General features: G+C 59.2%; 49 protein-coding genes, 3 tRNA genes and 4 pseudogenes (1 of these 56 running past the window's edge). 42 read left to right on the top strand and 14 right to left on the bottom strand.

Translation table 11 applies throughout. The annotated features are described in order from the left end of the window. From gnpA to BQ8011_RS00590, 8 genes are all read left to right on the top strand, one after another. Positions 1-1,911, top strand: partial view of a 1,3-beta-galactosyl-N-acetylhexosamine phosphorylase gene (gene gnpA, locus BQ8011_RS00625; protein WP_072456632.1) — the 3' portion only. Its footprint begins 390 nt before the window's first position; 1,911 of the gene's 2,301 nt are visible here — the last part of the coding sequence; the start codon falls outside the window, past its left edge; the stop codon is at positions 1,909-1,911. 145 nt (positions 1,912-2,056) lie between these two features. Further along, entirely contained in the window at positions 2,057-3,385 is a 1,329-nt protein-coding gene (locus BQ8011_RS00620) for an ABC transporter substrate-binding protein (RefSeq protein ID WP_072456629.1), read from the top strand. 98 nt (positions 3,386-3,483) lie between these two features. After that, positions 3,484-4,416: a carbohydrate ABC transporter permease gene (locus BQ8011_RS00615; protein WP_072456626.1), complete on the top strand. Its 933-nt coding sequence runs from the start codon at positions 3,484-3,486 to the stop codon at positions 4,414-4,416. Continuing rightward, positions 4,413-5,321 (top strand): carbohydrate ABC transporter permease, encoded by a 909-nt coding sequence (locus BQ8011_RS00610; protein ID WP_072456623.1) that lies wholly within the window; start codon positions 4,413-4,415, stop codon positions 5,319-5,321. The genes BQ8011_RS00615 and BQ8011_RS00610 overlap by 4 nt, the downstream gene beginning before the upstream one ends. A gap of 13 nt (positions 5,322-5,334) precedes the next feature. Continuing rightward, positions 5,335-7,494, top strand: coding sequence for a beta-galactosidase (locus tag BQ8011_RS00605; RefSeq protein WP_072456621.1), 2,160 nt, complete (start codon positions 5,335-5,337; stop codon positions 7,492-7,494). A gap of 11 nt (positions 7,495-7,505) precedes the next feature. Beyond that, positions 7,506-8,567, top strand: coding sequence for an o-succinylbenzoate synthase (locus BQ8011_RS00600; RefSeq protein ID WP_083429957.1), 1,062 nt, complete (start codon positions 7,506-7,508; stop codon positions 8,565-8,567). A 10-nt stretch (positions 8,568-8,577) separates the two neighbouring features. Next, a complete protein-coding gene (menD, locus tag BQ8011_RS00595) occupies positions 8,578-10,284 on the top strand; it encodes a 2-succinyl-5-enolpyruvyl-6-hydroxy-3-cyclohexene-1-carboxylic-acid synthase (RefSeq protein WP_072456620.1) in 1,707 nt (568 codons plus the stop codon). Between the two features lie 43 nt (positions 10,285-10,327). After that, positions 10,328-11,704 (top strand): S1C family serine protease, encoded by a 1,377-nt coding sequence (locus BQ8011_RS00590; protein WP_072456618.1) that lies wholly within the window; start codon positions 10,328-10,330, stop codon positions 11,702-11,704. Position 11,705: 1 nt separating this feature from the next. Here the strand turns inward: BQ8011_RS00590 and BQ8011_RS00585 are convergent, their stop codons facing one another. Continuing rightward, positions 11,706-12,992 carry an isochorismate synthase gene (locus BQ8011_RS00585; protein WP_072456615.1) on the bottom strand — a complete coding sequence of 429 codons (1,287 nt, stop codon included), beginning with the start codon at positions 12,990-12,992 and terminating at the stop codon, positions 11,706-11,708. 76 nt (positions 12,993-13,068) lie between these two features. Here BQ8011_RS00585 and BQ8011_RS00580 point away from each other — a divergent pair, with 76 nt between their 5' ends. The 20 genes from BQ8011_RS00580 to htpX all read left to right on the top strand — a co-directional run bounded on the left by BQ8011_RS00580 (position 13,069) and on the right by htpX (position 36,089). Beyond that, on the top strand, positions 13,069-13,785 hold the full coding sequence (locus BQ8011_RS00580; RefSeq protein WP_072456612.1) for a class I SAM-dependent methyltransferase: 717 nt from the start codon (positions 13,069-13,071) through the stop codon (positions 13,783-13,785). A gap of 123 nt (positions 13,786-13,908) precedes the next feature. After that, positions 13,909-15,093 (top strand): Gfo/Idh/MocA family protein, encoded by a 1,185-nt coding sequence (locus BQ8011_RS00575; RefSeq protein WP_072457806.1) that lies wholly within the window; start codon positions 13,909-13,911, stop codon positions 15,091-15,093. Between the two features lie 304 nt (positions 15,094-15,397). After that, the gene (locus BQ8011_RS00570) at positions 15,398-16,696 is read left to right on the top strand and encodes a geranylgeranyl reductase family protein (RefSeq protein WP_072456608.1); all 1,299 of its coding nucleotides are present in this window, start codon (positions 15,398-15,400) and stop codon (positions 16,694-16,696) included. A gap of 34 nt (positions 16,697-16,730) precedes the next feature. Continuing rightward, positions 16,731-17,090 carry an NADH-quinone oxidoreductase subunit A gene (locus BQ8011_RS00565; RefSeq protein ID WP_019126942.1) on the top strand — a complete coding sequence of 120 codons (360 nt, stop codon included), beginning with the start codon at positions 16,731-16,733 and terminating at the stop codon, positions 17,088-17,090. 15 nt (positions 17,091-17,105) lie between these two features. Then, positions 17,106-17,660, top strand: a complete 555-nt coding sequence (locus BQ8011_RS00560; RefSeq protein WP_034502318.1) for an NADH-quinone oxidoreductase subunit B — start codon at positions 17,106-17,108, stop codon at positions 17,658-17,660. Next, positions 17,657-18,352: an NADH-quinone oxidoreductase subunit C gene (locus BQ8011_RS00555; protein WP_072456605.1), complete on the top strand. Its 696-nt coding sequence runs from the start codon at positions 17,657-17,659 to the stop codon at positions 18,350-18,352. The genes BQ8011_RS00560 and BQ8011_RS00555 overlap by 4 nt, the downstream gene beginning before the upstream one ends. After that, positions 18,352-19,701: an NADH-quinone oxidoreductase subunit D gene (locus BQ8011_RS00550; RefSeq protein WP_072456602.1), complete on the top strand. Its 1,350-nt coding sequence runs from the start codon at positions 18,352-18,354 to the stop codon at positions 19,699-19,701. Before BQ8011_RS00555 ends, BQ8011_RS00550 begins: the two co-directional genes overlap by 1 nt. Then, entirely contained in the window at positions 19,698-20,396 is a 699-nt protein-coding gene (nuoE, locus tag BQ8011_RS00545) for an NADH-quinone oxidoreductase subunit NuoE (protein ID WP_072456599.1), read from the top strand. Before BQ8011_RS00550 ends, nuoE begins: the two co-directional genes overlap by 4 nt. Further along, complete coding sequence (nuoF, locus tag BQ8011_RS00540) at positions 20,389-21,684, top strand: NADH-quinone oxidoreductase subunit NuoF (protein ID WP_072456597.1); 1,296 nt, start codon at positions 20,389-20,391, stop codon at positions 21,682-21,684. The genes nuoE and nuoF overlap by 8 nt, the downstream gene beginning before the upstream one ends. Next, positions 21,681-24,245: an NADH-quinone oxidoreductase subunit G gene (locus BQ8011_RS00535; protein ID WP_072456594.1), complete on the top strand. Its 2,565-nt coding sequence runs from the start codon at positions 21,681-21,683 to the stop codon at positions 24,243-24,245. The genes nuoF and BQ8011_RS00535 overlap by 4 nt, the downstream gene beginning before the upstream one ends. Further along, positions 24,242-25,561 carry an NADH-quinone oxidoreductase subunit NuoH gene (nuoH, locus tag BQ8011_RS00530; RefSeq protein WP_072456591.1) on the top strand — a complete coding sequence of 440 codons (1,320 nt, stop codon included), beginning with the start codon at positions 24,242-24,244 and terminating at the stop codon, positions 25,559-25,561. Before BQ8011_RS00535 ends, nuoH begins: the two co-directional genes overlap by 4 nt. After that, the gene (gene nuoI, locus BQ8011_RS00525) at positions 25,554-26,213 is read left to right on the top strand and encodes an NADH-quinone oxidoreductase subunit NuoI (protein ID WP_072456588.1); all 660 of its coding nucleotides are present in this window, start codon (positions 25,554-25,556) and stop codon (positions 26,211-26,213) included. The genes nuoH and nuoI overlap by 8 nt, the downstream gene beginning before the upstream one ends. Next, a complete protein-coding gene (locus tag BQ8011_RS00520) occupies positions 26,210-27,157 on the top strand; it encodes an NADH-quinone oxidoreductase subunit J (RefSeq protein ID WP_072456585.1) in 948 nt (315 codons plus the stop codon). The genes nuoI and BQ8011_RS00520 overlap by 4 nt, the downstream gene beginning before the upstream one ends. Continuing rightward, the gene (gene nuoK, locus BQ8011_RS00515; protein WP_009408608.1) at positions 27,154-27,453 is read left to right on the top strand and encodes an NADH-quinone oxidoreductase subunit NuoK; all 300 of its coding nucleotides are present in this window, start codon (positions 27,154-27,156) and stop codon (positions 27,451-27,453) included. Before BQ8011_RS00520 ends, nuoK begins: the two co-directional genes overlap by 4 nt. A 13-nt stretch (positions 27,454-27,466) precedes the next feature. After that, positions 27,467-29,443 (top strand): NADH-quinone oxidoreductase subunit L, encoded by a 1,977-nt coding sequence (nuoL, locus tag BQ8011_RS00510; RefSeq protein ID WP_072456582.1) that lies wholly within the window; start codon positions 27,467-27,469, stop codon positions 29,441-29,443. 28 nt (positions 29,444-29,471) lie between these two features. Continuing rightward, positions 29,472-31,013, top strand: coding sequence for a complex I subunit 4 family protein (locus tag BQ8011_RS00505; protein ID WP_072457804.1), 1,542 nt, complete (start codon positions 29,472-29,474; stop codon positions 31,011-31,013). Further along, positions 31,010-32,581 carry an NADH-quinone oxidoreductase subunit NuoN gene (gene nuoN / locus BQ8011_RS00500; RefSeq protein ID WP_072456579.1) on the top strand — a complete coding sequence of 524 codons (1,572 nt, stop codon included), beginning with the start codon at positions 31,010-31,012 and terminating at the stop codon, positions 32,579-32,581. Before BQ8011_RS00505 ends, nuoN begins: the two co-directional genes overlap by 4 nt. Continuing rightward, positions 32,578-33,588 carry a polyprenyl synthetase family protein gene (locus BQ8011_RS00495; RefSeq protein ID WP_072456577.1) on the top strand — a complete coding sequence of 337 codons (1,011 nt, stop codon included), beginning with the start codon at positions 32,578-32,580 and terminating at the stop codon, positions 33,586-33,588. Before nuoN ends, BQ8011_RS00495 begins: the two co-directional genes overlap by 4 nt. 91 nt (positions 33,589-33,679) lie before the next feature. Continuing rightward, positions 33,680-35,182, top strand: coding sequence for an FAD-dependent oxidoreductase (locus BQ8011_RS00490; protein WP_072456574.1), 1,503 nt, complete (start codon positions 33,680-33,682; stop codon positions 35,180-35,182). A gap of 25 nt (positions 35,183-35,207) precedes the next feature. Then, entirely contained in the window at positions 35,208-36,089 is an 882-nt protein-coding gene (gene htpX, locus BQ8011_RS00485; RefSeq protein ID WP_072456572.1) for a zinc metalloprotease HtpX, read from the top strand. A gap of 136 nt (positions 36,090-36,225) precedes the next feature. On the opposite strand, the gene BQ8011_RS00480 is transcribed toward htpX, so the two are convergent. Then, positions 36,226-36,729 carry a YajQ family cyclic di-GMP-binding protein gene (locus BQ8011_RS00480; protein WP_072457802.1) on the bottom strand — a complete coding sequence of 168 codons (504 nt, stop codon included), beginning with the start codon at positions 36,727-36,729 and terminating at the stop codon, positions 36,226-36,228. 103 nt (positions 36,730-36,832) lie between these two features. Between BQ8011_RS00480 and BQ8011_RS00475 the strand changes: the two genes are divergently transcribed. From BQ8011_RS00475 to BQ8011_RS00410, 14 genes are all read left to right on the top strand, one after another. Then, positions 36,833-36,914: transfer RNA gene (locus BQ8011_RS00475), tRNA-Tyr, on the top strand. 85 nt (positions 36,915-36,999) lie between these two features. Beyond that, positions 37,000-37,072 (top strand) — tRNA-Thr (locus BQ8011_RS00470). A 29-nt stretch (positions 37,073-37,101) separates the two neighbouring features. Further along, positions 37,102-37,178: transfer RNA gene (locus BQ8011_RS00465), tRNA-Met, on the top strand. 52 nt (positions 37,179-37,230) lie between these two features. Beyond that, entirely contained in the window at positions 37,231-37,401 is a 171-nt protein-coding gene (gene rpmG / locus BQ8011_RS00460; RefSeq protein ID WP_034502432.1) for a 50S ribosomal protein L33, read from the top strand. An 83-nt stretch (positions 37,402-37,484) separates the two neighbouring features. Then, positions 37,485-38,519: a sialidase family protein gene (locus BQ8011_RS00455; RefSeq protein WP_072456570.1), complete on the top strand. Its 1,035-nt coding sequence runs from the start codon at positions 37,485-37,487 to the stop codon at positions 38,517-38,519. A 150-nt stretch (positions 38,520-38,669) separates the two neighbouring features. After that, positions 38,670-40,241, top strand: a complete 1,572-nt coding sequence (locus BQ8011_RS00450; protein ID WP_072456567.1) for an ABC transporter substrate-binding protein — start codon at positions 38,670-38,672, stop codon at positions 40,239-40,241. Positions 40,242-40,358: 117 nt separating this feature from the next. Continuing rightward, the gene (locus tag BQ8011_RS00445) at positions 40,359-41,315 is read left to right on the top strand and encodes an ABC transporter permease (RefSeq protein ID WP_072456564.1); all 957 of its coding nucleotides are present in this window, start codon (positions 40,359-40,361) and stop codon (positions 41,313-41,315) included. Positions 41,316-41,318: 3 nt separating this feature from the next. Beyond that, complete coding sequence (locus tag BQ8011_RS00440) at positions 41,319-43,373, top strand: dipeptide/oligopeptide/nickel ABC transporter permease/ATP-binding protein (protein WP_072456562.1); 2,055 nt, start codon at positions 41,319-41,321, stop codon at positions 43,371-43,373. Further along, positions 43,373-44,233: an ABC transporter ATP-binding protein gene (locus tag BQ8011_RS00435; protein WP_072456560.1), complete on the top strand. Its 861-nt coding sequence runs from the start codon at positions 43,373-43,375 to the stop codon at positions 44,231-44,233. Before BQ8011_RS00440 ends, BQ8011_RS00435 begins: the two co-directional genes overlap by 1 nt. Then, positions 44,233-45,150, top strand: a complete 918-nt coding sequence (locus BQ8011_RS00430) for a dihydrodipicolinate synthase family protein (protein WP_072456558.1) — start codon at positions 44,233-44,235, stop codon at positions 45,148-45,150. The genes BQ8011_RS00435 and BQ8011_RS00430 overlap by 1 nt, the downstream gene beginning before the upstream one ends. A 105-nt stretch (positions 45,151-45,255) precedes the next feature. Further along, positions 45,256-46,176 (top strand): ROK family protein, encoded by a 921-nt coding sequence (locus BQ8011_RS00425; RefSeq protein ID WP_072456556.1) that lies wholly within the window; start codon positions 45,256-45,258, stop codon positions 46,174-46,176. 9 nt (positions 46,177-46,185) lie between these two features. Then, positions 46,186-46,860, top strand: a complete 675-nt coding sequence (locus BQ8011_RS00420; RefSeq protein WP_072456553.1) for an N-acetylmannosamine-6-phosphate 2-epimerase — start codon at positions 46,186-46,188, stop codon at positions 46,858-46,860. 105 nt (positions 46,861-46,965) lie between these two features. Further along, positions 46,966-48,216, top strand: a complete 1,251-nt coding sequence (locus tag BQ8011_RS00415) for an MFS transporter (RefSeq protein ID WP_072456551.1) — start codon at positions 46,966-46,968, stop codon at positions 48,214-48,216. Between the two features lie 9 nt (positions 48,217-48,225). Beyond that, on the top strand, positions 48,226-49,314 hold the full coding sequence (locus tag BQ8011_RS00410) for a UDP-N-acetylmuramate dehydrogenase (RefSeq protein WP_072456548.1): 1,089 nt from the start codon (positions 48,226-48,228) through the stop codon (positions 49,312-49,314). 52 nt (positions 49,315-49,366) lie between these two features. On the opposite strand, the gene BQ8011_RS00405 is transcribed toward BQ8011_RS00410, so the two are convergent. The 12 genes and pseudogenes from BQ8011_RS00405 to BQ8011_RS00360 form a co-directional block, all read right to left on the bottom strand. Next, positions 49,367-49,765 carry a DUF86 domain-containing protein gene (locus BQ8011_RS00405; RefSeq protein WP_231945320.1) on the bottom strand — a complete coding sequence of 133 codons (399 nt, stop codon included), beginning with the start codon at positions 49,763-49,765 and terminating at the stop codon, positions 49,367-49,369. Further along, positions 49,762-50,232 (bottom strand): helix-turn-helix domain-containing protein, encoded by a 471-nt coding sequence (locus tag BQ8011_RS00400; RefSeq protein ID WP_072456545.1) that lies wholly within the window; start codon positions 50,230-50,232, stop codon positions 49,762-49,764. Before BQ8011_RS00400 ends, BQ8011_RS00405 begins: the two co-directional genes overlap by 4 nt. A 45-nt stretch (positions 50,233-50,277) precedes the next feature. After that, positions 50,278-51,387, bottom strand: a complete 1,110-nt coding sequence (locus BQ8011_RS00395; RefSeq protein WP_231945319.1) for an adenosine deaminase — start codon at positions 51,385-51,387, stop codon at positions 50,278-50,280. Then, positions 51,369-52,178 (bottom strand): alpha/beta hydrolase, encoded by an 810-nt coding sequence (locus BQ8011_RS00390; protein ID WP_072456541.1) that lies wholly within the window; start codon positions 52,176-52,178, stop codon positions 51,369-51,371. Before BQ8011_RS00390 ends, BQ8011_RS00395 begins: the two co-directional genes overlap by 19 nt. A 131-nt stretch (positions 52,179-52,309) precedes the next feature. Continuing rightward, positions 52,310-52,504: pseudogene (locus BQ8011_RS00385) on the bottom strand (aspartate aminotransferase); the annotation flags it as partial. Next, a pseudogene (locus tag BQ8011_RS08885) lies at positions 52,486-52,769 on the bottom strand (adenosine deaminase); the annotation flags it as partial. The pseudogenes BQ8011_RS08885 and BQ8011_RS00385, both read right to left, overlap by 19 nt. Next, positions 52,769-53,578 carry an alpha/beta hydrolase gene (locus tag BQ8011_RS00380; RefSeq protein ID WP_072456538.1) on the bottom strand — a complete coding sequence of 270 codons (810 nt, stop codon included), beginning with the start codon at positions 53,576-53,578 and terminating at the stop codon, positions 52,769-52,771. The pseudogene BQ8011_RS08885 and the gene BQ8011_RS00380, both read right to left, overlap by 1 nt. A gap of 129 nt (positions 53,579-53,707) precedes the next feature. Further along, positions 53,708-54,850, bottom strand: a complete 1,143-nt coding sequence (locus BQ8011_RS00375) for a pyridoxal phosphate-dependent aminotransferase (RefSeq protein ID WP_077209653.1) — start codon at positions 54,848-54,850, stop codon at positions 53,708-53,710. Next, positions 54,847-55,041: pseudogene (locus tag BQ8011_RS00370) on the bottom strand (aspartate aminotransferase); the annotation flags it as partial. The pseudogene BQ8011_RS00370 and the gene BQ8011_RS00375, both read right to left, overlap by 4 nt. Next, positions 55,023-55,306 (bottom strand): annotated as a pseudogene (locus tag BQ8011_RS08880) (adenosine deaminase); the annotation flags it as partial. The pseudogenes BQ8011_RS00370 and BQ8011_RS08880, both read right to left, overlap by 19 nt. Beyond that, on the bottom strand, positions 55,306-56,115 hold the full coding sequence (locus BQ8011_RS00365; protein ID WP_072456538.1) for an alpha/beta hydrolase: 810 nt from the start codon (positions 56,113-56,115) through the stop codon (positions 55,306-55,308). The gene BQ8011_RS00365 and the pseudogene BQ8011_RS08880, both read right to left, overlap by 1 nt. Before the next feature lie 129 nt (positions 56,116-56,244). Then, positions 56,245-57,459 carry a pyridoxal phosphate-dependent aminotransferase gene (locus BQ8011_RS00360; protein ID WP_072456535.1) on the bottom strand — a complete coding sequence of 405 codons (1,215 nt, stop codon included), beginning with the start codon at positions 57,457-57,459 and terminating at the stop codon, positions 56,245-56,247. Positions 57,460-57,671: the final 212 nt, after the last annotated feature.

Here is a 57,671-nt window from a genome sequence, read left to right as displayed (position 1 = left end):
CCTTCACAGTGGAGCGTTGAGGATGTTCCGGCCCAGCCGATCGTCGATCCCGTCCCGATCGTCGGGGACCTGCCCAAGAACGCCGGAAGCGCCGTTGTTACGATTCATTCCCCCAAGCCTTTCCACGTCTACACCGTGAGCTTCTTCGCAGTGCAAGTTTGGGATTCGACCCAGATGTACAACTATTTGACGAACGACTGGGCGCTTGAGGAGGGACGCGTCAAAGAACGTCCCTTCGACGTGGCCTTCCCGCGCACCTGGGAGCATGTCAAGGATGCCTTGGCGATCTGGCTTAAAGCCAACCCCCAGGTGGACGTGGTTCGTTTCACGACCTTCTTCTATCACTTCACTTTGGCCTTTGACTCCCGAGGCCGTGAACGCTACGTCGATTGGTTCGGCTACTCCGCCTCGGTTTCGATTCCGGCAATGGAAGAGTTTGAAGAGGAATACGGCTACGCGCTGACCCCCGAGGATTTCGTTGATGGCGGCTGGTACAACTGTCCTTTCCGCACTCCCACTCCGGTCTTCAAAGACTGGATCGATTTCACTTCCAAGCGAGTTGCCCAAAAGGCCGGTGAACTGGTTCGTCAGGTCCACGAGGAGGGCCGCGAGGCCATGATGTTCCTTGGCGATAACTGGATCGGCATGGAGCCCTACGGTCCTTATTTCCCCTCGATCAAGATGGATGCGGTTGTTGGATCTGTCGGCTCGGCCGCGACCTGCCGCATGATTTCCGATATCCCCGGTGTGCGCTACACCGAGGGGCGCTTCCTTCCCTACTTCTTCCCCGATGTCTTCCGTGAGGGCGGTGATCCCCTGGGCGAGGCCAATGAATCGTGGCGCACCGCTCGCCGCGCTATTGTCCGCAGTCCCCTAGACCGCATGGGCTACGGCGGTTACCTTTCCTTGGCACTCAAGTTCCCCGAGTTCATCGACCGCGTGGAGGAAATCCTTGGAGAGTTCCGTTCCCTTCACGAGGCCACGGGAGGGGAGAAGCCTGCATGTGCACCCGTGCGCGTTGCCGTCTTGAATGCGTGGGGTAAGTTGCGTACTTGGCAGACCCACATGGTCGCCCACGCCCTGTGGTACAAGCAGATTCACACCTACCTCGGGGTGATTGAAGCCCTTGCTGGCTTGCCCTTTGATGTGCGTTTCATGTCCTTCGACGAGGTGATTGAAGGTGGGATGAAGGCGCTCGAAGACGTGGATGTCGTCATTAATGCGGGCGCGGCCAACACTTCCTTCTCAGGTGGGCATGTCTGGGAGGATCTTCGTCTCCAAGACGCGTTACGACGCTTCGTTGCTCGCGGTGGCGGTTTCATTGGTATTGGCCAGCCCACGGCCTCGGTAGGGACGCAGGGAAATGCTGATCGCGGAGGAATCTGCCGCGGAAGCATCTTCGCGCTCTCTGACGTTTTGGGCGTCGATCAGGAGATCTCGTGGTCGCTGTCCAAGGATCACTACGAGGAGCCGGTGAGCGAGCACTTCATCACCGCTGATCTGGATGGGGACTACATCTTTGGTGAAGATCCCGGTGATGTTGTCGTTACCGACTCTGCAACTGACGTTTTGGTGATGGATCACGGCAGTGTTCGTGCTTCGGCTCATGACTTCTGCGGCGGACGCGGCGTCTATCTTGCGGGTCTGACATGGTCGACTGCGAATAGTCGTTTGCTTCACCGCGCCATCATGTGGGCAGCCCATGCTGAGGATCAGTGGGAGTGCGTTCTGTGCTCGTCGAACCCGGATGTTGAAGTTGCTTGGTATCCAGAATCAGCACTCGCATTCGTTTATAACGATGCAGATGCCCCCCGTTCGAGTGAGATTTCTGGCCAGGGCGGACAAATCCTCGTTGAATTGGCTGCAGGTGAAGGACGCTGGGTTGACTGGGGAAAAGGTCAGCTTCTTTAGTTATCAAATCGTAATCAACTAATTGCATAGTCACAGGTTAAAAATGTGTCAGACATCTTCTCTGTGAGTTAGCATAAGAGAGCAATGGATGAAGCTGACAAAAGGTGTCAACTTTGTAAACGTCCCACAACGGAGAGGGAATAACATGCACATGTCACGCCGCTCCATGAGCGTTGTTGCGCTCATGTCAGTTGCTGCGATGGGTTTGACTGCGTGCTCGGGTTCGGGCGCGAAGACTGACAGCACCGCAAGCTCTTCGGCATCTGCTGATAAGGCAGCGACCATCACCTACCTGCACCGTCTGCCGGACGGTGAGGGAATGACCAAGATCTCGGCTCTCGCTGAGCAGTGGAACAAGGAGCACCCTGACACCCCGGTTGAGGCGGTCAAGTTCGATGGCAAGGCCAACGAAATGATCAAGAAGCTCGAGACCGACGTCAAGGCCGGTTCCGGACCTTGCTTGGCGCAGCTAGGCTATGCAGAAATCCCCGAGATGTTCACCAAGGGCCTGCTGGAAGACGTTACCCAGTACGCCAACGAGTACAAGGCCAACTACTCCGCTGGCGCCTTCTCGCAGGTTGGCGTGGGTGGAAAGTACTACGGCCTGCCCCAGGACACCGGCCCGCTTGTTTACTACTACAACAAGGCTGAGTTCGAGAAGCTGGGAATCAAGGTTCCCACCAACCTCGAAGAGTTCAAGGCCGCTGCCAAGATCGCAGCAGCTAAGGGCAAGTACATCTCTGCTTTCGAGGCTGACGAGTCGCGCTACAGCCTGTCCGCTCAGGCAGCTGCAGCAGGCGGTGTTTGGTACAAGGCTGAAAACGATAAGTGGACCGTCAAGATCGACGATGCGTCCGCCAAGACCGTGGCAGACTTCTGGCAGTCGATGCTCGATGACAAGACCACTCTCGTCGCAGAGCGCTGGGGAGATTCCTTCACAAAGGCTCTGACCGACAAGACCCTGATCGGCAGCATCGGTGCCGCATGGGAAGCACCGCTCATCTCCGGTGATCTGGAGAAGACCGACAACAAGGGTGAATGGGCAGTTGCTCAGCTCCCTGACTTCGGCAAGGGCGCGCTGACCGGCCCCGACGGCGGTTCCGGCGTTGCAGTCATGAAGGGCTGCTCGAACCCCAAGGGCGCCATGGAGTTCAACAACTGGCTGAACACCCAGGTTGACGCTCTGGTCTCCCAGGGCCTGGTCGTTGCAACCACGACCGGCACCATGAAGACCCCGGATTCGGTCAAGGAATTCTACGGTGGACAGGATGTCTTCGCTGAACTGTCGAAGGCAAACGCCAACCTGGCCCCCGACTTCCCCTACATCCCCTTCTTCTCGACCCTCGGCGATCCCATGGCCAAGGCTGCAACCGCAGCTGGTGATGGCTCCGGCAAGGTGATCGACATCTTCAAGGCTGCTCAGACGCAGTCCGTGAAGGCGCTCAAGGACGGAAACCTTCCCGTCGCTGAGTAAGCGCTAATCGCGGAGGGGGTGTGGTTTCTCCGCTGAGGAACCACACCCCTACCGTGTTTAAAGTCCACAATCTGCCAGCAATCGAGGGTGATTGATACATGCAGTCAGACATTCAAAACCGGCGTATCAGAGAGCGGCACGATGCGCGTACCGGATGGGCCTTCATGGCCCCATTCTTCATTATGTTCCTCTTGGTTTTTGCCGTTCCGATTTGTGTGGCAATCTACCAGTCCTTCTTCCGTCAGGTCGCAAGTGGCGGAGGCCTGTACGGCGGCGGCGAACTTAAAAATCAATTCGTCGGCCTCGAAAACTTCACCATGGTGATCACGTCCGGACAATTCTGGTCCGGCATGGGGCGAGTCGTTGTTTATGCGGCCTTCCAGATCCCGATCATGATCATCTCGGCTCTTGTTCTGGCTCTTGTTTTGGACTCATTCCTGATCCGTCGCGTTGGTGTCTTCCGACTGAGCTACTTCCTGCCATTTGCAATCCCCGGCATTGTTGCCGCAATGGTCTGGCTCTACATCTACACCCCTGAGCTTTCCCCGATCGTTAAGTTCTTTGATTCCCTTGGAATCCACATTGACTTCATGGCCGCAGGCGCCCCAATCCTCGCCTCGATGGCAAATATGACGACGTGGACCTACACCGGTTACAACATGCTGATCTTCCTGGCAGCGCTGCAAGCAGTGCCCCATGAGCTGTACGAGGCCGCACGTCTCGACGGCGCTTCCTCTTGGCAGATTGTGCGCCAAATTAAGATCCCTATGGTCTCCGGAGCTGCCCTCCTGGCAGTCTTGCTCTCCATCATCGGCACAATTCAGCTCTTCAATGAACCCGCAGTTATGCAGTCTGCAAATGGGTGGATGGGCAATGCCTACACGCCGATGATGATGGCCTACAACACCATGTTCGGAACTATCTCGCCCGGTGGCGATGGCCCGGCCTCGGCAATCTCAATCGTGATGGCACTGGTTGCTGGCGGACTTGCCGTGATCTACGCGCTCTTGCAAAGGAAGACTCTGCGATGACAACTCCCACTCGCACACTGCCTGACGGACGCGAATACCGCGTTTCGATTGAAGGAATGCCCCCGCGCACCCTTGCTCCCAAGAAGCTTGCTCGGATCGCCACCATCGTTGCGCTGACGATCACCATGGTTTACTTCATCCTGCCGATCATCTGGGTGATGTTCTCGGCAACGAAGTCGAACGCAGATCTCGTTTCTACTAATGGCTTCTGGTTTGGTCACTTTGAGCTGGCGGACAACTACACGAAGCTTATGGGCTGGACTCAAGGCCTCTTCTGGCGCTGGGTGCTCAACTCCCTCTTCTATTCAACGACTGCTGGCGTCATTGGAACCCTGATCTCGGTTGCCGCAGGATACGCGATGGCAAAGTTTGTTTTCCCGGGACGTAATGTCTCGATGGCTTTGATTATGGCCGGACTGCTGATGCCGGTCGCCCTGCTCACGATTCCTCTGTACGTGGTCTTCCATAACCTGGGTCTGACCGATACGGTCTGGGCGATCCTCATTCCCAGCTGTGTGTCTCCCTTCGGTGTGTTCCTTGGCCGGGTCTATGCGGATTCTTCGGTTCCGACAGAGCTCATCGAGGCCGCGCGCATCGATGGGGCCTCAGAAGCTCGAGTCTTTTTCACGATTGTCTTGCGTCTACTGGCGCCGGCAATGGTGACGATCTTCCTCTTCATCTTCGTGGCAACCTGGAACAACTTCCTCTTGCCCTTGATGATGGTATCCACTCCCGAACTCAAGCCTGTCACTTTGGGCTTGTACGGAATGATGAGTTACTTTGCTCCTCAAAAGGGCGCAGTCATGCTGGGCGCGCTCTTGGGCGTTTTGCCGCTCATCGTGCTATTCCTTGGCTTGCAGAAGTACTGGCAATCGGGCCTGGCTGCCGGCTCCGTCAAGGGATAGAAAGGACGCGAGAATGGAAGGGATTGCCTACGGGGGCGATTGGAACCCTGAACAGTGGGACCGCGAGACCAACCTGTGCGACATTGAACGCATGGTCGAGGCCGGAGTCACTCTGATATCTCTGGGAATCTTCTCGTGGGCATCCCTTGAACCCGAAGAAGGTCACTACGACCTCGATTGGCTAGCAGACCTCATTGACCAGCTCCACAATGCCGGCATTAGCGTGGATCTGGCCAATGGGACTGCTTCCCCTCCGGCCTGGATGGCGCAGCGCTATCCCCAGACACTTCCCGTCGATTCTCGAGGCGTGCGCTTGGGCTTTGGATCGCGCCAACAGTACAACCCTTCTAGCGCGCTTTTCTCCCAAAAGGCCTGTGCGCTGACCGAGGCCATGGCTCGTCGTTTCGGCGATCACCCGGGCGTCGTCATGTGGCACATTTCCAACGAATATGGCTGCCATACCTGGGAGAGCTTCGACGAGGAATCTGCGCAAGCTTTCCGTCAGTGGCTGCTGGAGCGCTACGGCACTATCGAAGCGATCAATCACGCCTGGGGAACGGCATTTTGGTCCCAGACTTACACCGATATTGCGCAGATTCAGCCCCCGCGTGCGATGCCGACTTTCCACAACCCGTCGCAGATGCTCGATTGGCGTCGTTTCAGTGACTGGGCGCTACGAAACCTGATGATTCACGAGCGCGACGTAATCCGTCGCTACAGCGATCGCCCGATCACCACGAACTTCATGGGGACTTTCCCCTTCGTCAACTATCGCGCGTGGGCACCATGCCTTGATGTGATCTCTGATGATTCCTACCCGGACCCTGCGGACCCCCAAGGTGCGCACGAGATCGCTTGGCAGGGAGACGTCATGCGAGGCCTGTCTGGGGGAAGCCCCTGGCTGCTCATGGAGCAAGCCCCCGGTGCCGTCCAGTGGCGTCCCCAGAACTCCCCAAAGCGGCCCGGACAATTCCTTCTGTGGTCCATTGCTCGCATGGCGCACGGTGCGGATGGAATCCTCCAATTCCAGTGGCGTCAATCCGCAAAAGGCTCGGAGACCTTCCACTCTGGAATGGTCCCGCATTCGGGTGAGAACTCGCCGATCTGGAGGGACGTCGTAGAAACCGGACAGGCTCTCAAGCGCCTGTCGCCCGTCGCAGGCTCACGTATGACGTCCCGCGCCGCTGTCGTCATCGACTGGGAAAGCGAATGGGCCAGGGGCTTCGCCTTGGGGCCGATCAACAGTGAAAACGGTCTTGACTCATGGGGATTCTTTGGTCCTGCTCGAGCCTGGCATCAAAGCCTGTGGGAAGCAGGAATTGCGACCGATGTTGTGGGCGTTGATAACGACTTCACTTCCTACGATCTCATTGTTGTGCCGGCAGTCTTTATCGACTACTCCAATATGGCGCACTCGTTGCGCATTGCCGCCGAGCGCGGCTCGCAGGTAGTTATCACCGCCCCGAGCGCCGTTGTGGACAGCCAGTGCGGCGCTATTTTGGGCGGGTACTTGGGCTCTCTTGCAGACCTTACCGGAGTGAAGGTTGTCGAACACTCGACCTTGACCGGCCCCTCTCAGGGGCGCACTTACGATGCTCGCGAGAGCACTGCTTACAGGATTTCCGGTGCCGTAGAAACTCCCGCTGCCCTGAACTGGTGCGGAATCGATACCGACAACGAGGCTCTCAAGCGAACCATCGAGCTGGTTGGAGACGCTGCCAAAGACCTGCGCTCGGGACGCTGGGCCGAAAAGATCGTGCCCGTGGGCGAACATGAGTGGCGAGGCCTCGGCGAAGGAAATTCCTCGGCCGGCGTTGAGTGCGTGGCCTACTTTGATGGCCGAGGCGGCGGAGTTGACCTAGCGGGAGCGTGCGCACTGAGCCGAAACCGAGTTGGTCAGGGCTCGGTGTGGTATGCCGCAGCCGATTTCGATGCACTTTCGCGATCGGTCCTTGTACGCATGTGGGCGAGCTACGCGCGAATTCTCCCCGTGTTCCCCGATCTTCCTCGAGGAGTTGAGGCACAGGAACGCGAGGGCTTCCTCTTCCTCCTCAACCATTCCGATCGTGCAGTTGAACTGAGCGGGATTGTGGGCAAAGATCTTCTCAGCGGAAGTGAATGCACGGGACACGTGGTCCTGGCTCCGCGTTCAGCATTAGTCGTTGAGAGATAAGGGATCGCATAGTGGAGAAGACGCATGCGGATGCTTCGCCTCTCCGTCTGCACGAACTCTCTCTTGAGCAACTACCTTCCGACGCGCGACGCGTACTCGACGGGATTGATCGAGTGCTCGTCTATTCAATCCCTATGCGTGTGCGTTTTCGAGGGATTGATGTGCGCGAAGGCCTTCTCATCCATGGCGAAGAGGGCTGGGGAGAGTGTGCTCCGTTTTGGGATTACGACCCCCAGGAATCTGCTGTTTGGCTTGCCAGCGCATTGGAGGCTGCGCGCATTGCCTCGCCGCGGCCTCGTCGATCACGGGTCCCCCTCAATGTGACGATTCCGGTGATCGCAGCCGATGCTGCGCGCCAGAGGATACTCGATGCTCCTCAGTGGACGAGTGCGAAAGTGAAGGTCGCCGATGCGCGTTCCGATCTTGAGCGTGATTGCAGGCGCGTTGAGGCAGTCGCCGAGGCGTTAGCTGAACGACACGGGTCATCCGCACGGGTGCGTGTCGATGCCAATGGGGCATGGGACCGGGAGAATGCCCTGACGTGGATTGCGCGTTTGAATCGTGCAGCCGGGGCAGTGGGCGGACTTGAGTACGTTGAACAACCCTGCATGGCAGTTGAAGACCTCGCATGGGTGCGACGAAAACAAGACGTTCCCATCGCTGCAGATGAATCGATTCGTCGCGCGGAAGACCCCCTCAACGTCGCGCGTCTAGAAGCAGCGGATGTGGCCGTCATTAAGATCGCGCCCCTAGGCGGAGGACGTGCGGTTACTCTCCTTGTTGAAGAACTCCCCATGCCAGTGGTGATCTCTTCGGCACTCGAGACCAGCTTCGGCTTGGATTATGCGGCGCGAGTGGCATGTGCTCTGGATCAGGCACCACGGCCGTGTGGGCTGGGGACGGCTAATCTGCTTGCAGCAGACACCGCGCTCACCCCCGCGCTCATCCACGACGGGTGCATGATTCCATCCGAACTTTCCTTGAACGAAGCTTTGGTGAGCGAAGCACCTATTGACAGCTCTCTTACTCAGTCCTGGGCTGAGCGCATTACTGAAATGGCGCACTATCACTAGAAGAAAAGACATGTTCCCATCACAAGCTCTAGCGCACGGCATCATTGACTCCCTCATCGCGGGCGGAGTCCGCGACTTCGTGTACTGTCCTGGATCGCGAAATGCTCCTTTCGCCTATGCTCTTGCGTGCCTAGAAGCGCAGGCAAAGAGCCCGATTCGAGTTCACGTCAGGCTCGACGAACGCTCCGCTGCCTTCTTCGCCTTGGGATTGAACCTTGATGCGAGTGCTTCGCAGCGACGAGGCCCTGCGCGCGCCTGCGTCATCACGACCTCGGGAAGTGCAGTTGCCGAGCTCTATCCCGCGATTGTCGAGGCCCACTACTCCCGCGTCCCACTGCTGGCCATCAGCGCCGATCGCCCCGTCGACCTGCACGGAGTTGGGGCCTCGCAAACTATGACGCAGCAGGGACTTTTCTCGCCTCACGTCGTGGGGGAGTGGAACTTCTCGACCGCGAGAGAAGAACTGGGGAGTGTCCCTGATCGCATGTGCCGCGCGCTTGCGGCAAGCGCAGGCGCGCCGAGCGGTACTCCTGGCCCCGTTCATATCAATTGTGAATTCCGTGATCCGCTGGTTCCCGAAGATTTCCAGACCGAGAGTGTGTGCGAGGCCCATGAAGGAAACCGGCGCGCTGAGGGAGCGGTCTATCCCGCGCAATTTTTTCGCGATCCCCTCAGTGAGAACATTCTTGATCCAGCGCGAGCGACTGTCGTCATTGCGGGACAGGGAGCTGAGGAAGCAGTGCTTGAGTGGGCCGCTCGCTCGCGGGTTCCGGTTTTTGCCGAGCCAATGGTGACCGGTGTTCCTGAAGATGTACGTATTCCTTTCCAGCAGACGCTTCTTGGTGATGAAGAGGTCACGGGATGCTTTGAGCAGATTATTGTGACGGGGCGTCCGACCTTGTCGCGTCCGGTTCAGGCTGTGTGCGCCTCGGGTAAACGAGTTGTGGTTGTTGCTTCCTACGGTGAGTGGCCCGATCTGCACGGAAGTGCATCATGTGTTGTGCCATCTCTTCATGACAATGATTGTGTGGACGAGGCCCGCCAACTTCCCCTACTTGAGGCGCTGCGTGAACGCGTGAAAGAAGTTCGCGCGGGGATTGAGGAGATCATTGCCTCTTATGGGGATACTCCGAGCGCGCTTGGTGTGATGGATATGGTGTGGCAGCTGTGTCCAAGGGTTTTCCTCGGGGCTTCCAACCCGGTTCGTATCGCTGACCTCATCGCGTACCGCCACGAAAACGCCAGCGGCCCTACTCAGGTCTGGTCGAATCGAGGGCTGGCGGGAATCGATGGCAATACCTCGACCGCTCTTGGATGGGCGAGCGCGTGCGCGCGCCTTGAAGGTGCAGATTACTCGGGGGTGACTGCGGTGATGGGGGACCTGACTTTCTTGCACGATGCCTCTGGTTTGGGGCTGCCTCGCGGTGAGAAGTTTCCGCCTCTTCGAGTAATTGTTCTTGATGATTCCGGTGGTTCGATCTTTGAGAGCCTCGAGCATGGGCGCACAGCATCTGCGGGAGTGTACGAGCGTTATTTCGGGGTCTCACAGCGTGCGGATATCTCCGCACTTGGCGCGGCATACGGCGTAAAAACCCGCACTATTTCCTCGCTTACCCAGCTTCGAGAGATCCTCGCTTCGCAAGTTGAAGGACTAGAGATTCTTCATCTTCCTATTTCGCGACCGACGAAAGATATTGCGCATCTGCGATCCTTGTAGCATGCTAATGTAACAAATTGATAACGATTGAAATGGGTCGGCGATGAATCCTGACGAAAACACACCCGAAGACGGTGCACGCTTCCAACCGCAGATGAATGAAACACCCGAGCAAAGCGCCTCGGAAACTCCTAGCCCTGTCCTTCCGGCTCCTGCAACTCCGGCTGCTGGCGACGCAAGCTTCACGCAGAGTGCGCCGGTCGCCTCGGCAGAGGAAACTGACGCAGAGACCGTAGAAGCGGCACCGGTTGCCGTTGCGCCCGCTCCGGTCAAGCGCGGCCCGGGCTGGGGAGCCCTGTTCCTCGCGATGGTCTGCAGTATCGGAATGGCAACCGGCGGAACCCTGGTACTTGGCCAGAATCTGCGTTCCTCTGTTACCACCCCCTTGGTCAGCCAGACTTCCGCCCCTGCACAAGCAAACTCTGCTGGAACTGCGGTCGATTGGGAGGCGGTTTCGGCAACCGTGTCTCCCGCGGTCGTGACAATCAACGTCTCTGGGCAAAACTCTTCCGGCGTCGGATCAGGCGCGATCGTTGATTCCTCCGGCAACATCGTCACCAACTACCACGTCATCTCCTCGGTCGTCGACGGAAGCGGAAGAATCCAAGTCACCCTGACCGACGGGCGAATCTACGAAGCAAAAATCGTTGGAACTGACCAAAGCACAGACCTCGCAGTGATTCGCCTGGTCAACCCGCCTTCGGATCTGGTCGCCGCGCAATTCGGTCAATCTTCCGACCTCAAGGTCGGTCAGCCCGTCATGGCGATCGGTTCACCCCTGGGCCTATCAAATACCGTAACGACTGGAATTATCTCGGCGCTCAACCGTCCCGTTCAGGTGCAGGCCTCCGAATCGAATGACCAGGGCAATTCGAAAGACCCCTTCAATCAGCTTCAACAGCAAAACAACCAGGCGGTGACGACGAACGCAATTCAGGTCGACGCCTCGATCAACCCCGGTAACTCTGGCGGTCCTCTCTTTAACGAGCACGGGCAGGTGATCGGAATTAACTCCTCGATTGCCTCGCTGTCCTCGTCGTCGAGTTCTCAAGCGGGATCGATTGGTCTGGGCTTTGCGATTCCCTCGGACCTGGTCGTTTCCGTTGTCAATCAGCTCATCCAAAATGGCACGGTCGACCACGCCCGGCTGGGAGTTTCCATTACGACGGGTGCTGCGCGAGTTGGAAACGATACTCGCGCGGGAGCGCAGATCTCCGCAGTGACTCAGGGCTCGGGCGCAGAAGCCGCTGGATTGAGGGCCGGGGACGTCATCACGGCTGTTGACGACAACACTGTTTCATCGGCGCAATCCCTGGTTGGATACGTGAGGCGCTACATGGGTGGCCAGGAAGTCAAGGTGACCTACGTGCGTGACGGCGTTGAGAACACCGTCCGCGTAAAACTCCAGTCGGAGAACTAGGCTAGACGCCTAAAACCTCAAGAATCGGCCGCATCTTGGTCTGAGTCTCTTCAAATTCGCTGCTCGAAAGGGAATCTGGCATGATTCCGCAGCCGGCGAAGACTCGCAAGGTGCGGCCGTGATCTTCAAGTTGACCGCAACGAAGAGCAATCCCAAACTCGCCATTACCGGCGCCGTCAATCCAGCCCACAGGCCCCGAGTAACGGCCTCGTTCGATGCGCTCGTGAGCGTGAATGAGATCGAGAGCATCATCAAGGGGGGTGCCGCATACCGCAGCCGTTGGATGCAACTGTGCGACAGCATCGAGAACAGAGCCTTCGGGAAAAGATGCGTCAACATCGGAACACAAGTGAGCGATATTGGGGAGCACGAGGACCTCGGGACGTGCGGGTGCGCGTACGTCCTGGGCAATGGGCAGAAGAGCTGCGACAACCGATTCAAGGGCGAAAAGATGTTCGGAGCGATCTTTCAAAGATAGCGGGAGCTTTTCCGCATCTTCGGGACGGCAGCTTCCTGCTAGGACCCGCGAGTGGAGGTGCCCGTCTTTCAAGGAAACCAACATTTCCGGGGTTGCGCCGATCAATCCGTCAACGGAAAAAGTCCAGGTTTGCGGGTAGCGCTCATGAAGACTCTCAACGAGGGCAGCCTCGTTAATTTCGCCGTCGCTGCTGATTGTAAGGTCGCGCGCCATCACAACTTTTGCGGCCTCTTCATTACGCAGCGCATCGATCACCTCGTCAACAGCCCCGCGCCACTGGTCCTCGCTCATCGCGCCGGGGCACTGCTCGACATGTGAAGGAAGCGTGTGCTGGCGTATCGGCGGCGCAAATTCGGGTTTCACGTGAGAGTCAGTCGAGGCGGCGATGACAAAGCGCTGCGAACCGGAGGTGATGACTGTCAATTCCGGAACGATGAGGGTACGCTCACCATCGTCTTCAAATGCACAGGATACAAAGGCAAAGGGAAGAGTAGGGAGGCTTTTTCCCCAAGCAACGCGCGCCCCCTCACCCCAATGAACTTGGGCTTTTTCCCGCAGGAGATCCCACACGCGAGCGGCCTCGGTGATCGCAGCATTTTCCCCGGCCTCAACCAGAGGAGGGCGATCCTTCCCCCGCTTCCAGCTCCAGGCTTTCCCCCAACCGACCATGGCCTCGTCGCGGATCCACGCGCATACTCCGGAAGAGGGAAGCAAAGAGAAGATCGACGTGCGCCCATACTCGCTGGAAGGGTCAAGAAGATCAACCCAGCAATACAGCGTCGGGATCGTCGAGAAATGTCGAGAGGGCATGAGTCAATGCTAATTCCCTGGGCGTCGATGAGCGATTGAGTGTGCCTAAAACACGCACAAATGGGAAAATAGATACATGAGTGCACACACTTCCTCTCAGCCGCGCCGCGCCGATCTTGGAAAGTCTCAAGACGAAGTAGCTGCGATGTTCGACGACGTCTCCCAGCGCTACGACGTGATGAACGCTCTGCTCAGTGGCGGGATGAATTTTGTGTGGATGAAGGCGCTGACCGCGGCACTCAAACCCAAGCCCTCCGACTACATTTTGGACCTTGCCGCTGGGACCGGTGCGTCATCGGTGGCGATCGCGCGCAGTGGTGCTCGCGTTGTGGCATGCGATCTCTCGGCCGGAATGATTGAAGTGGGACGCGCTCGCCACCCCGAGGTTGATTTTGTTCAGGGCGATGCCATGAATCTTCCCTTCGAGGACAATACTTTTGACGCGGTCACAATTTCCTACGGGCTGCGAAATGTACCCGATCCGAAGCGCGCCTTGGAAGAAATGTCTCGCGTGACGCGTCCGGGTGGGCGTTTGCTTGTCTGCGAGTTTTCAACGCCAACATCGGCGCTCCTACGCGCGGGCTACTCGCTGCACCTCCAGTATGTGATGCCGCTGGTTGCGCGCCTTGCGTCCTCAGACGATGTTGCCTACGACTACTTGGCTGAGTCGATCCTTGACTGGCCGGGTGCACCCGAAGTTGCAGCCTTGATTGCCGAGGCCGGGTGGAGCGATGTGCACTACCGCTACCTCACAGGTGGCATTGTTGCGCTTCATCGAGCCACCAAGGCCTAGAGGGGCGCGGAAGACTTCCGGTCGTTTGCAGAGTGTGGACTGCAGGCGGCCGGATCCTTTTATGGGCCCTCACGCGGAGCGCATAATGGGGGAGTCGAAGAAGACTGTGTGAATGGAGCCTTCATGTCCACACCACTGCGCATCGGAATCATCGGATTGGGAGCGCGATGCACCATCGCCAAGAACTGTCAGGATTCCACAGTGCCTGCTGAGTTCGTCGGCGGTTGTGATCCCAACCCCGCAATGCGCGAGCGCGCTCGTGAGATTCTTGGCGATCATCCGTGGGTAGAGAGTCTGGAAGAGCTTCTTCGCTTGGGAATCGATGCGGCAATTGTCACCAGCCCCGATGACACGCACGAAGACATCACATGCCAACTGCTCGAAGCCGGGGTTGGAGTCTACTTAGAAAAGCCCATCGCCATCACCATTGAGGGTGCCGATCGCGTGCTTGAGACCGCGTTTCGAACCAGGACTCCGCTCTATGTTGGACACAATATGCGCCACATGGCCGTTGTCCGAATCCTGCGCCAAGTTATTCGCGATGGGTTGATCGGCGAGGTCCGTGCAATCTGGTGCCGGCACTTCGTGGGAAACGGCGGCGACTACTACTTCAAGGATTGGCACGCTGATCGTAGCCGTACGACAGGGCTGCTGCTCCAGAAAGCTGCCCATGACATCGATGTCATGAATTGGCTCTCCGATTCTGTCCCCGAGCGGGTCGTCGGAATGGGGGACCTCATGGTCTACGGAAAACTCACAGATCGCAGTGGCCAGCGCCGCGATCGCGTCATGAGTGACTGGTTTTCCTATGAAAACTGGCCGCCGGAATCCCTCACGGGACTCAACCCCGTCATTGACGTTGAAGACCTCTCGATGTTCATGATGAGACAGGTCTCAGGAACCATGATTTCCTACGAGCAGTGCCACTTCACTCCGGATTACTGGAGAAACTACACCGTCATTGGAACCCGAGGACGCGCAGAGAACTTCGGCGACGGTGACGGAGGAGTGGTGCGGGTGTGGAAGCACCGGAGTCGCTGGGAACCTCAAGGCGACATTGAAATTCCGATCCGAGGTGATGCTCGTGGTCACGATGATGCTGACGTTGCAACAATGGACGAATTCTTGCGTTTTGTTGCTCACGGAGATCAAACAGATACGACACCTTTGGGCGCGCGTGAGGCCGTTGCTGCAGGGGTCCTTGCAACGAAGTCGCTACGCGAGGGCAATATTCCCTTCGATGTACCACGGGTGGCCCCGCACATTGCTGCCTATTTTGAGGGCAATCAAGAGCGAGGCCACCGGTGAAGACCGCGTGATCTGCGGTTTTTGGCTGGAAAAGAACTGGGGGAATCTGCGGCGGAGAGCAGGTGATTGGAGACTCCTGAGTCGCAACTGGACGTGCTCTCAAGAGCTGCGAGAAAGTGCAGTTTTCTCCCGATCTATCTCTTCGGATCATTAACGCAACGTGCATGTGCGTAAATTAAATAAGGGTGTGCGCTCGCTCACGGCCCCAAAGTGTTGTGCTCACGGACTTTTTGGCGTTCTTCAGCCCTTTGTGGACGCTGTGACTATCGTCGTCTAATGGACCCTGATTACATTCAGGTGCTTTATGGAGCGTTCAGGAGGAGTGGTGAGCCAGCAGGCCCAGGACATGAGTGCCGACGTCGTCGTAGTCGGCGCCGGCCCCGGCGGTGCATCGACCGCTTACCATCTGGCGACCCTTGGAATTGATGTCCTCCTTGTCGACAAGGCGCGTTTCCCGCGTGACAAGATCTGCGGTGATGGCCTGACTCCCGCTGCCGTTCAAGAACTCATCCTCATGGGTGTTGATACTTCTGGTTGGACGCGAAACCGCGGTCTGACGGTCATTGGAGGCGGCCACACAATCCACATGGAGTGGCCCGATCAGGCCTCGCTTCCCGGATACGGAATGACGCGCGCGCGCATGGACCTTGACCACGCGCTGGTTCAGCGTGCACAGAGTGCGGGAGCTCGCCTCGAAGAAGAACTGACCGTCACCGAGGTGATCCAAGATTCTGCCCACCGGGTGTGCGGCGTCCGCGCGCGCCGAGGCCGTGGCGCAAACACCCAGGATGTGACCATCCGCGCCAAGCTGGTCGTCGACGCCGGGGGAGTGTCTGCAAAGGTCGCCACCCGCCTCGGAATTGAAAAGAACCCCAAGCGCCCCATGGGAGTTGCCGCGCGCACCTACTTCCGTAGCCCTCGTGGAAATGAAGAGTGGATGGAATCCCACCTGGAACTGTGGGCCGGAGAACCCGGACACTCCGATCTTCTGCCCGGATACGGGTGGATTTTCCCCATGGGGGACGGAATCGTCAACGTTGGACTGGGGTCGGTATCTTCAACGGCCAGTGCAACAAGCCTGCCCTATCGCCAGGTTTTTGAGCAGTGGGTTGCCAACCTCCCCGAGGAATGGGGATTCACCCCCGAAAACCAGATCGGGCAGCTCCGTAGTGCAGCGCTTCCCATGAGCTTGAACCGCAAGCCTCACTACACCAACGGATTCCTTCTTGTCGGGGATGCCGGTGGAATGGTTTCTCCCTTTAACGGTGAAGGAATCGCACCTGCGATGAAGGCGGGGCGCTACGCTGCCGAAGCGATGGCTCAGGCTCTTTCGCGTACTCATCGGGCGGGAGTAGACCGCGCGATGAGTGCCTACCCGCAGCGAGTTCGCAACGAGTACGGCGGCTACTACCAGCTTGGGCGCGTCTTTGTTCGACTCATTGAAAACCCCAAGATCATGCGTCTGTGCACGACCTACGGTCTGCCCATCCCGCGCCTGATGACCTTGGTTCACAAGCTTCTGTCGGATGGATTCGAACGCCAAGGCGGCGATTTCGATGACCGACTGATTACGACCCTATCCAAGATGGTGCCATCAGCATGATGGCCACGAAGGTACACCCGATGTGGGAGGAACGATGACCAATCCCTATGTTCCGCTGCTGATCATGGCCGCAGCCGCCATGGTCCTTGCACTTGGCGGGCTGGGCGCATCCGCAATTCTGGGGCCAACGCGAAAGAACCGGACGAAGGCCGACAACTACGAATGCGGTATCGACCCCACCGAACAGCACCTGGAACGCGGACGTTTCCCCGTTCGCTACTACCTGGTCGCTATGACATTTATTGTCTTCGACATCGAAGTGGTGTTCATGTACCCGTGGGCCGTCAGCTTCAACCAGCTGGGACTCTTCGGATTGGTCGCCATGCTGACCTTCATCGCGGTGATCACCGTCCCCTATATCTACGAATGGCGCCGCGGCGGACTGGATTACTGAGGTAAGAGGAAAACAATGGGAATTGAAGAGAGCCTGCCTGCAGGCATTGCCCTGGCAAGCATGGAGAAAATCCTCGGTCTTGCTCGAAAGCACAGCCAGTGGCCGGTCACCATGGGCTTGGCGTGCTGCGCAATTGAAATGATGGCAGCCGGAACTCCGCGTTTCGACATGTCGCGTTTCGGCCTGGAAGTTTTCCGCGCTTCGCCGCGTCACTCCGACCTCATGATCGTCTCCGGACGAGTCTCCCATAAGATGGCCCCGGTTATTCGCCGTGTCTATGACTCAATGGCTGACCCGAAGTGGGTCATCTCCATGGGAGCTTGCGCATCTTCGGGCGGCATGTTCAATAACTACGCCGTCGTCCAGGGATGCGATCACATTGTTCCCGTCGATGTGTACCTTCCCGGCTGCCCGCCTCGTCCCGAGGCGCTGATTCACGCAATCCTCACCCTGCGTGAGCAGATCGGTAGCGAGCCGCTGGGGGCGCACCGTCGCGAAATCGCACGCAAGGCTGAGGCTGCAGCGCTTGCGGCAACCCCCACTCACGACATGAAGGGATTGCTGGCATGAGCGAAGAAATTAGCCGTTTTGGCGCAGCAGAACCCTCGGTGATCAAGAGCCGCCAGGGAATGTTCGGTGTTGCCGACCAGGGCGATACCACGGGCTTTTCTGAGCTCGAAACCGTTGCTGTGAGCGCCCCGGCCGCCACTCGTCCCTACGGTTCCTACTTCGACCAGATCGTTGATGTCCTCGAGGAACTCATCGAAGCCGATGGATTGGTCGTCACCGATGTCATCGAAAAGGTCGTCATCGAACACGGTGAACTCAGCATCTTCATTCCGCGCGAGCACATTCGCCGCGTTGCGCGCTATCTGCGCGATGACCAAGATCTGCGTTTCGAAATGTGCTTGGGAACCAACGGCGTGAACTACCCCGAAGATCGCGGCCGCGAGCTTCACGCCATTTACCCCTTCATGTCAATCACGCACAATCGCATGATTCGCTTGGAAGTCACCTGCCCGGACGCGGATCCGCACATTCCCTCGATCGTCGATATCTACCCGGCGAACGACTGGCAAGAACGTGAGACTTGGGACCTGATGGGCATCGTCTTCGATGGGCACCCCTCGCTGACGCGCACCGCTCTTCCCGATGACTGGGTAGGGCACCCCCAACGCAAGGACTACCCCTTGGGTGGTATTCCCGTGGAATTCAAGGGCGCAGTCAATGCCCCTGCCGACACCCGGAGGTCGTACAACTAATGACTACTCCTTCACTGCATGCGGCAGCATCAAGTGCGGGCCTGGACATTGAAGATGTCCCCGAGGTCCTGGCTCAAGGCGGCGACTGGGATGACGTCATCGCCGAGATTGAGCGCATCAACCACGAGCGCGTCGTTCTCAACATGGGTCCCGTTCACCCCTCAACCCACGGCGTTCTTCGCCTGATCCTCGAGCTGGATGGCGAAACCGTTCGTGAAACTCGAGTCGATACCGGATACCTGCACACGGGTATTGAAAAGACCATGGAATACCGCACCTGGACACAGGGCGTGACACTGTGCACCCGCATGGACTACGTCGCTCCCTTCTTCCAGGAAGTCGGCTACTGCTTGGCGGTCGAAAAACTTCTTGGCATTACGAATGATGTTCCCGAGCGTGCGAACTTGGTTCGTATTCTCCTCATGGAGCTCAACCGTATTGCCTCGCACATCGTTGCTATCGGCACCGGTGGTAACGAGCTGGGCGCGACGACGATGATGACCATCGCATTCAGGGGCCGCGAAGAAATCCTGCGAATCTTCGAGCGCATCACTGGTCTTCGTATGAATCACGCATTCGTGCGCCCCGGTGGAATTGCTCAGGACCTGCCCAGCGGCATGGTTCCCTATATCCGCGAGAAGCTCCCCAAGGTCCGCCACGACATCGGCGAGCTTCAGGATCTGGTTTTGGCTAACCCCATTTTTAAGCAGCGTTTCATTGGCGTCGGCTACATGCCCCTTTCCGCGATGATGGCCCTGGGATTGACCGGCCCCTCCCTGCGAGCAGCGGGTCTGCCTCAAGACTTGCGTAAGGACCAGCCCTACTGCGGTTACGAGAACTTCGAATTCGATGTCCCGACCTATGACTCGAATGATGCCTATAACCGCGTGCGCGTCCGCTTCGACGAGTGCTACCAGTCTCTGCGCATCGTCGAGCAGGTCCTGCGCCGCCTCGAAGAAACCGAAGGCCAGCCCGTTATGGTTTCTGACCCGCACATCAAGTGGCCCGCACAGCTCTCGGTCGCAACGGACGGCCAGGGTAACTCCGCGGAACACATCGCGAAGGTCATGGGAAGCTCGATGGAATCCCTGATTCACCACTTCAAGCTGGTCACCGAAGGCTTCAAGGTCCCCGCCGGTCAGGTCTACCAGACCGTCGAACACGCCAAGGGCATCTTGGGTGTCCACCTGGTCTCTGCTGGTGGAACCCGCCCCTTCCGCGCACACTTCCGCGACCCTTCATTCGCAAATCTGCAGTCTCTGGCCATGATGACGGAAGGCGGACAGCTCGCCGATGTCGTTGTTTCACTGGCCACTATCGACCCCGTTCTGGGAGGCGTTGATCGATGAGCTATCCCGTGGAAACCTATGAGCGCCTAGCAGGCGAGGCACGCGAAATCATCGCGCGCTACCCGCAGGGCCACTCTCGCTCCGCACTGCTTCCCATGCTTCACCTGGTCCAGTCTGAAGACGGCTACGTGAGCGCCAACGGAATCGCACTGTGCGCCGAGCTTCTGGGCATCACCCGTGCGGAAGTTTCGGCAGTTGCCACCTTCTACACCCAGTACAAGCGTCACCCCACCGGCGAATACCTCGTTGGCGTGTGCACCAATGCCCTGTGCGCTGTCATGGGCGGCGATGAAATCTGGGAGGCCGTCAGCGAAAAGGTCGGCGTCGGAACCGATGAAACTAACGAGGCCGGAACCATCACCCTTGAACGCCTCGAATGTAACGCGGCCTGCGATTACGCGCCCGTCGTCATGGTGAACTGGGAATTCTTCGACAACCAGACCCCTGAGTCGGCGTGTGCCCTCATCGATGACATCGAGGCCGGTAAGCCCCTGCACCCCACGCGCGGAAGTGCTGTGCTACCGACCTTCAAGGAAACCGAGCACGTTCTTGCCGGCTTCCTTGACGGACACGAACACGAAGGACCCAGCGCAGGCGAGGCCTCGACACTGGGACTGAGGATCGCTGAAGAACGCGGCTGGAGCGCTCCGGCTGATGTTCCCGCGGAAGAAGGAAAGGAGACGGACGGTGAGTGAAGCAACCGTGGCACTGACCCCGATTCTGACCCGCGGATGGGGAAGCGATCGCTCGTGGACTTTGGAGTCTTACCTGAGCCGAGGCGGCTATGAGGGCCTGAAGAAGGCTAAGACCATGGAGCCCGCCGAGATCGTTGAGACAGTGAAGGCCTCTGGCTTGCGAGGCCGTGGTGGCGCTGGATTCCCCACGGGCCTCAAGTGGTCCTTCCTTCCGCCCGATGACGGTCTTCCTCGTTACCTGGTGGTCAACGCCGATGAATCGGAACCGGGAACCTGTAAGGACATCCCGACAATTATGGCGAACCCTCACGTACTGATTGAAGGTATTGCGATCACCTCGCGCGCCATCAATTGCAACCACGCTTTCGTCTACCTGCGCGGCGAAGTCGTTCACGTCTACCGCCGCCTGATGAATGCGGTGAAGGAAGCCACTGAAGCCGGGCTTCTGGGCGATCTGCGCATCACCGCTCACGCCGGCGCCGGCGCATACATCTGTGGTGAAGAAACGGCTCTTCTGGATTCTTTGGAAGGCTTCCGCGGTCACCCGCGTCTCAAGCCCCCCTTCCCGGCTGTTGCGGGTCTGTACGCTCGCCCGACCGTTATTAATAACGTTGAGTCGATCAGCCAGGTGGCGGGAATTTTCCAAAACTCCGCGCAGTGGTACGCCTCGATGGGAACGGAAAAGTCCAAGGGACACGGTCTGTTCTCGATCTCAGGTCACGTGAAGAACCCGGGCCAATTTGAAGCTCCCTTCGGAATCACCATGCGCGAGCTCATCGAGCTTGCCGGCGGTATTCGCGAAGGACACCAGCTGAAGTTCTGGACTCCCGGTGGTTCCTCGACCCCGATCTTCACTGAAGCAGAACTGGACACTCCTTTGGATTACGAGTCCGTCGGTGCTGCCGGTTCAATGCTCGGTACCCGAGCCCTTCAGGTCTTCGATGAAACAACCTCTGTGGTTCGCGTGATCACCCGCTGGATTGAGTTCTACCAGCACGAATCCTGTGGTAAGTGCACGCCCTGTCGTGAAGGAACCTACTGGCTTAAGCAGATCATGCTCCGCCTTGAGGCTGGAAAGGGCCAGGAAGGCGATATCGATCTGTTGGACGAGATCGCACACAACATTTTTGGCCGAAGCTTCTGCGCCCTGGGCGATGCGGCAGCAACCCCGATCATGTCGGGAATTAAGAAGTTCCGCGAAGAATTCGAGGCCGGGCTGACGACGCCCGCGCGCGAATTGTTCCCCTACGAGGCCTCGAGCAACTTTGCCAAGGGAGGAGTTCGATGAGCGAGAACCTAGTAAAGGTCACAATCGACGACGTCGAATTGGACGTTCCCGCAGGCACCCTGGTGATCCGCGCGGCCGAGAAGGCCGGAATCCGTATCCCGCGGTTCTGTGATCACCCGCTGCTTGAGCCCGTCGCCGCATGCCGTCAGTGCTTGGTTGAGGTCGGAATGCCCGATCGCAATACGGGCGAGCTGCGTTTCATGCCCAAGCCTCAGCCTTCGTGTGCTCAGACTGTCACCCCCGGCATGGTCGTCAAGACCCAGCACACCTCCGAGGTTGCCCGTCGCGCCCAGGAAGGCGTGATGGAATTCCTGCTGATCAACCACCCGCTTGATTGCCCGATCTGCGATAAGGGCGGCGAATGCCCCCTGCAGAACCAAGCAATGAGCGAAGGCCGTGAGAGCTCGCGTTTCATCGACGCAAAGCGCACCTACCGCAAGCCCCTGAAGCTGACCTCGCAGATCCTGCTCGATCGCGAGCGCTGCATCCTGTGCCAGCGCTGCGTGCGCTTCGGTAAGGAAATCGCGGGCGACGTGTTCCTGGATCTTCAGGGACGAGGCGGCGGCACAGCGCCGACCGAGCATCATCACTTCATGGGTGAGCAGGTCGGCTCCTTCGATACCGCGGTCTTGGATTACTTCAACCCGCAGGAAAAGGACAACGTCCAGGCGGGAATTTCGGGCCCTTACGGTCAAGAAGGCATTATCGGTTCCCTCAATGAGGGCGATCTTGCCCCCAATGATCGTGATGTTTCGGGCCGCGCATTCGCCTCGTACTTCTCGGGAAATATCATCCAGATCTGCCCGGTTGGCGCTCTGACCTCTAATGATTACCGCTTCCGCGCACGCCCCTTCGACTTGGTATCTACCGCTTCGGTAACCGAGCACGATGCTTCCGGTAGTGCGATCCGCGTGGATATTCGCCGTGGTGAAGTTCTGCGACGCCTCGCCGGAAATGATCCCGAGGTCAACGAAGAGTGGATCACCGACAAGGACCGTTTTGCCTTCAGGTGGTCGGGCGCCCAGCGCCTTAATACTCCTTTCGTTCGCGAGAACGGTCAGCTTGTCCCGACCTCGTGGTCGGATGCCTTGGACCGTGTCCACCGCGCACTTGCCGGCCTTTCCGGTGATCAGGTTGGTTTCCTTCCCGGCGGTCGCCTGAGCTTTGAAGATGCCTGGGCATGGTCGAAGTTCGCACGCACCGTCGTGGGATCTGATTCCATCGACATGCGTTCGCGAAGCCACAGTGAAGAAGAGCGTTCATTCCTTGCCGCCCACGTGGCAGGCAGTGGTTTGGGCGTCACTTACTCGCAGCTTGAGAGTGCCGGCCAGGTCCTCCTGGTTGGGCTTGAGCCCGAGGACGAGTGCGGCGCGCTCTTCCTGCGGATGCGTAAGGCCACTCGCAAGGGCAAGCTCCGCGTTGCTTCTTTGGCCCCCATGACTTCCCGAGGCCTCGCCAAGCTTTCTGGAGAGCTGCTGCGTTGCGCTCCGGGTACCGAGGTCGAGGTTGCTGCAGCGATCGCTCCCGAAGGCGAATACGCCGAGCTCGCTGGGCGCCTCGAGGGTGGAGTCATCCTCGTTGGTGAACGAGCCAGCCGCACCCCCGGACTTCTCAGCGAAGTTGTCCGTCTCGCCCAGCGCTGCAAGGCACGCATCCAGTGGGTGCCTCGTCGTGCGGGTGAACGCGGTGGCCTCGAGGCCGGTCTTCTTCCCGGACTCCTGCCCTTTGGTCGTCCGGCGTCCAGCGCAGATGCGCGTGAGAGCCTTGCGTGGGGCGAAATCCCCGCAACTCGCGGACTCGACGCTTCGCAGATGCTGGAAGCTGCAACTGACGGCCGCTTGAAGGCCCTCGTCGTCGGTGGCGTTGACCTGCGCGATTTCGACGATCCGGCCGCTGCGCGAAAGGCGCTTGATCAGGTTGATTTCTTGGTGAGCCTTGAAGTTCGTCGCAGCGAGGTGACCGATCGCGCTGATGTGATCTTGCCGGTCGCACCGCCGCTTGAAAAGAACGGCACTTTCATCAACTGGGAAGGACGCCTGCGTCCCTTCGGTCAGGCAATCGCTTCTCGTGCACAGACCGACCGCCTTGTTTTCGATGCTCTTGCTCGCGAATTCGGCGTGGATCTTGGTCTTTCCGATCTGGTGAGCCTTTACGACCAGGTCAACCCGCTCATGAACTGGAGGGGTGAGCGCGAAGAATTCGCTCCTGCTCAAGACTCGCCGCTCGTTGAGCTCGCACAGGGACAGGCACTCCTCGCCACCCATAAGCCGATGCTCGATGCTGGTCGCCTGCAAGATGGCGCACACATGCTGGCTGGAAGCGCACGCCGCCCCGTCGTCTTCGCGGCACGCGCGACGGTAGCGGGCCTCGGCCTCGACGAAGGGGAACTGCTCACACTGAGCAGCCCGCGCGGAAGCGTGACACTTCCCCTGCAATTTGCTGATCTTCCGGAAGGAGTCGTCTGGGTGCCCGAGTGCTCCCAAGGCTCCCTCGTCCACGAATCACTGGGGAACTTCGGTTCTTCTGTCACCCTGAGCGCAAAGGGGGAGGTGGCCCGATGAACATGATCCCCATGGAAGTTCCCAACTATTCTCCCGCGGATTTTTCGCAGGAAACCTGGTGGTTGACAGTCCTCAAGGCCGTTTTCATCATTGTTTTCCTGATCCTCAACGTTTTGCTCGCACTGTGGGTTGAACGTCGAACGATCGGACGCATGCAGACTCGTCCCGGCCCGAATGTCGCCGGTCCCTTCGGCTTGTTCCAAGCAATTGCCGACGCCGTGAAGCTGCTCTTCAAGGAAGACATGTGGACGCGCAAGTCCGAGAAGTTCATCTACCTGCTTGCGCCTTCGGTCTCCGCATTCGCAGCCTTCAGTATCTTCGCCGTCATTCCGATGGGTCCGAATGTTTCGGTTTTCGGCCACTCAACGCCCCTGCAGCTAGCAGATATGCCGGTCGCTGCCCTGTACATCCTTGCGATTTCTTCGCTGGGCTTGTACGGCATCGTTCTGGGTGGTTGGTCCGCGTCCTCAACGCTTCCGCTCTACGGTGCGGTGCGTTCCTCAGCACAGGTGATCTCATACGAACTGTCGATGGGAATGTCCCTGGTTGCGGTCTTCCTCATGGCCGGTTCGATGTCGACTTCGCAGATCGTTGCATCCCAGGCGCAAACCTGGTGGTTCCTGCCCTTAGCACCGGCCTTCGTCATCTACCTGATCTCGATGGTCGGCGAAGTGAACCGTCTTCCCTTCGACCTTCCCGAAGCTGAAGGTGAATTGGTCGCCGGTCACATGACCGAGTACTCCTCAATGAAGTTCGGTTGGTTCTACCTGTCTGAATACGTCAACATGTTCAACGTTTCAGCGGTGGCAACGACCATGTTCTTCGGCGGATGGCACGCTCCGTGGCCGCTGTCGCACATCGAGTTCCTCAATAGCGGCTGGTTCGGCATGCTGTGGTTCTTCCTCAAGATGTGGTTCTTCATGATCCTCATGATCTGGACACGAAGCACCCTCCTGCGTTTCCGCTACGACCAATTTATGCAGCTGGGCTGGAAGCGCCTCATCCCGATTTCCTTGGCGTGGCTCGTCATGGTCGCCATCATTCGCGCCGTGACTCAGTGGGTCTCCCTCACCCTGCCTCAGCTCATCGGCGCGGTCGCCGGCATCTTCGTTGTCGCGCTGATCATCATGTGGTTCGCAGATTCGGCTGATGCCCGCAAGGAAGCCGCGAAGGAAGAAGAAGCACGCGCACGCCTGGAGAACTTCGATCCGATGGCCGACGGCTTCCCGGTGCCTCCGCTGCCCGGACAAAAGCTCCCGCCCTCGCCGCGCGCTTCGCGCGTGGTCAACGCAGTAATGGAGGAGACGAATGACTGAGCAGAACCAAAGCGAGAACTTGCGCTACGAGCAGGATCCCAAGGGGCCGATCGGTCAGTTCTTCGCGCCCTTCGCCGGGTACGGAGTGACCCTGTCCTCCTTCTTCCGCCCGACCGTTACTGAGCAGTACCCCTTCGAGGGCCCCTTCGTCGAACCGCGTTTCCACGGACGCCACCAGCTCAATCGCTACGCCGACGGCCTCGAAAAGTGCGTCGGTTGCGAATTGTGTGCGTGGGCGTGCCCCGCGGATGCGATCTACGTCGAGGCCGCATCCAACACTCCCGAGGAACAGTACAGTCCCGGGGAACGCTACGGCCGCGTCTACCAGATCAACTATCTGCGTTGCATTTTCTGCGGTTATTGCATCGAGGCCTGCCCGACTCGAGCGCTCACAATGGGTCATGACTTCGAGCTGGCCGAATACACTCGCGCAGACGATATCTACGAGAAGGACCAGCTCCTAGTTCCCCTCTCCGAGGGAATGCTTCAGCCTCCTCACCCTCAGGTCGAAGGACTCTCCGACGGTGACTATTACCGAGGCGAAGTCCACGGCCCCACGCAGATGCAGATCGACTGGGTGCGCGAGCGCCGCCCCGAAGATCCTTCCCTTGCTACTGCACGTCCCGTCTACGAGGAGGCACGTCAGTCATGACCCTCATGAATTGGCCCGAAATGGCATCAACAGGGGAGGCGATCCTCTTTGGCTGCGTGGCAGTGTTCATGATTGCCTGCGCCTTGGGAGTGCTCTTCTTTAAGAAAGCCGTCCACTGTGCGATTTGCATGGTCGGAGTCATGCTCGGCTTGGCCGTCCTCTACCTGATGCACGGAGCAGCTTTCTTGGGAACTGTCCAGGTTGTCGTTTACACCGGCGCCATTATGGTTCTCTTCCTCTTCGTCATCATGATGATTGGTCTGGGAGCATCCGACAATTACGCGCAGCAATCGCGCGGACGCATCATCACCTCGGTGCTCATCGCTCTGGGCTTGGCAGCTGTCGTTATCGGAGCTGTTGCCCGCTCGCGTGCAACGGGCTCCTCTGATTCCTTGAGCTCTGAGCCCTACTCGAACGCTCCGATCACCGACTTGGCAGCGACGCTGTTCTCGCGCTACTGGTTCTCAATGGAACTTGCGGGAATCTTGCTCATCACCGCGGCCATCGGCGCGATGCTGCTCACTCACTCCGATCAGCTCGGCCCGGTCCTCACCCAACGCACAACCGCAGAAGCGAAGATGCGCGCCTTTAAGGCCTCGGGACGCAGGATCGGTCAGCTTCCCGCCCCCGGTGTGTACGCGCACTCCAACGCGGTCGATGTTCCCGCGATCTCCGGCGAAACGCACGGCCCAGTCGAAGCCTCGGTCCCCAGGGTCTTGCGCGTGCGCGGCTTGGAGCGTGTCATTGGGCAGGTCGAACCCGAGGTCGCGCAGTCTCTGGCGCTTGCCAAGAGCGGCGCTCTTGAGGACACGATCTTCGATCCCACACACCCGCAGACTCGTCAGCGTTCGCAGGCTTGGGGTATGCCCGGTGCGCCCGCCCCGAGTGGCTTGAACCAGCCCCTTGCCAGCGATAGCAGTGAAGAAGGGAAGGAAGAAGAATGAGCCTTGCAGCCTACCTCGTGCTCTCGGGGATCCTCTTTGCGATCGGTGCAGCGATTGTTCTGGTCCGTCGCAGCGCAGTGATCTCCTTGATGGGAGTCGAGCTCATGCTCAACTCCGCCAATCTTGCCTTCGTAACCTTCGCGCGAATCCACGGAAACGTCAGTGGAGAAATCATGGCCTTCTTCGTCATGGTTGTTGCTGCAGCTGAAGTCGTGGTCGGACTGGCAATCGTTGTGTCCATCTTTAAGTCACGCGTTACCACCAACGTTGACGACCTCGATCTTCTGAAGAACTGAGGAGTAAGCCGGAATGACCTTTACACTGCTGAATGCTGTGGCCCAAGCCGCAGCTCCAGTCGAGGCTACGGGAGTCTTCTCCTGGGCTTGGCTGATGATCGCAATTCCAGCTGCCTCCAGTGCGATTCTTCTTGTGCTGGGACGCCGCTCAGATCGCTGGGGTCACCTGCTGGCAACCGTGGCATCATGGGCCGCCTTCGCGGTGGGCGTGGCGGTTATCGCCACAATGCTCTCCCTCCCCGCTCAAGGACAGCGAATCGCGCTTCCCCTGTTCTCGTGGATTCCCGCGGGAGACTTCTCCGTTGACTTCGGATTGATGCTCGACCCGCTGTCGATGACCTTCGTCATGCTGGTCACCTTCGTTGGGTCTCTCATCCACGTCTACGCGATCGCGTACATGGAGCACGACACGGATCGTCGTCGCTTCTTCGCCTACCTCAACCTCTTCATCGCCGCGATGCTCATCCTGGTTCTGGCGGACTCCTACGCGGGTCTCTTCGTCGGCTGGGAAGGAGTGGGCTTGGCCTCGTACCTTCTCATCGGTTTCTGGAACCACGTTCCTGCCAATGCGGTTGCTGCAAAGAAGGCCTTCGTCATGAACCGAGTGGGCGATATGGGCCTGCTCATCGCCATGATGGCAATGGTCGCGAACTTCTCGACCGTCAACATGGATAAGGTCAACTCGATGGTCGTCTCGATCTCGCCGGTGCAAGCAACCATCATTGGTTTCTTCCTCTTGGTGGGTGCCTGCGGTAAGTCCGCTCAGTTCCCGCTGCAGGCGTGGCTCGGCGATGCAATGGCTGGCCCGACCCCCGTGTCCGCGCTTATCCACGCGGCAACGATGGTCACCGCCGGTGTCTATCTCATTGTTCGCTCGGGTGCGATCTTCCAGGCTTCGCCCGTTGCTGCGACCGCGGTTGTTATCGTCGGTGCAATCACACTGCTCTTCGGCGCGATCGTCGGCTGCGCGAAGGACGATATGAAGAAGGTGCTCGCAGCATCCACTATGAGCCAGATCGGCTACATGATGCTCGGCGCAGGTCTTGGTCCCATCGGTTGGGCCTTTGCGATCTTCCACCTCTTCACCCACGGCTTCTTCAAGGCCCTCATGTTCCTTGGCGCGGGTTCGGTGATGCACGGCATGAACGACCAAGTCAATATGCGTCGCTTCGGCGCACTGCGCACCGCCATGAAGGTCACGTGGATCACCTTCGCATTCGGCTGGCTTGCGATCTTGGGCGTCCCGCCCTTCTCGGGCTTCTTCTCCAAGGACAAGATCATCGAAGCGGCTTTCGGGGCTACCACCTTTGCGGGCCACGAGGCCGTCTGGGCCGGTTGGGTCTTCGGTATCGTGACCATGGTCGGCGCTGGAATCACCGCCTTCTACATGTCGCGACTGTTCTTTATGACCTTCCACGGCACCGCTCGTTGGACGACCGAAGCTGAAGGCTCGGGCGTGCATCCGCACGAATCCTCTCCTTTGATGACCGTCCCGATGATCATTCTGGCGATCGCGGCCGCCGCTATCGGTGGAGTTCTCTCAATCGGAAACGCTTTTACGACGTGGCTCCAGCCTTCGCTGGGCGAGGTTGAGCACGCTCATCCCGTTGCCCCAGAAATCGCAATTCAGGTCGTCACCTTGCTTCTGGTGCTTGCGGGCGCTGGCCTTGCGTGGATGATGTACGGACGTCGTGAGGTTCCCACCGCAATTCCTGCGGGTAATGCGCTCACGCGTGCTGCTCGCCAGGATCTCTACCAGGATTCGGTGAATGAGGCACTCTTCATGACTCCGGGTATTGCTCTGGTTAAGGCCGCAACTCTTGGCGATGACAAGGCGATTGACGGCATCGTTCACGTGGTGGAAAAGGCATCAACGGGTGCTGGACGCGCGGTGGGTGCTACCCAGTCCGGACGCGTGCGCACCTATGCCTCCTACATTCTTGGCGGGGTAGTCCTTGCCCTGGCCGCCGTCTTGGCATTCACGCTGTGAGGAAGTAAGAGTTATGCAGATTTCTCAAATGACCAGCGCGCCACTTCCGTGGCTGTCGATTCTTGTCGCACTTCCCGCGCTGGGTGCCTTGATGCTCGCGATGATCCCCGCCCTGCGTCGCGCCGGGCGTACCTTCGCCCTGATCTTGTCGGTGTGTGAACTTGCCGCGGCCATCGTGGCGTTTGTCAGCGCCTTCGATTGGTCGTCTTCCTCCACCTATCAGCTTTCCGAGGCCTACTCCTGGATTCCCCAGATGGGCCTGAGTTGGGCGGTGGCCGTGAATGCACTGGGTGCGGTCATGATTCTTCTTGCCGTCGCCTTGGTTCCCCTGGTCGTGCTGGCCGCTTGGAACGACGATGAAGACGAGGCAAAGGCAGGGGCTTATTTCGGATGGGTGCTGCTTCTTGAAGCATTCATGGTGCTGATCTTTGCGGCTTCCGATGTCCTGCTCTTCTACCTGGCCTTCGAAGGAATGCTCGTTCCGCTCTTCGTCATGATCGGTCGTTACGGAGTCGGCGAAAAGAAGGCTCGTCAGCGTGCTGCGATGAAGTTCCTTCTCTTCTCTCTGGCCGGTGGTCTGGTGATGCTCGGTGGCCTCGTTGCCATCTGGGCGCTGGCTGCTCGCCGCGGAGATACCCTCTTCCGCCTCGATATGCTGGCTTCGGGGACGGTGAATCTCCCTGTGGGAATTCAGGTCGGTCTCTTCCTGACCTTCTTCATTGCCTTTGCGATTAAGGCCCCCATGGTCCCGGTTCACACCTGGCTTCCCGATACTGCTCAGAATGCTCGCCCGGGCACCTCGGTGCTCCTTGTTGGCGTTCTCGATAAGGTCGGAACCTTCGGCATGATCACCCTGTGCTTGCGCTTGTTCCCGCTCGGAGCGGCCAGCCTACAGTGGTGGATCTGCGGCTTCGCGGTGGCCTCGATTTTGTGGGGTGGCCTGGCTGCCATCGGACAAAACGACATCATGCGTCTGGTGTCCTACACCTCGGTCTCGCACTTCGGCTTCATGGTCCTCGGTATCTTCATCGGCTCGCAGATCGCACTGACCGGCGCCATGGTTTACATGGTCGCTCACGGTGTGTCGATCGCAGCGATGTTCCTCCTTTCCGGTTGGCTTTCCGCACGAGGCGGCACCCAAGACATGCGCGAGTACGGCGGTATGCAGCGCGTGAGCCCGGTCCTGGCAGGCTTGTGGCTCTTCTCGGGTCTGGCTTCAGTCGCGCTTCCCGGCCTGTCCGGATTCGTCCCCGAGTACCTGGTTCTCATGGGAACGTGGAAGGTCTCGACGATGCTCGCGCTCTTCGCAGTACTCGGCGTGATTCTGGCCGCGCTGTACATGCTGATGCCTTACCAGCGAGTCTTCACCGGCCCGCCGCGAGCTGGAAAGGATCAGATTGCTGATCTGAACGCACGCGAGAAGACCGTTATGACCCCGCTAGTCATTGCGATGCTCGTCTTGGGCATCTGGGCGGCGCCGTTGGTTTCCGCTCTGACGCCGATTGCGACGCAGGGCGAACAGCTGATGACCGCTGCAAGTGCAATTTTGAGTGAAGGGAGCGCACAGTGAATTCTGTGGCAACAGCCGTGACGTTCACGGTCCCCGAGATTTCCTGGGCTGCACTTGCGCCCATCCTGTGCGTCCTTGGTGGCGGTATCCTCGCGGTTCTCGCTGAGTCTTTCGTGCCGGTGCGTGCGCGCCGCTCGAGTGTCATCGGAATCGCTCTTGTTGCACTCATTGCTTCGGCGGTTGCCCTGGTCATGCGCTGGGCAGTGGTCACAGTGACCCCCTCGTCACTGGGGGAGTACATTGACGATCCTTTGACGATCGCCGCGCAGGGCATTCTTGTCCTGATTGCCTTCTTCGCGGTCCTCGTCATTGCTGATCGTTCCGAGGCCGGCGACGGCGCCTTTGCCGGACAGCCTTCGGACCGCCCCGGTTCCTCTGATGAGGAGCGCTCGGACGCGAAGGGTTACCAGCGTTCTGAAATGTTTGCTCTGGTTCTTTTCTCGACCGGCGGCATGATGATCTTCCCGGCAGCGAATTCCTATATTGCACTTTTCGTTGCTCTGGAAGTGATGTCTCTTCCTCTGTACATCCTGGCTGCGACCGCGCGTCGGCGTCGTCAGCTCTCGCAGGAAGCTGCGCTGAAGTACTTCATTCTTGGTGCGTTCTCCTCGGGCTTCATGCTCATGGGTTCAGCTTTCCTCTACGGTTACTCCGGTTCGCTCATCATCTCCGATGCAGCTACCCCGACCCCGCAGACGGCTGGAATGCACGTGCTCTTGCTGATGGGCACTGTCATGGTGATGGTCGGCTTGCTCTTCAAGGTTGGCGCAGCTCCCTTCCACGCGTGGACTCCCGATGTTTACACCGGTGCTCCAACTCCCGTGACGGGCTTCATGGCTGCCGCGGTTAAGCTCGCAGCCTTCGGCGCAATGCTTCGTTTCTTCCAGGTTGTGGCAGCTCCCCTGCAGTGGAGCCTGATTCCGATCATGATCGTTGTCGTTGTCTTGACCATGCTGGTTGGAACTTTCGCAGGCCTCGTGCAAATGGACGTCAAGCGCATGCTTGCCTACTCGTCGATCGCTCACGCGGGCTTCATCCTCTTGGGTATTCTCTCGCTGGTGCGCTACTCAGCTGGTCACGTACTCTTCTATGTCTTGGCCTACGCGGTGGCGACCGTTGGAGCCTTCGGCGTGATCACCCTGGTTCGTTCCAGTGACAGCGAGGGAAATATCGGCGGCGAAGTGACGGATCTGCGCCGCTGGGCGGGACTGGGGAAGACCAACCCCGGCTTGGCCTCGGCAATGCTGATCTTCCTGCTTTCCTTTGCGGGTATTCCTTTCACGGGCGGCTTCATTGCGAAGTTCGTCGTCTTCTCGGATGCTTTCGCGGGTGGATACGTCTGGCTGGTCGCGCTTGCGCTTGCCTGCTCGGCTGTCACGGCCTTCTTCTACTTCCGTCTGGTTCGCGTGATGTTCTTCATGCAGCCGCGTGAGGACGTCGAGGTCGTTCGCTCTGAAGGTTTCGCTGGTGTTGCGATCACCGTGTGTGCTGTGGGTACGATTGCCCTTGGACTCTTCCCGAGTCCGGTTCTGTCTCTACTCAATCAGGTGGTTGTGCTTCTCCCGTGAGCGCCGTAATCGATTTACACGTTCCTGATCTCGAGGCCCGAATTCTTCCGGGCCTCGAGGCCGTTGAGGACCGTTTGCACCGTTCCGTCAGTGATTCCAGGGACTTGGTCACTGAACTCACCAGTCATTTGGCTCAGGCCGGTGGCAAGCGCATGCGTCCCTTGCTCACGCTGGTTGCAGCGCAATTCGGCGACCCCCAGCGCGCTCTGAGCGATGAGGTCCTCACCGCAGCAACGGGCATTGAACTCACGCACTTGGCATCGCTCTACCACGACGATGTCATGGATTCTGCCCCGACTCGTCGCGGAGTTCCCTCGGCTCAGCATCTGTGGGGGAATAACCGCGCGATCTTGGCCGGCGATATTCTTTTCGCTCGAGCTTCTGCGATGATCGCGACTTTGGGTGATGAAACGGTTCGCCACCACGCCATCACTTTCGAGCGCCTGTGCATGGGCCAGCTCAATGAGACTTTCGGTCCTGAAGAGGGCGATGATCCCCTGACTTTCTATATCCAGGTTCTTGCCGACAAGACTGGTTCCTTGGTGGCATCGGCTGCGGCCTTCGGTGCGATGCACGCTGGCGCGGATCAAGTGACCATCGAAGCGCTCACGCAGTTCGGAGAACGCCTGGGCGTTGCCTTCCAGATCGCAGATGATGTGATCGATCTTGGGCCCGCCGAAGGACAGTCGGGAAAGACCCCGGGAACGGATCTTCGCGAAGGCGTGGATACCCTTCCCGTGCTGCTGCTTCGCCGCGCGCAGTCCAATGGCAATCTGGATCCCGAAGGTCAGAAGATCTTGTCGATGCTGGGTGGGGATTTGTCCTCGGACGAGGCTTTGGCTGCTGTGGTTGCGCGGCTGCGTGGGCATCAGGTCGTCACCCAGACCCGTAAGCTTGCTCATGAGTGGTGCGAAAGCGCACTGGAATGCATCGCCGATCTTCCCGAGGGTGAAGCAAAGCAGGCGCTTATTGCCTTCGCGCACTTGATGGTCGATCGCGTCGCCTAAGTCCTCTCGGCTGCTCCCGAGGTCGTGTGATTGTAGGATTGGAGCAGGATAAGGGGCTGCGCGTGGGCGTAGCCGGAGAAGAGGATCACGCGTGAGCACCTACAACGTTGCCGTTATCGGCGCAGGCCCTGCGGGCATTTATGCATCTGACATTCTGTCCAAGTCCGGTTTGGATGTGAATATCGATCTGTTCGAACGGCTCCCCGCCCCCTACGGCTTGGTGCGCTACGGCGTTGCCCCGGACCACCCGCGAATCAAGCAGATTATCGTCGCCCTCTACAAGATTCTTCAGCGCGGCGATATTCGTCTGCTTGGAAACGTTGAGGTAGGTCGCGACATCACCATCGAGGATCTCCACGCCCACTACGATGCGATCATCATTGCCACGGGCGCTGATCGCGATGCTCCGCTGAACATTCCGGGCGTTGATCTTCCGCAGTCCTACGGTGCTGCCGATTTCGTCTCTTGGTATGACGGACATCCGGATTACCCCCGTACGTGGCCTCTTGAAGCAAAGTCCGTTGCCGTGCTGGGCGTCGGAAACGTTGCACTGGATGTTTCGCGCGTCTTGGCCAAGCACGTTGAGGACATGCTGGTCACTGAGATCCCTGAAAACGTCGCCAAGGGCTTGGCTGAAAACCCGGTTACGGATGTGCATGTTTTTGGTCGCCGCGGCCCTGCGCAGGTAAAGTTCACCCCGCTTGAACTACGTGAATTGGGACATGTTCCCGATGTTGACATCATTGTCTCTGAGGACGATTTCGACTTCGATGAGGGCTCTGAGGAAGCCCTGCGGGCCTCGAACCAGCAGCGTCAGGTCGTCAAGACCTTGACCAACTACGCGATGGAAGATCCCGAATCGCACACTGCTTCGCGCCGCATCCACATTCACCTTTTCCAGTCGCCGGTTGAGATCCTTGCCGATGAGGATGGAAACGTCAGTGCAATTCGTACCGAGCGCACTGAGCTCACGGGGGACGGCTCCGTACGCGGAACCGGTGTTATCACGACCTGGCCCGTTCAGGCGGTTTATCGCGCGATTGGCTACTATTCTTCGCCGGTCCCAGGACTGCCTTTTGACAAGCGCGCAGGCGTTGTCCCCAACGTCGAGGGACGCGTGATTGATTCGGACACAACACAAGATCCCGATGCTCCGGTGGTTCAGGGCGTGTACGCGACCGGTTGGATTAGGCGTGGCCCTGTCGGCCTGATCGGTTCGACGAAGTCGGATGCTCAACAGACTATTTCTCACCTCGTCGAGGACGCGGAGGCAGGTCGCCTGCACGCAACTTCTTCCGAGGTTGGTCACGAGGCCATGGTTGCTCTGCTTCGTGAGCGTGGCGTGGAGTTCACCACCTGGGAGGGATGGGAGCTTCTTGACGCTTACGAGGCCGCGCTGGGTGAGAAGTACGGTGAGCTTCCCGGTGGCCGTGGTGGGCGTGAACGTATCAAGGTTGTCTCGCGTCGCGCGATGACCGATGTGTCTTTGGGTAAGGACCAGGTCCACGAGGATCTCATTGGTCAGATGGGGGAGATGGGTGTTCCTTCTGCTCCCGAGCGTTTCGAGGATTACTCGGGGCCCAGTCGCATCTAGCGCTTAAGCCGCACAAAGGAGGATTATGCGCACGCGTCACTATCACAACGGTTTCAAGACCGCCCTGCTCCTCGGGGGAATGTGGGCCCTGCTCTTGCTCATCGGCTCGGGCATCGCCTATGGAACCGGCCGCGCGGTGTGGATTTTCATCTTCGCAGGAATCGGCTTGCTTCAGACGGCATGGTCCTATTGGAATTCAGCGACCATGGCCCTGCGTTCGATGAACGCCTACCCGGTTACCGAAGCTCAGCAACCGGCGATGTATCGCATTGTCCGCGAGCTTTCTCAAACGGCTGGACAGCCAATGCCGACGCTGTGGGTCGCGCCGACCATGACTCCCAATGCTTTTGCGACAGGACGTAACCCGGCAAATGCTGCGGTGTGCTGCACGGAAGGGATCTTGCAGCTGCTCAACGAGCGTGAGTTGCGCGGAGTGTTGGGACATGAGCTCATGCATGTCTACAACCGCGACATTCTGACTTCCTCCGTTGCGGCTGCGATGGCGGGCGTGGTGACCTCGATTGCTCAGTTCCTCATGTTCTTCGGTGGGGGAAATCGCCGTGATCGTGAGGGCGGGGGACTGGCAGTGATTGGCTCGCTCGTCCTTGCCTTGGTTGCGCCTTTTGCTGCGACACTCATCCAGTTTTCTCTCTCGCGTACGCGCGAATTTGACGCCGATGAAGACGGTGCTCTTCTGACGCAAGACCCGCTGGCGCTCGCTTCTGCATTGAAGAAGCTTGAGAGTGGAAACTCACAGTATCCGCTTGCGCCCACCCCGCAGACGCAGAATGTTTCGGCGATGATGATTGCCAATCCCTTCAGGGGAGGGGGAATTCGTAATCTCTTCTCGACGCACCCGCCGATGGATCAGAGAATCGCACGTCTCGAGCAGATTGCCGGTTACTAATGCCAAGCTTTGTTCAGTGTCAGTAAAGCTGATCAAGCTGAGCCGCGTAAGCTTGCGCGGCAACTGAATAGACGTATGTGGGGGCATCTAGCGCAGTGCTAGATGCCCCCACAGCTATACGAGTATTCGAAGAGTCTTAGCGATAATTGACGAACTGAAGGGCTACGTCAAGCTTTTCTCCGGAAGGGCCCTTGAGAAGGGCGATCACTGCCTGAAGGTCATCGCGTGACTTGGAGGAAACGCGGATTTCATCTCCTTGGATCTGTGCCTTCACTCCCTTGGGGCCCTCGTCGCGAATCAGTTTTGTGATCTTCTTCGCAACATCCTGCTCGATCCCTTCGCGCAGAGGGGCAACGAGGCGGTAGATCTTGCCCTGTGCCTTAGGCTCACGATCCTTGAGATCAAGCGCTTTAAGTGAAACTCCGCGGCGAATAAGCTTTGTCTGCAAGACGTCGACGATAGCCATGACGCGCTCAGGGGTGTTCGCCTCCATTTCGATGGCGTCACCAACCAGCCGAATCGAAGCGTCAACATTGCGGAAATCGTAGCGAGTTGAGACCTCTTTTGCGGCTTGATTGACCGCATTATCGACTTCCTGGCGGTCCAATTTGGAAACGATGTCAAACGATGAATCTGCCATGATCATCCTTTCTTTGTGCGTTGTGGCGCACTTCGGTCACTTTGATTGGCGCAGTGCCGGGTCATTCTGCTATTCTTCCACAGCACCGATTTTTTCGGCGTATGGCAGGTTTCCAGAGCGGCCAAATGGATCTGACTGTAAATCAGACGCTTCGTGCTTCGGGGGTTCGAATCCCTCACCTGCCACGGTCTCTTCGAGACTCGTTGTGATGTCATTCTCAATCACAGGAATTGCATTGTGGTTCCATTTTGAGTTAGGCTTCTCGGCGTTGCCCCGATAGCTCAGTCGGCAGAGCGTCTCCATGGTAAGGAGAAGGTCAAGGGTTCGATTCCCTTTCGGGGCTCAGGTCGCGGCTACAGCCGCAGCCGCTGCGGCGGGGTAGCTCAGCTGGTCAGAGCGCACGACTCATAATCGTGAGGTCGCGGGTTCGAGCCCCGCCCCCGCTACCAGACCAACGAAGAGTCGCACGCCGACATAAGCAAAAGCAAAAGGGGAATCACCGTGGCAAGCAAGTCTCAGGACGTTCGCCCCAAGATCACTCTGGCATGCTCGGAGTGCAAGGAGCGCAACTACATCACCAAGAAGAACCGTCGTAACACGCCGGATCGTCTTGAACTGCAGAAGTTCTGCCCGCGTTGCCGCAAGTCTACGCTTCACCGCGAGACCCGCTGACGGCGTCGCGCTAACCCCGAGGAACGTAAGGTCCTCGGGGATTTTTGTTATCCCGGGGGCGTTGGTGTTTTATTCTTTCGCCTATGACTACTCGTGGTGAACCCCGTCAGATTCTTGCCCCTATCGGCTCGGGTGAGGTGCGTATTCCGGCGATTGTTACTGTGGCCAGCGGGCGCATAATTCTCTTCTATGACGAACGCCCAGCCCCAGCCTCGGGAAATGGATCGGACTTCAACGGGCTCACTATGGCCTCGGACCTGCCCAACCCGAACAAAATTCACTGGATGGAACGCACTGCGGCAGGGGAGTGGTTGGCTCCGCGCGATCTTCCTCTTGCCCTTCCTGCGATTACCTCTGATGCATGTGTGGGGATCGATTGCGACGGTCTTCTGCACTTGGCTTGCGCTTCGACTCGTGGTCGAGTGGGATACATGGATTCGCGTGCCGATGGTGAGCGTCTCCAGACGATTCTTGCGTGGGGGAGCGGCCCGGAGGATCTGCGTGTGACGGATCTGACGGATGAGCTTTACCGGGAGAGTGGGGCGGATGCGCTCTTCGCGACCTCTGGGTCAACAGTGAGTTTCGATGGCGCAGTATTGATTCCTTATGTTGTGCGCGTTGGGAAGGAGACTCATATTCGAGTTGTTGCCCTTCGAGCGGGGAGTATTGAATGGATTTCAGATCCCCTTGTGGGTCCTGAGGACATTCTGCTCGACGAAACAACGCTCACCGTGTGGGATGGCCGCGTTGTTGCGAATTGCCGCCTCCAAGGATTTGAAGGACGAGGCGCAGGTGGGCGCTACCTCGCCTGGGGGGATGGCCGCAGCTGGGCTGGCGGGCAGCTGTGGGAGTGTGAGGACCCCGGGTGCAACGCGAAGGCAATGGGGGATCTCTTTGTCCACCCCCATTCGCTTTCGGCGCGCGAACGCGGCGCGGTCCTTCGCCTGACGCCTCCGTGGGAAGGTGCGGTGCGTGCGGAGTGTGTTGCCTCTCTTGGGATCGGGGGCTTTGGCTACAGTGATGCCTTGCGCTCCGGGGACGAGGCCGTGGTTGTCTTTGAGCGCGATTGCGGTGTGTGGGAGGCGGTTCTGCGCCTGAGTGAGGCAGCTGTTTCCTGAGCTCTCTGTGAGTGTTTGCGCACCTCTTCGGAGTATTTTGACGAATGTTGTTTTACCCCTTGCGAAAATTTGTCAGACAACATATGCTTGCTTCAGCGGACGTGATTCACGGACCGCACATCCCATTTCTCGAAGATGAGGAGCGAGAACATGCGTATGCGCAAACACTTCGCAACCGGTGCTGCAATGGCAGCAGCGGCAACCATGGTCCTGACCGCCTGTGGCGGCGGATCTTCCACTTCACCATCAACCAGCAGCAGTAGCTCAGACTCAGGCGCACCCAAGGGCACCATCACCGTGGGTTCCGCCTACGAGACCACTGACTACAGCCCGATCACCACCTCGGCACTCGGCATGGGCGCAAACTGGCAGGTCCTCGAAGGCCTGTACCGCTTCGACATGTCCGACTACTCGGTCAGCCCCGCGCTGGCTGCCGGTGACCCCGTGAAGGTCTCCGACACCGAGTACGAGATTGCCCTGCGCGACGGAGCCAAGTTCTCTGACGGCACCGATGTCAAGGCAGCAGACGTTGTGAGCTCCTACGAGCGCACCACTGGCGACAAGTCCATCTTCCGTCAGTTCTTCACCTTCGTGGATTCCGTTTCCGCGAAGGATGACAAGACCGTCACCGTCAAGCTGAAGTACCCCTTCTCCAACCTGAAGGAGCGCTTCGTCAACGTTCACGTCGTTCCCTCGGGCATGAGCGAAGACGCACTCAAGGCCAAGCCCGTTGGCACCGGCCCCTACAAGTACGAGGCAATCTCGGCGACCGAAATCACCGCTGTTCCCAACGAGCACTACAACGGCAAGACCCCCGCGAAGGCAGCCACCCTCAAGTGGAGCGCCCTCAAGGATGACGCAGCACGCCTGTCCGCCGCCCTCGGTGGCAGCATTGACGTGATGGAAGCCGTTCCCGCCGCAGCGCAGGATCAGCTCAAGGCAGCAGGCTGGAACGTCGAAGCCAAGCCCGGCTACGGCAACCCCTTCATGATGTTCAACACCCAGAAGGCTCCTTTCGACAAGCCTGAGGTGCGCCGCGCATTCATCAAGGCCATCGACAAGCAGAAGCTGATCTCTTCGGCTCTGAATGGTCAGGCTGTGGAAGCCAAGTCCTTCCTGCCCGAAGCAAACCCGGCCTACAAGAAGCCCGCAACCGACCTGTCCTACGACAAGGACGCAGCCAAGAAGCTGCTTGCCGATGCTGGCGCTTCCGATATGACGGTCAACCTGGTGACGACGGACCACCCGTGGGTTCTCTCCCTGGTTCCCCAGATCAAGTCCGATCTCGAGGCACTGGGCCTGAAGGTCAACCACCAGCAGATGGCTTCCTCGGCTCTCTACTCGACCGTGACCGATGTTGACAACCCGACCTACGATGTCGTTCTGGCCCCCGGTGACCCCTCGGTCTTCGGCACCGACCCCGGCATCATCGTTTCCTGGTGGAACGGTGACAACGTGTGGACCAAGAAGCGTGACGGCTGGCAGGTTTCGGATCCCGAATCCTTCAAGAAGCTGCAGGGCCTCATGGATGAGGCCGTTCAGCTCGACGGTGATGCTGCCAAGGCTAAGTGGGGCGAGGTTCAGGATCTGCTCGCCGAGCAGACCGTGATCTACCCGCTGGTCTTCCGCAACATGATCACCGCCTCCAACCCCAAGAAGGTTGACGGATTCAAGGCGATTTCCTCCACCGGCCTGCAGCTGCTTGGAGTAAGCGCGAAGTAAAGCCCTAGCAGGCTTTCGACGAAAGGAGGGGTGGGATGCCCACCTTGGCCTCATGCCACAGTGGGACCCCACCCCTCCTTCATTTTGCTCAATTCCGCTTGACATGGAGGTCTAGCAGTGAATAACCTTCTGCGCCTTATCGCGCGACGACTGGTGGCGCTGCCGATCATGGTGGTCGGCGTGTCATTCCTCGTCTTCTTCATCATGTCGCTGTCTCCCATTGACCCCGCCTACTCGGCACTGGGCGAGACAGCCACTCCCGAAGCTCTCGAAGCGTACCGCGTTGAACGCGGACTCAACGAGCCCTTCTTCACCCAATACGGAACGTATCTGTGGAACATGCTTCACGGTGATCTCGGTCTGTACGCAACCGGCACGGATTACCACGTGAGTGATCTGGTCGCGCAGGCGCTGCCTGTCACCCTTCAACTCACCTTCTTGGGTCTGTTGTTCGCAGTCGTTATCGCTTTCCCCCTCGGCGTCATTGCTGCCCTCTACCGCGATCGCTGGCCCGATCAGCTGATCCGCGTGATCTCGGTGATCTGCATTGGTACCCCTTCCTTCTGGCTGGCAGCGCTGCTGGTCTTGGCTTTCGTCGGTGGTTCCATCCCGGTTTCCGGTCCTATTCCTGCATTCGGCGTCGATCCCGCGGGTTGGTTCCTCCGATTACTTCTTCCCGCTATCGCACTGGCTGTCCCTGTGATCGGACAAATGACCCGCGTCGTGCGTACCTCAATGGTTGAGGAACTCGACCGCGACTACGTCCGTACCGCAATCGGTGCAGGCATTCCCAAGCGTGTTGTCGTTGCCCGCAACGTTTTGCGCAATGCGCTCATCACTCCCGTGACTGTTCTCGGTCTGCGTATCGGCTACCTCATGGGTGGTGCCGTCGTCATTGAAATCATCTTCGCCATTGATGGCATGGGTAAGCTCGTGCTCCTCAAGGGCATCCAAGAGAACTGGGTGACCCTGGTGCAAGGTGGCGCCTTGGTCGTCGCAATCGCCTTCATCATCGTCAACATCATCGTTGACATGCTCTACCTGCTCATCAACCCGCGTATTAGGTCGGTGTGAGTCATGAACCAAAAAGCAAAACTCGCAAAGGTCACCGCGAAGGGTGCGCATTTCTCACGCATCAGCGCGATGTCTTTGGGATCCAAGATCGCAATCGGTGTTTTGGCACTGGTCGTTCTTGTATCAATCCTCGCGCCCTTCGTGGCACCCTATTCGCCCGAATTCATCGATACGCCGTGGCAGGGGCCGTCGTCGGCTCACCTCTTTGGTACTGACCACGCGGGTCGAGACATTCTTTCTCGCGTCCTCTTCGGTGGTCGCTACTCGCTGCTCATCGGCCTGTGCTCAACCGTGATCGCGCTCTTCTTCGGCGCCATCATCGGATCGATCGCAGCTGTGACGCGCAAGGCCATCTCCGAGACCATCATGCGCATCCTGGACATCATCATGGCTGTCCCCGGTATCGCAATGGCGGCTGTTACGGTTCTGGTCTTCGGACGCACACTTGCCCAGTCCGACAACAAGATGGGCATTGTCTTCGTCATTATCTTCTCGATCGCATTCGTCTACATCCCGCAGCTGGCACGTATTGTTCGCGCAAACGTGATGGCCGCATACGGTGAAGACTACGTGCGTGCAGTGATCGTCTCCGGTGCCCGTGCACCGTGGATCCTCATCAAGCACGTCATGCGTAACACTGCTGCTCCGGTTCTGGTCTTCGCCACGGTTTTGGTCGCAGATGCGATCATCCTCGAGGCCTCGCTGACCTTCATCGGTTCAGGCCTTCCTGCAACCATGGTTCCCACCTGGGGCAATATCTTGTCCGAGGCCTCGTCCTACCTCTCGGTCCTGCTGGGCTACTGGTGGACTGCCTTCTTCCCCGGCCTGTTCATCATGATCACCGTCTTGTGTTTGAACATCCTCTCGGAAGGCATCACGGACGCGATGGTCGCGGCTCCCTCCACGGCAGCTGTTGCCCAGGTCGACAAGAACTCTGAGCGCGAAGCCGACCGTATCCTTCTCGATCCTCGCCGCGCCTACGCCGAGCAGGCAGAATCCCTGCAGGCACGCCTCGACGATCTGGAATCTGTCGAAGGTAAGCGCACCGACCGTTTCGACGATGACTTCACCGGAGAGCCCCTCCTGGAGGTCAAGGATCTGTGCATCAAGTTCGAGCGCCACGGTGATGTCAACGTTGTCGATCACGTATCCTTCAAGGTTCGCGCTGGCGAAACCATGGGTCTTGTCGGTGAGTCCGGCTGTGGTAAGTCGATCACGGCTCTGACCATCATGGGCTTGATCGATCCCAAGGCAGAGATCACCGGCGAAATTCTCTACGAAGGCAAGAACCTCCTGGAGATGAAGCCTGAAGAGCGTCGTGCGCTTCTGGGCCACGAAATGGCAATGATCTACCAGGATGCGCTTTCCTCGCTGAACCCGGCCATGCTCATCAAGGCACAGATGAAGCAGCTGACCAAGCGCGGCGGAACCCGCAGCGCAGAGGAACTCCTCGAACTGGTGGGCCTGGATCCCAAGCGCACCCTCGAGTCCTACCCGCACGAGCTTTCCGGCGGCCAGCGTCAGCGCGTTCTCATCGCTATGGCTCTGACCCGCGACCCGAAGCTCATCATCGCGGACGAACCGACCACCGCTCTGGACGTGACCGTTCAAAAGCAGGTCATCGACCTGCTCAACGAGCTGCGTGAGAAGCTCGGCTTCGCAATGATCTTCGTCTCCCACGATTTGGCGCTTGTCGCCGAGGTGGCTCACAAGATCACCGTCATGTACGCCGGTCAGGTCATCGAGCAGGCGCCGACCAAGGAACTGCTCAAGCACCCGACCCACGAGTACACTCGCGGCCTGCTGGGCGCAGTGCTTTCGATCGAAGCCGGATCCGGACGCCTCCACCAGGTTCCCGGAACTGTTCCCTCGCCTCGAGATTTCCCGAAGGGCGACCGCTTCGCTCCTCGTTCCTCGCACCCCGACTACGGCCTCGACATCCGTCCGGTCCTCACCGAGGTTGGCCCCGAGCACGTGTATGCGGCACTGCCGCCTCGCGAGGAGGTTCTTGTCGTAAGCGAGACCGTCGTCATCGAAGAAGGTCAGGAGGAAAACTGATGAGTACCGAAACTCTGATTGTCGAAACTGAGACGGTGATCGCTACACCCGAACCTCCGATCATCGAGCTCAAAGACGTTGAGGTGACCTTCAACTCCCGCACTGGCTCACTGTTCCGCCCCCACAAGGTGCACGCGGTTCGCGGTGTCAACATGCGCATTGAGCGCGGACAGACGCTGGGTATCGTCGGCGAATCGGGCTGTGGCAAGTCCACGACCGCGAACGTCATGTGCGGATTGCAGATGGCGACGAAGGGCAAGGTGTTCTTCAACGGTGAGGAAGTCACAAAGCGTGGCGCAGATGCGCGTAGGCGCATCGGACGCGTCGTCTCGGTGGTCTTCCAAGATCCGGCGACCGCGCTGAACCCGCGTATGCACGTTGCCGATCAGCTCGCTGATCCGCTGCGCGTGCACGGTATTGGTGACGAGGCCTCGCGCGCCAAGCGCGTGCAAGAACTGATCTCTTTGGTGGGTCTACCTTCAAGCGCCTTGGATGCACTCCCGGGTCAGCTCTCCGGCGGTCAGCGTCAGCGCGTTGCAATTGCTCGCGCACTGTCCATCGGCCCCGATGCGATCATCGCTGACGAGCCCACGAGCGCACTGGACGTTTCGGTGCGCGCACAGATCCTGAACCTGCTCACGGACCTCAAGAGTGAACTGGGCTTGGCGATGGTCTTCATCTCACACGACATTCAGACGGTTCGTTACGTTTCGGACCGCATCGCCGTCATGAACGGTGGGAAGGTCGTTGAAGAAGGGCCTGCTGCGCAACTGCTTGCTGACCCGAAGGATCCCTACACCCGCAAGCTGCTGGGGGCTGCGCCCTCACTGCTGCACCCAACACTCGAAGGAGAGAACTGATGACTTCGCAGATTCGTGGCGTTGTCCCGCCCCTTGCTATCCCGCTGAAGGACGGCGAGCTGGATGTTGTGTCGCTGGAGCGTCATATCAATCGCATGATTGGCGCGGGGCTTAACGGCCTCTTCGTCTCCGGCTCAACCGGTGAGGTCGCTTTCTCGACCTCCGAGCGTCGTCAGCAGATCCAGCGCGAGGTTGTTCGCATCGTCGACGGCCGCGTCCCGCTCCTAGTCGGCGTCATCGACACCGAAACTGAGCGTGTCATTGAGAACATCAAGGCTGTCGAGGAAATCGGCGGTGCACGTGGTGTGGTCGCAACCGCTCCTTTCTACGCACTGGGCGGCCAGGCTGAGATCGAGAAGCACTTCCGCATCCTCAAGGAGAACACCAACCTTGAGCTGTGGGCCTACGACATCCCCGTGTGCGTGCACACCAAGCTGCAGAACGACCTTGTTCTTCGCCTGGGCAAGGACGGCGTCCTTGACGGCGTGAAGGACTCTTCGGGTGACGATGTGGGCTTCCGCTGGCTTTCTCGCGCGAACGAGGCCGCTGGCCACCCGCTGCAGCTGCTGACCGGCCACGAAGTGGTTGTTGACGGCGCCTACATGTCGGGTGCGGATGGTTCCGTCCCCGGTCTGGCGAACGTTGACCCCGAGGGCTACGTCCGTCAGTGGCAGGCCTTCGAGCGCGGTGACTGGGAAGCCGTGCGCACTGAACAGGACCGCCTCGCGGACCTCATGCGCATCGTCCAGGTCAGTGGCGTTCAGGGCTTCGGCGCTGGCGTTGGTGCTTTCAAGGCTGCTCTGCACCTCCTTGGTGTTTTTGATTCCCCCGAGATGCCTCGCCCCGTGAAGGCTCTTGAGGGTGCAAACGTTGAGCATGTCGCCTCCGTCCTTCGTGAGGCCGGTCTGCTCTCCTGATCATCAGCGAGGCCGAGGTGGCCCTCCTCTCGCGTACGCGCGAGCGTGCGCCCGCCTTGGCCTCGCTGATTAGTCTTCTCTTCCGTTGCCTTTTGGAGAATTTTCATGACTACGCTCCTTGCTCTTGATATCGGTGGAACGAAGATCGGTTGGGGTATTGTCGAGGCCGAAGACAGCTTCACCGTTACCGAACGTGGCTCAATCCCTACCTTGGCCGCCAAGGGCGGCGCCGATGTTGCTGCGCGAATCTGCACACTGGCCTCGGAGCTGATCGAGTCGCACCCGGCGATTGCGGGTATCGCAGTTGCGAGCGCCGGAGTTGTCGATCCCGCGACCGGTACGATCGTGTCTGCAACGGACATCATGCCCGGTTGGGCGGGGACCAAACTCGGTGACCTCCTTTCCGCGCACACGCAGCTCCCGGTTCGTGTCCTCAACGATGTGCACGCGCACGGGCTTGGAGAGGCCACCTTGGGTGCAGGGCGGCCCTATCGCAGCGTTCTATCTATCGCCGTGGGAACGGGGATCGGCGGCGCCTTCGTCGAAGACGGTCGTGTTGCCTTCGGTTCTCGCGGCATTGCGGGACATGTGGGCCACGTTCACCACCATTTCGCACCCGATATGGTCTGTTCGTGTGGGCGCCTGGGACACATCGAGTCTTTCTGCTCCGGGTCGGGAATTACCGCCTGGTATAACTCGCTGCGTCCTCAAGACAAGCCGGAAGTTGACGGCGGACGCGCACTCCAAGAGCTCGCCGATTCTGGCGACCCCCTTGCACAAGCGTGCTTCGCGCGCTCCGCGTACGCCCTTGGCGAGGCCACGGCCTCGTTAGTGAACTGTATGGATCCCGCCGTCGTCATTATCTCCGGTTCGATGACTCGCTCGGGGGATATCTGGTGGGATGGTCTGAACGAAGGTTTTTCAGCCAGCGCGATGACGCCCGTTGCGACGACCCCCATTCTTGTTGGTTCCCTTGGTGGCAATGCACCGCTGCTCGGGGCTGTTTCTTTCTTCCTCAACGCATAGGAGTTCACCATGCATCCGCTTATTGCCGGTCTTAAAGGAAAGCTCATCGTTTCCGTTCAGGCTTACCCGGGGGAGCCCATGCGCCACCCCGAGACTATGGCTCAGATTGCGCGTGCCGCTGAAATCGGCGGCGCTGCGGCGATCCGTTGTCAGGGACTGTCGGATATCTCCGCGATCAAGGGACGTGTCGATGTCCCGGTGATTGGTCTGTGGAAGGAAGGGCACGAAGGCGTCTACATCACCCCTTCGCTGCGTCACGCGCGCGCCTGCGTCATGGCCGGTGCCGATATCGTGGCTCTTGATGCGACGGGTCGTCCGCGCCTTGATGGTCGCAGCTTTGCTGAAACCGTTGCGGCTTTGCGCGAAGAAGAGACACTAGTGATGGCTGACTGTGGTTCTTTTGAAGATGCGCAGCGGGCTGTTGATGCCGGTGTCGATATTGTTTCAACGACTCTTGCTGGCTACACCGGAGATCGCCCGAAGACCGATGGCCCTGACTTAGAACTTCTCGAGCAGACAGTTCAGGCATTCCCAGGTGTGCCCGTGATCTGTGAAGGGCGTATTCACACTCCGGAGCATGCTGCAGCTGCCATGAAACTCGGTGCTTTCGCAGTGATCGTGGGTACCGCGATTACTCATCCGACGTCGGTTACCGGTTGGTTTAAGGCCGCCGTCGAAGACTAGCTTTTCTTTCGAATATCAATCGGTGTCCGTGTGGAGCTATTTCACACGGACACCTCTTTTTGCGGCCTTTAACCACGGGCCTATCGGCGAGTAAAATTGCGAACCGTGTCTATTCCCTCATCGCCTGCTCACAGTGCCCTTCGTGCAACCTTTGTGGTCTACGCAGGCTTAGGTTTTGCAACCTCAGCGTGGCTCTCACGTCTACCCGATGTGCGTGATCACCTGGGATTGACCCCGGGAACCATCGGCATGATGCTGCTGATTGCCTCCCTGGGTTCTTTGTTGACCCTTCCCACTTCGGGTCCGATCGTCATGAAGATCGGTGCACGGTGGGCTGGGCGAATCGGCGTATTCATTTGGGCATTGGGCATTGTCGGAGCAGCGACGGGAACGCTCGCGAATTCTCTCGTGCTCTTCACCGGTTCCCTTGTTTTCATGTCTGCCGGGGCGGGCCTGTGGGGATCGAGCATGAACATCGAGGCTGGTTTGGTCCAAGCTGCTGTGAGGCGCCTTGTCGTTCCAGTGATTCAAGCGATGTACGCGGTCGGCATGCTCGGCGGTGCATTACTTGGAGCGCTTGCCTCGCGAGTCGGAGTTCCACTCGGAGCGCACCTATACGGTCTGGCTGCTCTCGAGCTTATTGTCTGCGGTGTTTCCATTGGTTTCTACCTCAGCCAAGACGAGGTCGCCGCTCTTGAACCCGCAAAGGATAGCCTCGTGGGCGAAGGGGAGGAGGCCTCGGCAGGCAATGCGAAGAAGGGCTTGACCCGCTTGGCTTGGCGCGAGCGTCGCACGGTTCTGATTGCGCTCATGGTGATGAGTGGCGGACTCCTGGAAGGCGCCGCTAACGACTGGCTGAACCTGTCGATGGTCGATGGCTATGGTTTTGCGACTTCTTCCGCGTCGGCAATCTTTGCCTTCTTCTTGCTGATGATGACGATCATGCGTTTCGGATCCCCGCGTTTGGAGAGGCGTTTTGGGGCGCCGCATCTGCTCCGATTGACCATGGGCTGCGCGATCATCGGCCTGACGCTTGTTGCCTTTGCGCCACATCATATTCTTGCGCTTGTCGGTGTTGCCTTGTGGGGTATCGGTGCGTCCTTGGTGTTCCCTCTGGGTATTTCCGCCCTGAGCGTTGATCCCGTCATGACGCCTGCGCGAGTGTCGGTCCTCTCGACCGTGAATTATGGTTCGGCGCTCATCGGACCGCCGATTTTAGGTCTTATTGCGGATCACGTTGGCTACCACCGTGCGCTCGTTTTCGTCGTGCTCCCGGTGTGTCTGGCTATCGTGTTGGCCGGTCAGGTTCCGGACCAGCGGGGGCGCGTGCGAGCCGTTGCACCTCTTGACGACTAATCTTGAGTCATGACGACTCTTGCTGAATTGACGACCTTTCGCGTGGGCGGAGAGGTTTCTCGCCTTGTGCGCGCGACTTCCAGTGAGGAATTGGTTGCTGCCGTTCGCGCGGCTGATGAGGAGCAGCGCCAGCTTCTAGTCCTGGGCGGTGGATCGAATCTGCTTGCCTCGGATGATCCTTTTGGCGGAACAGTCGTCGCCGTGCGCCCGGGCGCAGAGATTGCACGGATCGTTGAAGAAGACGCGGCTGATTCGGTGATCGTCCGCGTGTGGGCCGGCACGGTCTGGGATGACTTTGTTGCGTGGAGCGTCGACGAGCACTTGTCCGGTATCGAGGCCTTGTCGGGGATCCCCGGAAGCGCGGGAGCGTCCCCGGTACAGAACGTGGGCGCCTACGGACATGAGGTTGCTGAAACAATTCACAGCGTCGAGGCTTACGACCGCCTCGAGCAGCGCATCGTCCGGCTTCTTCCCTCAGAGCTAGGTTTTGCCTACCGTTCCTCCGCGATCAAGCACAGTATCGGTCAGCCCGGTCTTCCCGGCCGCGTGTGGGGGCCGACGGGGCGTTGGGTCGTGTTGAGCGTCGACTTCCGCCTCGAGCGCTCATCCCTGAGTGCGCCCGTCATGTACTCCGAACTTGCGCGGCGCCTCGGAGTGGAAGCTGGGGAGCGTGCCAAGGCTTCCCTGGTCCGCTCGACCGTGCTTGAGCTGCGCGCGGGGAAGGGAATGGTCTTAAACCCTGAGGACCACGACACGTGGAGCGCGGGATCTTTCTTCACGAACCCCATCCTCCCCGAGGCCGTGGCTGCTGCACTCCCAGAAGAGGCGCCTCGTTTCCCGGCGGGGGAGGGGCTCGTGAAAACCAGCGCCGCTTGGCTCATTGACCACGCGGGCTGTTCCAAGGGTTTCCATCTTCTAGAGGCCGGCGACCCGCCTCGCGCATCCTTGTCGACCAAGCACGTACTCGCGCTGACGAACCGCGGGGGCGCAAGCGGTGCAGACATCGAGGCCTTGGCGCGCGCTGTGCGCGGGCGTGTGTTTGACGCCTATGGCGTGACTCTTGTTCCTGAGCCTGTTGCCATCGGCATTGAGTGGTAACGCGGATCTTTGTCAACCTTGTGAACCGGCTAATTATTTATCCGCGCGGCTGTTATCTATCTGCCTGAACCGCGGTGCGCAGGCGTTCGATCATATCGGGAACATTGCGGGTAACGGCCGTCCACAGGAGTTTGTCATCCATGCTTTGGTACCCCGAACGCGCCGCGATGTTCCGAGCCGTCCGCAGCGTGCGCTTCTCGACCAAGGTGAGGGTCTTCATGTATGGCGCGTATTCCTCACGCTCCAGGAAACCGGCCAGTCGGATGATCACCATGCACGCCGAGTCGTATTCGGGGCAATCGGCGTTGAAGGCCTCGGCAGAGACAGCAGCAACCCGTTCGACGCGTCGGGTGATGACATCAAGTTCACGTAAGAAGTTATCAACGTCGAAGCTAGGTGTTTGTCTTTTTGGCGCGCGTGGCCGAGGCATGAAAGACGCAGGCTCGCTCACAGTGGCACCGCCTCGTCAATGATGTTCCGCAGAGCTTCGGGTACTTGTGTATCCGCATAGACTTCGGTAGGAAATCCCGTGAGTTCGCTTGTAAACGAGGCGATATCTGCCAGCTCAAACAGTGACAGCTCGCGGGTGGGAGTACCGATCAGATCAATATCCGATTCAAAGCCGTCCGTTCCCTGAGCGACGGAGCCAAAGACGCGGAGGGAATCGAGGCCCCGTTTCATGGCATAGCGGCTGATGGAGGGCGCGTAGCGGGCTAGGGGTACGGAAGGACGATAGTCGGCAGCGCGAAGGATTCTCTCTAAAAGCTCGGCGGATACAGCACGTTTCCCAGCCTCGATCTGTGCGAGGGTTGACTGGCTCATCCCGGTCATCCCCGCAAGTTCAGCCTGTGTGAGGGAAGCATCAGCGCGTGCTTCGCGCACAAGCAATGGTGCGTCCTCCCGATTAAAACGCGTCATAAGCGTATGATAGTGCACGCATGCACTATTGGTGAAGAGAGATATTTAGGCCTTGGGCGGGGCCGCGAGCCACTGATCGATTTCCGCTTTCCACACGCGTTTCGAAGCCTCGCTGGCCAAGGAAGCATCAATCGACTGACGGGCCAAATCTGCCAGCTGAACGTCAGAGAGCCCGAAAACATCGCGCGCGGCCTCGTACTGGGCAACCACACGCGAATGGAACAACAAGGGGTCGTCAGCTGAAAGAGCAACGCGCGCGCCGGCCTCGATAAAGCGCATGAGTGGAACCGATGCGAAATCCCGGAAGACCCCCAGGTGAATATTCGAGGTCGGACACACTTCGAAGGAAATATCTGCATCAATCAAACGCCGCAGCAAATCGGGATCTTCACTGGTGCGCACGCCGTGACCCAAACGCGTCGGGTGTAGGGCTGAAACAACATTCATCACAGATTCCGGGCCCAAAAGCTCCCCGCCGTGAGGAACCGAGGCCAAACCGCCATCACGGGCAATGCGGAAGGCAGGAGCAAAAGCCGAGGTATCGCCAACGCGCTCATCATTGGACAGGCCAAAGCCCACAACCTGTCCGGGGCCATCGCCGGCATACTGAACTGCCAGACGAGCAAGCGTGCGCGCGTCAAGAGGATGACGAATTCGCGAGGCCGCAACGATCAGTGCAACTTCAACGCCCGTGCGCTTCCCTGCAGCAATCGCCTCGTCAATGATGATCTCCAAAGCTGGCGTAATCCCGCCAACCCAAGGTGCATAAGACGTGGGATCGACCTGCATCTCGAGGCGACGCGAGCCTTCGGCCGCATCATCTTCCGCGGCCTCGGCAACGATCCGCCGCATTGCGGCTTCGGATCGCACCAAAGCTCGCGCGGCATCGTAGGAGCGCTGGAAACGGAACCAACCGCGGGCGTCCGCGGGCACGGTTAAGGGGTCCAAGTCCAACAGGTGAGGAGGAAGGCGGGTGCCTTTTTCCTGCGCCATATCCACCAGCGTTTGTGGACGCATCGCACCCGTGAAGTGCAGGTGCAGGTGCGCCTTGGGGAGCGTGGACAGCGGTCGTCGCCCAAGGGGAGTCGGCGCTGGAACGGTAAGAGAAGGCTGGCGAGGAATAGAGGTCGATCCTATCAGTGCTTCTCGAGCCACAGGAGCAGGTCGCGTAGGATCATATCCTTCTCAGGCTCATTCAAGACTTCGTGGTAGGCCCCATCGATGACACGCAGGTCAATATCTGCGTCGGGATGCGCATGACGTACACGCTCAACAAACTCTGCAGAACCCTCCAGCGAGGTGAGCTCATCGGCGCTGCCGTGGAAAATCAGCGTGGGGCAGGTCAGGCGATCCGCGTGCTCGAGCGCCTTCTTGCCCTGAATCACCATGGTCGAGAGCGTCAGACGCGGGGGAGCGCCGTGGTAGTTGAGGGGATCGGCGTCGAAAGCTTCTTGGACGCTGGGATCATGCGAAAGTACGGAATGTTCGGGCATGGACTGTGCCGCCGGAGCCTGTACTCCCGGCAAATAGCGAGCCAGTTTCCCAAGTCTGCCAACCACGGGCTTAGGAATCTCGAGGAGTGGAATAAAAGCGGGTCCAGTGAGGACCATGCATCGCAGATCCTTGCGGTAGATCAGCGCAGAAGCAGCGCTAATCAAACCACCCATTGAATGCCCAAAGAGGATCAATTCATCGCAGCGTGAATTGTGAAGAGCCTGTTGGCGAGCAGCGATGTGGTCCTTGATCAGCAGACCGACATCGACCTTGGCGCGAGGGCCTGGGGAAGTGCCATGACCATAGTGGTCGTAGGTTGACACATCGTAGCCAGCCTGGAGAAGTGCATTGATCAGACCTTCAAAACGTCCCGAATGCTCAGCATAACCGTGGGCGACAAGGACATGTCCATTGGGTTGGTCGAGTTGTGTTCGCCGCGTCGCGATGTCCATGTGTCGATTGTAACAGCTCGGGATATGCTTTGGGTAGCGCTACTGCACACTTTTTGACAGCGCGTTCATAAAAGCCCGCGCGGTGGCACAAAAGTACTCACCGCGTGGAACTTCAGTCGCATGTAATTGGTCTATCGGGCTTCTGACAGGAGTTCTTGGATACGACCAACGCCTTCGACGAGGTCATCGTCGGCCAGGGCGTAGGAGAAGCGCAGGAAGCCGGAGGGGCCGAAGGCCTCGCCCGGGACCGCCGCGACCTCGACCTCGTCGAGGATCAGGTCGGCGAGCTCGCCCGACGTGTTGGCCACGCGGCCTCGGAGCGCACGAGGTGACGCGCCGAGTCGTAGGCGCGCTGGAAACGGAACCACCCGCGCCCGTCGGCCGGCATAGAGGCCGCGTCGATGTGCAGGAGGTGAGGGGGAGGCGCACTCCCTGCGTGCGCGCCATCTCCACCATCGTGGTGGGCCGCATGGCACCCGTGAAGTGCAGATGCAGGTGCGCTTTTGGCAGAGTAGACAGCGGCCGACGCCCGGGGGGAGTCGGTGCTGGAACCGTTAACGAAAGCTGGCGAGATGCTTGACGCTGCTCCATCAGTGCTTCTCGACCCACAGGAGCAAGTCGCGCAGGACCATGGCCTTCTCAGGCTCGTTGAGAACCTCGTGGCAGGCCCCGTCAATGACACGCAGGTGAATATCCGCACCGGGGTGAGCTTCGAGCACGCGTGCAACAAATTCTGCAGAGCCCTCTGGCGAGGTGAGCTCATCGGCGCCACCGTGGAAAATCAGCGTGGGGCAGGTCAGGCGATCCGCGTGCTCGAGTGCCTTCTTGCCTTGAATCACCATGGTCGAGGCCGTCAGAAGCGGGGGAGCGCCATGGTAGTTGAGTGGATCGGCATCGAAAGCTTCCTGAACGCTGGGATCGCGCGAAAGCAAAGAGTGCTCGGGCGTGGACTGGGCCGCCGGAATCTGCACTCCCGGCAGGTAGCGAGCGAGTTTCCCGAGGCCGCCAACCACCGGCGCGGGAAGCTGAGGAAGCGGGATGAAAGCGGGACCAGTGAGGACCATACAGCGAATGCCTCGCTGTGAGATCAAAGCCGAGGCCGCAGTGATGAGACCCCCCATTGAATGCCCGAAAAGAATGAGCTCATTGAAACGGGAATCGGCCAAAACTTCTTGGCGAGCACTGATGTGGTCCTTGATCAACGCACCGACGTCGACCTGGGCGCGAGGACCTGGGGAAGTGCCGTGGCCGTAGTGGTCGTAGGTTGACACATCGTAGCCAGCCTGGAGAAGCGCATTGATCAGCCCTTCAAAACGTCCCGAATGCTCGCCATAACCGTGGGCGACAAGGACGTGTCCATTGGGTTGGTCGAGGTGTGTTCGCCGCGTCGAAAGGTCCATATGTCAATTGTGACAGCTCAAGGCGTCATTTGGGTAGCGATATTGGGGTGTGACTTGACGAAGAGTAAGAAAAATCCCGCACGGCTAGCAATGTGCCTACCGCGCGGGATTTCATAGTGGAACCCTGAGTCAGCGAGCCTCGGAGAGAAGCTCCTGAATTCGTCCCACGCCCTCGACCAAATCGTCATCGGCCAAAGCGTAGGAGAGGCGAATGAAGCCCGAGGGGCCGAAGGCTTCGCCCGGGACAACTGCGACCTCAACCTCATCGAGGATCAGATCTGCCAACTCTGAAGAGGTCGTCGGAACCTTGCCGCGAATTGAACGGCCAAGAAGCCCTCTCACGCTGGGGTAGGCGTAGAAGGCTCCACGCGGAGTTGGGACCTCGAGTCCGTCGATCTCGCGAAGCATCTTCACCATGGTCTGACGGCGGCGATCGAAAGCCTCGCGCATATGCTCAACCACATCCAGCGGCCCGTTGAGGGCAGCAATTGCCGCACACTGAGCAATATTGTTGACATTTGAAGTCAGGTGCGATTGGAAGGACGTCGCAGCGCGAATGATATCACGAGGACCAATCATCCAACCCACACGCCAACCGGTCATCGCATAGGTCTTCGCAACACCGTTCAACACGATGGTCTGGTCGGCAAGTTCGGGAACCTCGGCAACGATGTGCGCGCTTTGTGCACCGTCGTAGAGCAGGTGCTCGTAGATCTCATCGGTGATCACCCACACACCGTGCTTGAGTGCCCACTGCCCGATCGAACGGATCTCCTCGCGAGTGTAGACGCTTCCCGTCGGGTTGGACGGCGAGCACATGAGGAGGACCTTCGTGCGAGGCGTGCGTGCGGCCTCGAGCTGGTCGACGGTGACCTTGTAGTCCTGGTCGGCGCCCGCGAAAACCTCAACGGGAGTCGCCCCGGCGAGCTTGATCACCTCGGGGTAGGTGGTCCAGTAGGGGGTCGGGAGGATGGCCTCGTCCCCGGGGTTCAGCAGCGATGCGAAGGCTTGGAAAACCGCCTGCTTTCCTCCGTTGGTCACCAAAACCTGGTCCGGGTTAACTTCGTATCCAGAATCGCGTAGAGTCTTGCGAGCGATTGCTTCCTTGAGAGCGGGAAGCCCCGAGGCGGGCGTGTAGCGGTGCATCGCGGGGTTGCGCGCGGCCTTGACGGCGGCCTCGACAATGTAATCGGGGGTGGCGAAATCAGGTTCGCCCGCACCGAAACCAACGACGGGGCGTCCCTGGGCCTTCAGTGCCTTGGCCNGGTCTATCGGGCTTCTGACAGGAGTTCTTGGATACGACCAACGCCTTCGACGAGGTCATCGTCGGCCAGGGCGTAGGAGAAGCGCAGGAAGCCGGAGGGGCCGAAGGCCTCGCCCGGGACCGCCGCGACCTCGACCTCGTCGAGGATCAGGTCGGCGAGCTCGCCCGACGTGTTGGCCACGCGGCCTCGGAGCGCACGAGGTGACGCGCCGAGTCGTAGGCGCGCTGGAAACGGAACCACCCGCGCCCGTCGGCCGGCATAGAGGCCGCGTCGATGTGCAGGAGGTGAGGGGGAGGCGCACTCCCTGCGTGCGCGCCATCTCCACCATCGTGGTGGGCCGCATGGCACCCGTGAAGTGCAGATGCAGGTGCGCTTTTGGCAGAGTAGACAGCGGCCGACGCCCGGGGGGAGTCGGTGCTGGAACCGTTAACGAAAGCTGGCGAGATGCTTGACGCTGCTCCATCAGTGCTTCTCGACCCACAGGAGCAAGTCGCGCAGGACCATGGCCTTCTCAGGCTCGTTGAGAACCTCGTGGCAGGCCCCGTCAATGACACGCAGGTGAATATCCGCACCGGGGTGAGCTTCGAGCACGCGTGCAACAAATTCTGCAGAGCCCTCTGGCGAGGTGAGCTCATCGGCGCCACCGTGGAAAATCAGCGTGGGGCAGGTCAGGCGATCCGCGTGCTCGAGTGCCTTCTTGCCTTGAATCACCATGGTCGAGGCCGTCAGAAGCGGGGGAGCGCCATGGTAGTTGAGTGGATCGGCATCGAAAGCTTCCTGAACGCTGGGATCGCGCGAAAGCAAAGAGTGCTCGGGCGTGGACTGGGCCGCCGGAATCTGCACTCCCGGCAGGTAGCGAGCGAGTTTCCCGAGGCCGCCAACCACCGGCGCGGGAAGCTGAGGAAGCGGGATGAAAGCGGGACCAGTGAGGACCATACAGCGAATGCCTCGCTGTGAGATCAAAGCCGAGGCCGCAGTGATGAGACCCCCCATTGAATGCCCGAAAAGAATGAGCTCATTGAAACGGGAATCGGCCAAAACTTCTTGGCGAGCACTGATGTGGTCCTTGATCAACGCACCGACGTCGACCTGGGCGCGAGGACCTGGGGAAGTGCCGTGGCCGTAGTGGTCGTAGGTTGACACATCGTAGCCAGCCTGGAGAAGCGCATTGATCAGCCCTTCAAAACGTCCCGAATGCTCGCCATAACCGTGGGCGACAAGGACGTGTCCATTGGGTTGGTCGAGGTGTGTTCGCCGCGTCGAAAGGTCCATATGTCAATTGTGACAGCTCAAGGCGTCATTTGGGTAGCGATATTGGGGTGTGACTTGACGAAGAGTAAGAAAAATCCCGCACGGCTAGCAATGTGCCTACCGCGCGGGATTTCATAGTGGAACCCTGAGTCAGCGAGCCTCGGAGAGAAGCTCCTGAATTCGTCCCACGCCCTCGACCAAATCGTCATCGGCCAAAGCGTAGGAGAGGCGAATGAAGCCCGAGGGGCCGAAGGCTTCGCCCGGGACAACTGCGACCTCAACCTCATCGAGGATCAGATCTGCCAACTCTGAAGAGGTCGTCGGAACCTTGCCGCGAATTGAACGGCCAAGAAGCCCTCTCACGCTGGGGTAGGCGTAGAAGGCTCCACGCGGAGTTGGGACCTCGAGTCCGTCGATCTCGCGAAGCATCTTCACCATGGTCTGACGGCGGCGATCGAAAGCCTCGCGCATATGCTCAACCACATCCAGCGGCCCGTTGAGGGCAGCAATTGCCGCACACTGAGCAATATTGTTGACATTTGAAGTCAGGTGCGATTGGAAGGACGTCGCAGCGCGAATGATATCACGAGGACCAATCATCCAACCCACACGCCAACCGGTCATCGCATAGGTCTTCGCAACACCGTTCAACACGATGGTCTGGTCGGCAAGTTCGGGAACCTCGGCAACGATGTGCGCGCTTTGTGCACCGTCGTAGAGCAGGTGCTCGTAGATCTCATCGGTGATCACCCACACACCGTGCTTGAGTGCCCACTGCCCGATCGAACGGATCTCCTCGCGAGTGTAGACGCTTCCCGTCGGGTTGGACGGCGAGCACATGAGGAGGACCTTCGTGCGAGGCGTGCGTGCGGCCTCGAGCTGGTCGACGGTGACCTTGTAGTCCTGGTCGGCGCCCGCGAAAACCTCAACGGGAGTCGCCCCGGCGAGCTTGATCACCTCGGGGTAGGTGGTCCAGTAGGGGGTCGGGAGGATGGCCTCGTCCCCGGGGTTCAGCAGCGATGCGAAGGCTTGGAAAACCGCCTGCTTTCCTCCGTTGGTCACCAAAACCTGGTCCGGGTTAACTTCGTATCCAGAATCGCGTAGAGTCTTGCGAGCGATTGCTTCCTTGAGAGCGGGAAGCCCCGAGGCGGGCGTGTAGCGGTGCATCGCGGGGTTGCGCGCGGCCTTGACGGCGGCCTCGACAATGTAATCGGGGGTGGCGAAATCAGGTTCGCCCGCACCGAAACCAACGACGGGGCGTCCCTGGGCCTTCAGTGCCTTGGCCTTAGCGTCGACGGCAAGGGTCGCTGAGGGAGTGATATTTGCGAAGCGCGTTGAGACGCGGGAAGCTGATTGAGTATCCACGCGAACATTGTGGCATGGATAGATCCATTTATTGGTGTGAGTCACAATTTGAGCGCTTATGAGGCGAACGCATCGCGGTGAGTTGGACAGGAGGCCTCATCTCCCCTAAACTCAACCGAGCAAGTCTTTTTCGGAAGAGTTGCAGTAGGGCAGTGGCGCAATTGGTAGCGCACCGGTCTCCAAAACCGGCGGTTGTGGGTTCGAGTCCCGCC

Origin of the sequence: Actinomyces marseillensis (assembly GCF_900155605.1) — a bacterium.
Classification (GTDB): domain Bacteria; phylum Actinomycetota; class Actinomycetes; order Actinomycetales; family Actinomycetaceae; genus Pauljensenia; species Pauljensenia marseillensis.
Note: the sequence above shows the minus strand (reverse complement) of the source record. Positions and strands in the feature narration are given on the sequence as shown.

What these genes read in the sequence shown, in the direction of transcription:
- BQ8011_RS00550 (WP_072456602.1), top strand. Translation starts at nt 18,352, where the DNA reads ATGACTACTCCTTCACTGCATGCGGCAGCATCAAGTGCGGGCCTGGAC.
- nuoI (WP_072456588.1), top strand. Translation starts at nt 25,554, where the DNA reads ATGACTGAGCAGAACCAAAGCGAGAACTTGCGCTACGAGCAGGATCCC.
- BQ8011_RS00605 (WP_072456621.1), top strand. Translation starts at nt 5,335, where the DNA reads ATGGAAGGGATTGCCTACGGGGGCGATTGGAACCCTGAACAGTGGGAC.
- menD (WP_072456620.1), top strand. Translation starts at nt 8,578, where the DNA reads ATGTTCCCATCACAAGCTCTAGCGCACGGCATCATTGACTCCCTCATC.
- nuoH (WP_072456591.1), top strand. Translation starts at nt 24,242, where the DNA reads ATGAACATGATCCCCATGGAAGTTCCCAACTATTCTCCCGCGGATTTT.
- BQ8011_RS00580 (WP_072456612.1), top strand. Translation starts at nt 13,069, where the DNA reads ATGAGTGCACACACTTCCTCTCAGCCGCGCCGCGCCGATCTTGGAAAG.
- BQ8011_RS00620 (WP_072456629.1), top strand. Translation starts at nt 2,057, where the DNA reads ATGCACATGTCACGCCGCTCCATGAGCGTTGTTGCGCTCATGTCAGTT.
- BQ8011_RS00585 (WP_072456615.1), bottom strand. Translation starts at nt 12,992, where the DNA reads ATGCCCTCTCGACATTTCTCGACGATCCCGACGCTGTATTGCTGGGTT.
- BQ8011_RS00430 (WP_072456558.1), top strand. Translation starts at nt 44,233, where the DNA reads ATGACTTCGCAGATTCGTGGCGTTGTCCCGCCCCTTGCTATCCCGCTG.
- BQ8011_RS00560 (WP_034502318.1), top strand. Translation starts at nt 17,106, where the DNA reads ATGGGAATTGAAGAGAGCCTGCCTGCAGGCATTGCCCTGGCAAGCATG.
- BQ8011_RS00615 (WP_072456626.1), top strand. Translation starts at nt 3,484, where the DNA reads ATGCAGTCAGACATTCAAAACCGGCGTATCAGAGAGCGGCACGATGCG.
- BQ8011_RS00435 (WP_072456560.1), top strand. Translation starts at nt 43,373, where the DNA reads ATGAGTACCGAAACTCTGATTGTCGAAACTGAGACGGTGATCGCTACA.
- BQ8011_RS00590 (WP_072456618.1), top strand. Translation starts at nt 10,328, where the DNA reads ATGAATCCTGACGAAAACACACCCGAAGACGGTGCACGCTTCCAACCG.
- BQ8011_RS00610 (WP_072456623.1), top strand. Translation starts at nt 4,413, where the DNA reads ATGACAACTCCCACTCGCACACTGCCTGACGGACGCGAATACCGCGTT.
- BQ8011_RS00480 (WP_072457802.1), bottom strand. Translation starts at nt 36,729, where the DNA reads ATGGCAGATTCATCGTTTGACATCGTTTCCAAATTGGACCGCCAGGAA.
- nuoK (WP_009408608.1), top strand. Translation starts at nt 27,154, where the DNA reads ATGAGCCTTGCAGCCTACCTCGTGCTCTCGGGGATCCTCTTTGCGATC.
- BQ8011_RS00380 (WP_072456538.1), bottom strand. Translation starts at nt 53,578, where the DNA reads ATGGACCTTTCGACGCGGCGAACACACCTCGACCAACCCAATGGACAC.
- BQ8011_RS00570 (WP_072456608.1), top strand. Translation starts at nt 15,398, where the DNA reads ATGGAGCGTTCAGGAGGAGTGGTGAGCCAGCAGGCCCAGGACATGAGT.
- BQ8011_RS00400 (WP_072456545.1), bottom strand. Translation starts at nt 50,232, where the DNA reads ATGACGCGTTTTAATCGGGAGGACGCACCATTGCTTGTGCGCGAAGCA.
- BQ8011_RS00425 (WP_072456556.1), top strand. Translation starts at nt 45,256, where the DNA reads ATGACTACGCTCCTTGCTCTTGATATCGGTGGAACGAAGATCGGTTGG.
- BQ8011_RS00450 (WP_072456567.1), top strand. Translation starts at nt 38,670, where the DNA reads ATGCGTATGCGCAAACACTTCGCAACCGGTGCTGCAATGGCAGCAGCG.
- BQ8011_RS00555 (WP_072456605.1), top strand. Translation starts at nt 17,657, where the DNA reads ATGAGCGAAGAAATTAGCCGTTTTGGCGCAGCAGAACCCTCGGTGATC.
- BQ8011_RS00410 (WP_072456548.1), top strand. Translation starts at nt 48,226, where the DNA reads ATGACGACTCTTGCTGAATTGACGACCTTTCGCGTGGGCGGAGAGGTT.
- nuoL (WP_072456582.1), top strand. Translation starts at nt 27,467, where the DNA reads ATGACCTTTACACTGCTGAATGCTGTGGCCCAAGCCGCAGCTCCAGTC.
- BQ8011_RS00535 (WP_072456594.1), top strand. Translation starts at nt 21,681, where the DNA reads ATGAGCGAGAACCTAGTAAAGGTCACAATCGACGACGTCGAATTGGAC.
- BQ8011_RS00420 (WP_072456553.1), top strand. Translation starts at nt 46,186, where the DNA reads ATGCATCCGCTTATTGCCGGTCTTAAAGGAAAGCTCATCGTTTCCGTT.
- BQ8011_RS00440 (WP_072456562.1), top strand. Translation starts at nt 41,319, where the DNA reads ATGAACCAAAAAGCAAAACTCGCAAAGGTCACCGCGAAGGGTGCGCAT.
- htpX (WP_072456572.1), top strand. Translation starts at nt 35,208, where the DNA reads ATGCGCACGCGTCACTATCACAACGGTTTCAAGACCGCCCTGCTCCTC.
- BQ8011_RS00520 (WP_072456585.1), top strand. Translation starts at nt 26,210, where the DNA reads ATGACCCTCATGAATTGGCCCGAAATGGCATCAACAGGGGAGGCGATC.
- nuoE (WP_072456599.1), top strand. Translation starts at nt 19,698, where the DNA reads ATGAGCTATCCCGTGGAAACCTATGAGCGCCTAGCAGGCGAGGCACGC.
- BQ8011_RS00365 (WP_072456538.1), bottom strand. Translation starts at nt 56,115, where the DNA reads ATGGACCTTTCGACGCGGCGAACACACCTCGACCAACCCAATGGACAC.
- BQ8011_RS00455 (WP_072456570.1), top strand. Translation starts at nt 37,485, where the DNA reads ATGACTACTCGTGGTGAACCCCGTCAGATTCTTGCCCCTATCGGCTCG.
- BQ8011_RS00575 (WP_072457806.1), top strand. Translation starts at nt 13,909, where the DNA reads ATGTCCACACCACTGCGCATCGGAATCATCGGATTGGGAGCGCGATGC.
- BQ8011_RS00565 (WP_019126942.1), top strand. Translation starts at nt 16,731, where the DNA reads ATGACCAATCCCTATGTTCCGCTGCTGATCATGGCCGCAGCCGCCATG.
- BQ8011_RS00505 (WP_072457804.1), top strand. Translation starts at nt 29,472, where the DNA reads ATGACCAGCGCGCCACTTCCGTGGCTGTCGATTCTTGTCGCACTTCCC.
- BQ8011_RS00390 (WP_072456541.1), bottom strand. Translation starts at nt 52,178, where the DNA reads ATGGACATCGCGACGCGGCGAACACAACTCGACCAACCCAATGGACAT.